General features: G+C 60.2%; 45 protein-coding genes and 3 pseudogenes (2 of these 48 cut by a window edge). 17 read left to right on the forward strand and 31 right to left on the reverse strand.

The genetic code is table 11. From position 1 onward, the window contains the following. From BFL40_RS04725 to hemE, 4 genes are all read left to right on the forward strand, one after another. Positions 1-1,409, forward strand: the 3' portion of a protein-coding gene (locus tag BFL40_RS04725) for an SPOR domain-containing protein (protein WP_071482668.1). 154 nt of this gene lie to the left of the window's left edge; only the last 1,409 of its 1,563 coding nucleotides appear in the window; its start codon lies off the left edge, out of view; the stop codon is at positions 1,407-1,409. Positions 1,410-1,761: 352 nt separating this feature from the next. Further along, a complete protein-coding gene (gene gltB, locus BFL40_RS04735; RefSeq protein ID WP_071482669.1) occupies positions 1,762-6,207 on the forward strand; it encodes a glutamate synthase large subunit in 4,446 nt (1,481 codons plus the stop codon). A gap of 32 nt (positions 6,208-6,239) precedes the next feature. Then, positions 6,240-7,658, forward strand: a complete 1,419-nt coding sequence (locus BFL40_RS04740) for an FAD-dependent oxidoreductase (RefSeq protein WP_071482670.1) — start codon at positions 6,240-6,242, stop codon at positions 7,656-7,658. A gap of 223 nt (positions 7,659-7,881) precedes the next feature. Next, positions 7,882-8,949, forward strand: a complete 1,068-nt coding sequence (gene hemE, locus BFL40_RS04745) for a uroporphyrinogen decarboxylase (protein WP_071482671.1) — start codon at positions 7,882-7,884, stop codon at positions 8,947-8,949. 75 nt (positions 8,950-9,024) lie between these two features. Here the strand turns inward: hemE and BFL40_RS04750 are convergent, their stop codons facing one another. Next, the gene (locus tag BFL40_RS04750) at positions 9,025-10,251 is read right to left on the reverse strand and encodes an MFS transporter (protein WP_408003980.1); all 1,227 of its coding nucleotides are present in this window, start codon (positions 10,249-10,251) and stop codon (positions 9,025-9,027) included. A 172-nt stretch (positions 10,252-10,423) separates the two neighbouring features. On the opposite strand from BFL40_RS04750, the gene BFL40_RS04755 reads away from it, so the two are divergent. Together BFL40_RS04755 and BFL40_RS04760 are read left to right on the forward strand one after the other, a co-directional pair. After that, the gene (locus BFL40_RS04755; protein WP_071482673.1) at positions 10,424-11,317 is read left to right on the forward strand and encodes a LysR family transcriptional regulator; all 894 of its coding nucleotides are present in this window, start codon (positions 10,424-10,426) and stop codon (positions 11,315-11,317) included. A gap of 86 nt (positions 11,318-11,403) precedes the next feature. Next, entirely contained in the window at positions 11,404-11,790 is a 387-nt protein-coding gene (locus tag BFL40_RS04760; RefSeq protein ID WP_071482674.1) for a type II toxin-antitoxin system PemK/MazF family toxin, read from the forward strand. Between the two features lie 204 nt (positions 11,791-11,994). On the opposite strand, the gene BFL40_RS04765 is transcribed toward BFL40_RS04760, so the two are convergent. The 20 genes from BFL40_RS04765 to BFL40_RS04860 are packed head-to-tail and all read right to left on the reverse strand — an operon-like array spanning position 11,995 to position 29,252. Further along, complete coding sequence (locus tag BFL40_RS04765) at positions 11,995-12,444, reverse strand: hypothetical protein (RefSeq protein ID WP_071482675.1); 450 nt, start codon at positions 12,442-12,444, stop codon at positions 11,995-11,997. A gap of 26 nt (positions 12,445-12,470) precedes the next feature. Continuing rightward, entirely contained in the window at positions 12,471-13,697 is a 1,227-nt protein-coding gene (locus tag BFL40_RS04770; RefSeq protein ID WP_071482676.1) for a beta-ketoacyl-ACP synthase, read from the reverse strand. Further along, positions 13,697-14,425, reverse strand: coding sequence for a 3-oxoacyl-ACP reductase FabG (gene fabG / locus BFL40_RS04775; RefSeq protein ID WP_071482677.1), 729 nt, complete (start codon positions 14,423-14,425; stop codon positions 13,697-13,699). Before fabG ends, BFL40_RS04770 begins: the two co-directional genes overlap by 1 nt. Next, entirely contained in the window at positions 14,422-14,883 is a 462-nt protein-coding gene (locus tag BFL40_RS04780) for a hotdog family protein (RefSeq protein ID WP_071482678.1), read from the reverse strand. Before BFL40_RS04780 ends, fabG begins: the two co-directional genes overlap by 4 nt. Then, on the reverse strand, positions 14,880-16,046 hold the full coding sequence (locus BFL40_RS04785) for a beta-ketoacyl-[acyl-carrier-protein] synthase family protein (protein ID WP_071482679.1): 1,167 nt from the start codon (positions 16,044-16,046) through the stop codon (positions 14,880-14,882). The genes BFL40_RS04780 and BFL40_RS04785 overlap by 4 nt, the downstream gene beginning before the upstream one ends. Continuing rightward, positions 16,043-16,525 (reverse strand): hypothetical protein, encoded by a 483-nt coding sequence (locus BFL40_RS04790; protein WP_071482680.1) that lies wholly within the window; start codon positions 16,523-16,525, stop codon positions 16,043-16,045. The genes BFL40_RS04785 and BFL40_RS04790 overlap by 4 nt, the downstream gene beginning before the upstream one ends. After that, positions 16,522-17,256 carry a class I SAM-dependent methyltransferase gene (locus BFL40_RS04795; RefSeq protein WP_071482681.1) on the reverse strand — a complete coding sequence of 245 codons (735 nt, stop codon included), beginning with the start codon at positions 17,254-17,256 and terminating at the stop codon, positions 16,522-16,524. The genes BFL40_RS04790 and BFL40_RS04795 overlap by 4 nt, the downstream gene beginning before the upstream one ends. Further along, positions 17,253-18,500 (reverse strand): NAD(P)/FAD-dependent oxidoreductase, encoded by a 1,248-nt coding sequence (locus BFL40_RS04800; protein ID WP_074851667.1) that lies wholly within the window; start codon positions 18,498-18,500, stop codon positions 17,253-17,255. The genes BFL40_RS04795 and BFL40_RS04800 overlap by 4 nt, the downstream gene beginning before the upstream one ends. Before the next feature lie 33 nt (positions 18,501-18,533). Next, positions 18,534-20,846 carry an MMPL family transporter gene (locus BFL40_RS04805; protein WP_071482683.1) on the reverse strand — a complete coding sequence of 771 codons (2,313 nt, stop codon included), beginning with the start codon at positions 20,844-20,846 and terminating at the stop codon, positions 18,534-18,536. Next, a complete protein-coding gene (locus tag BFL40_RS04810; protein WP_071482684.1) occupies positions 20,836-21,426 on the reverse strand; it encodes an outer membrane lipoprotein carrier protein LolA in 591 nt (196 codons plus the stop codon). Before BFL40_RS04810 ends, BFL40_RS04805 begins: the two co-directional genes overlap by 11 nt. Further along, on the reverse strand, positions 21,423-21,848 hold the full coding sequence (locus BFL40_RS04815; RefSeq protein WP_071482685.1) for an acyl-CoA thioesterase: 426 nt from the start codon (positions 21,846-21,848) through the stop codon (positions 21,423-21,425). The genes BFL40_RS04810 and BFL40_RS04815 overlap by 4 nt, the downstream gene beginning before the upstream one ends. Beyond that, positions 21,841-23,382, reverse strand: a complete 1,542-nt coding sequence (locus tag BFL40_RS04820; protein WP_071482686.1) for an HAL/PAL/TAL family ammonia-lyase — start codon at positions 23,380-23,382, stop codon at positions 21,841-21,843. The genes BFL40_RS04815 and BFL40_RS04820 overlap by 8 nt, the downstream gene beginning before the upstream one ends. Beyond that, complete coding sequence (locus BFL40_RS04825; RefSeq protein ID WP_071482687.1) at positions 23,366-24,301, reverse strand: lysophospholipid acyltransferase family protein; 936 nt, start codon at positions 24,299-24,301, stop codon at positions 23,366-23,368. The genes BFL40_RS04820 and BFL40_RS04825 overlap by 17 nt, the downstream gene beginning before the upstream one ends. Next, on the reverse strand, positions 24,298-25,032 hold the full coding sequence (locus tag BFL40_RS04830; protein ID WP_071482688.1) for a glycosyltransferase family 2 protein: 735 nt from the start codon (positions 25,030-25,032) through the stop codon (positions 24,298-24,300). The genes BFL40_RS04825 and BFL40_RS04830 overlap by 4 nt, the downstream gene beginning before the upstream one ends. After that, a complete protein-coding gene (locus BFL40_RS04835) occupies positions 25,025-26,695 on the reverse strand; it encodes an acyl-CoA synthetase family protein (RefSeq protein WP_071482689.1) in 1,671 nt (556 codons plus the stop codon). The genes BFL40_RS04830 and BFL40_RS04835 overlap by 8 nt, the downstream gene beginning before the upstream one ends. After that, the gene (locus tag BFL40_RS04840; RefSeq protein WP_071482690.1) at positions 26,692-27,237 is read right to left on the reverse strand and encodes a COG4648 family protein; all 546 of its coding nucleotides are present in this window, start codon (positions 27,235-27,237) and stop codon (positions 26,692-26,694) included. The genes BFL40_RS04835 and BFL40_RS04840 overlap by 4 nt, the downstream gene beginning before the upstream one ends. Then, on the reverse strand, positions 27,234-27,488 hold the full coding sequence (locus BFL40_RS04845; RefSeq protein ID WP_016979215.1) for an acyl carrier protein: 255 nt from the start codon (positions 27,486-27,488) through the stop codon (positions 27,234-27,236). Before BFL40_RS04845 ends, BFL40_RS04840 begins: the two co-directional genes overlap by 4 nt. A gap of 9 nt (positions 27,489-27,497) precedes the next feature. After that, positions 27,498-27,767 (reverse strand): phosphopantetheine-binding protein, encoded by a 270-nt coding sequence (locus BFL40_RS04850; protein WP_071482691.1) that lies wholly within the window; start codon positions 27,765-27,767, stop codon positions 27,498-27,500. Further along, the gene (locus BFL40_RS04855; RefSeq protein ID WP_071482692.1) at positions 27,745-28,557 is read right to left on the reverse strand and encodes a lysophospholipid acyltransferase family protein; all 813 of its coding nucleotides are present in this window, start codon (positions 28,555-28,557) and stop codon (positions 27,745-27,747) included. Before BFL40_RS04855 ends, BFL40_RS04850 begins: the two co-directional genes overlap by 23 nt. Continuing rightward, positions 28,533-29,252, reverse strand: coding sequence for a beta-ketoacyl synthase chain length factor (locus BFL40_RS04860; RefSeq protein WP_071482693.1), 720 nt, complete (start codon positions 29,250-29,252; stop codon positions 28,533-28,535). The genes BFL40_RS04855 and BFL40_RS04860 overlap by 25 nt, the downstream gene beginning before the upstream one ends. Positions 29,253-29,600: 348 nt before the next feature. Between BFL40_RS04860 and BFL40_RS04865 the strand changes: the two genes are divergently transcribed. Beyond that, positions 29,601-30,371, forward strand: coding sequence for a ParA family protein (locus BFL40_RS04865; RefSeq protein WP_071482694.1), 771 nt, complete (start codon positions 29,601-29,603; stop codon positions 30,369-30,371). A gap of 269 nt (positions 30,372-30,640) precedes the next feature. Here BFL40_RS04865 and trxC read toward each other — a convergent pair whose 3' ends face one another. Beyond that, positions 30,641-31,075: a thioredoxin TrxC gene (trxC, locus tag BFL40_RS04870; RefSeq protein WP_071482695.1), complete on the reverse strand. Its 435-nt coding sequence runs from the start codon at positions 31,073-31,075 to the stop codon at positions 30,641-30,643. Between the two features lie 189 nt (positions 31,076-31,264). Between trxC and BFL40_RS04875 the strand changes: the two are divergent. Further along, a pseudogene (locus BFL40_RS04875) lies at positions 31,265-31,537 on the forward strand (helix-turn-helix domain-containing protein); the annotation flags it as partial. 5 nt (positions 31,538-31,542) lie between these two features. On the opposite strand, the gene selO reads toward BFL40_RS04875, so the two are convergent. From selO to BFL40_RS34555, 5 genes and pseudogenes are all read right to left on the reverse strand, one after another. Further along, positions 31,543-33,006: a protein adenylyltransferase SelO gene (gene selO, locus BFL40_RS04880; protein WP_071482696.1), complete on the reverse strand. Its 1,464-nt coding sequence runs from the start codon at positions 33,004-33,006 to the stop codon at positions 31,543-31,545. Positions 33,007-33,054: 48 nt separating this feature from the next. Continuing rightward, positions 33,055-36,393 (reverse strand): mechanosensitive channel MscK, encoded by a 3,339-nt coding sequence (mscK, locus tag BFL40_RS04885; protein WP_071482697.1) that lies wholly within the window; start codon positions 36,391-36,393, stop codon positions 33,055-33,057. Positions 36,394-36,450: 57 nt separating this feature from the next. After that, positions 36,451-38,193 carry a potassium/proton antiporter gene (locus BFL40_RS04890; protein WP_071482698.1) on the reverse strand — a complete coding sequence of 581 codons (1,743 nt, stop codon included), beginning with the start codon at positions 38,191-38,193 and terminating at the stop codon, positions 36,451-36,453. A 214-nt stretch (positions 38,194-38,407) separates the two neighbouring features. Continuing rightward, positions 38,408-39,280, reverse strand: coding sequence for a methyl-accepting chemotaxis protein (locus BFL40_RS34550; RefSeq protein WP_408003981.1), 873 nt, complete (start codon positions 39,278-39,280; stop codon positions 38,408-38,410). A 30-nt stretch (positions 39,281-39,310) separates the two neighbouring features. Continuing rightward, positions 39,311-40,033, reverse strand: a pseudogene (locus BFL40_RS34555) (MCP four helix bundle domain-containing protein); the annotation flags it as partial. A 277-nt stretch (positions 40,034-40,310) separates the two neighbouring features. Here BFL40_RS34555 and BFL40_RS04900 point away from each other — a divergent pair. Together BFL40_RS04900 and BFL40_RS04905 are read left to right on the forward strand one after the other, a co-directional pair. Further along, the gene (locus BFL40_RS04900) at positions 40,311-40,541 is read left to right on the forward strand and encodes a hypothetical protein (RefSeq protein WP_071482700.1); all 231 of its coding nucleotides are present in this window, start codon (positions 40,311-40,313) and stop codon (positions 40,539-40,541) included. Further along, positions 40,538-40,831 carry a cell division protein ZapA gene (locus BFL40_RS04905; protein ID WP_071482701.1) on the forward strand — a complete coding sequence of 98 codons (294 nt, stop codon included), beginning with the start codon at positions 40,538-40,540 and terminating at the stop codon, positions 40,829-40,831. The genes BFL40_RS04900 and BFL40_RS04905 overlap by 4 nt, the downstream gene beginning before the upstream one ends. Here the strand turns inward: BFL40_RS04905 and BFL40_RS04910 are convergent. Together BFL40_RS04910 and putA are read right to left on the reverse strand one after the other, a co-directional pair. Next, on the reverse strand, positions 40,828-42,630 hold the full coding sequence (locus tag BFL40_RS04910; protein ID WP_071482702.1) for an acyl-CoA dehydrogenase: 1,803 nt from the start codon (positions 42,628-42,630) through the stop codon (positions 40,828-40,830). The genes BFL40_RS04905 and BFL40_RS04910 overlap by 4 nt on opposite strands. Positions 42,631-42,855: 225 nt before the next feature. Further along, positions 42,856-46,809 (reverse strand): trifunctional transcriptional regulator/proline dehydrogenase/L-glutamate gamma-semialdehyde dehydrogenase, encoded by a 3,954-nt coding sequence (gene putA / locus BFL40_RS04915; protein ID WP_071482703.1) that lies wholly within the window; start codon positions 46,807-46,809, stop codon positions 42,856-42,858. Between the two features lie 29 nt (positions 46,810-46,838). On the opposite strand from putA, the gene BFL40_RS33595 reads away from it, so the two are divergent. The 7 genes and pseudogenes from BFL40_RS33595 to BFL40_RS04955 all read left to right on the forward strand — a co-directional run bounded on the left by BFL40_RS33595 (position 46,839) and on the right by BFL40_RS04955 (position 55,301). After that, the gene (locus BFL40_RS33595; RefSeq protein WP_139213519.1) at positions 46,839-47,273 is read left to right on the forward strand and encodes a hypothetical protein; all 435 of its coding nucleotides are present in this window, start codon (positions 46,839-46,841) and stop codon (positions 47,271-47,273) included. Further along, a complete protein-coding gene (putP, locus tag BFL40_RS04920; protein WP_071482704.1) occupies positions 47,270-48,754 on the forward strand; it encodes a sodium/proline symporter PutP in 1,485 nt (494 codons plus the stop codon). The genes BFL40_RS33595 and putP overlap by 4 nt, the downstream gene beginning before the upstream one ends. Before the next feature lie 204 nt (positions 48,755-48,958). Then, positions 48,959-50,962 (forward strand): annotated as a pseudogene (locus BFL40_RS04925) (type VI secretion system Vgr family protein); the annotation flags it as partial. 981 nt (positions 50,963-51,943) lie between these two features. After that, positions 51,944-52,342, forward strand: a complete 399-nt coding sequence (locus tag BFL40_RS04930; protein ID WP_139213520.1) for a hypothetical protein — start codon at positions 51,944-51,946, stop codon at positions 52,340-52,342. Between the two features lie 922 nt (positions 52,343-53,264). Beyond that, the gene (locus tag BFL40_RS04945; protein ID WP_071482708.1) at positions 53,265-53,600 is read left to right on the forward strand and encodes a hypothetical protein; all 336 of its coding nucleotides are present in this window, start codon (positions 53,265-53,267) and stop codon (positions 53,598-53,600) included. 58 nt (positions 53,601-53,658) lie between these two features. Then, the gene (locus tag BFL40_RS04950) at positions 53,659-54,378 is read left to right on the forward strand and encodes a DUF4123 domain-containing protein (RefSeq protein ID WP_071482709.1); all 720 of its coding nucleotides are present in this window, start codon (positions 53,659-53,661) and stop codon (positions 54,376-54,378) included. Positions 54,379-54,464: 86 nt separating this feature from the next. Then, a complete protein-coding gene (locus tag BFL40_RS04955; protein WP_071482710.1) occupies positions 54,465-55,301 on the forward strand; it encodes a 23S rRNA (adenine(2030)-N(6))-methyltransferase RlmJ in 837 nt (278 codons plus the stop codon). 76 nt (positions 55,302-55,377) lie between these two features. On the opposite strand, the gene msrA is transcribed toward BFL40_RS04955, so the two are convergent. Together msrA and BFL40_RS04965 are read right to left on the reverse strand one after the other, a co-directional pair. After that, complete coding sequence (gene msrA, locus BFL40_RS04960; RefSeq protein ID WP_063033432.1) at positions 55,378-56,025, reverse strand: peptide-methionine (S)-S-oxide reductase MsrA; 648 nt, start codon at positions 56,023-56,025, stop codon at positions 55,378-55,380. 72 nt (positions 56,026-56,097) lie between these two features. Beyond that, on the reverse strand, positions 56,098-57,671 hold the 3' portion of the coding sequence (locus BFL40_RS04965; protein WP_071482711.1) for a putative bifunctional diguanylate cyclase/phosphodiesterase. It continues 1,120 nt past the right edge of the window; the window shows 1,574 of its 2,694 coding nt (coding positions 1,121-2,694); its start codon lies beyond the right edge, outside the window; its stop codon occupies positions 56,098-56,100.

Below are 57,671 nucleotides of genomic sequence, written 5' to 3' on the forward strand. Positions count from 1 at the left end.
TGTTGGTGGTGACAGGCCCGCTGGGCAGTGGCAAGACCTTGCTGCGTCAGGCGCTGGTCGCCAGCACCAACAAGCAATCGGTGCAGAGCGTGGTGGTGTCGGCCCGTGGTGCGGGTGATGCGGCAGGTGTGTTGCGCCAAGTGGCCCAAGCCCTGAGTGTGTCCACGGCTGAGCCGAACGCGATCCTCAAGCAAGTCGTGCAGCTTGGCTTGACCGGTCAGGAAGTCTACTTGCTGGTGGACGACGCCGAGCAGCTCGACGAATCTGCCCTGGAAGCGCTGTTGGCGCTGGCGGCGGGCACGCCGGAAGGTCGCCCGCACGTGTTCCTGTTTGGTGAATCGTCGTTGATCGCCGATCTGGAGCAGATCAGCGGCGAACAGGAACTGTTCCACGTCATCGAATTGCAGCCATACGAAGAGGAAGAAACCCGCGAATACCTGGCTCAACGCCTTGAGGGCGCAGGGGCCGGTATCGAACTTTTCTCCGCTTCGCAGATCTCTGATATTCACGAAAGCTCCGACGGCTGGCCTGGCACCATCAACCAGGTCGCCCGGGATGCCTTGATCGAAGCCATGATTGCTAGCCGCTCTGCGGTCAAGCGTCCAAAGATGGGGTTCACTATGCCTAAGAAGCACGTATTGGCGATTTCTGCCGTTGTCGTGGTCGCTGTCGCCGCCGCCTGGTTGATCCCAGGTCGTAGCAAGGCCCCCGCCACCGCTGGCGCGCCAACCGAACAGGCGCAGTTGCCACTGGGCAAGCCTACGCCAAACGTCGAGTTCGCCAACTCCGGCCAACCGACCAACCTGCCGATGGTCGGCCAACCGGTGATGCGCGGCCCGCTCGCCGAAGAAGCCGGTGGTATCTCCGAAGGCGACGACGGTGTGCCGGTGGCAGGCTCCAGTGCTACACCTCCGACCGTGACCACTACCGCACCGCCTGCAGGCGTTCCGGCTGGCCCGGCAGCGACCCCAGCTGCCAAGCCGACTCCTGCACCGACTGTCGCCGCCGCGAAGCCGGCTCCGGTCGCTAAGCCTGTCGCACCTGCACCAGTGGCCAAGCCTGCTCCAGCGGCCAAGCCGATTGAAAAACCAGCCGCCACCGTTGCCAAGGCTGGCGCTACCGGCAGCAGCTGGTACACCAGCCAACCTGCTGGCCATTTTGTGGTGCAGATCCTCGGCACCAGTTCCGAAGCCAATGCCCAGGCCTTCGTAAAAGAGCAGGGCGGCGAGTACCGTTATTTCAAGAAAGTGCTCAACGGCAAGCCTCTCTACGTGATCACCTACGGTAGCTTCCCAAGCCGTGCAGCAGCCGATTCCGCTATCAAGGCCTTGCCAGCGAAGGTTCAGGCTGGTAAACCTTGGCCTCGCACTGTCGCCAGCGTCCAACAGGAACTGGCAACAACTCGCTGAAGATTCGGCGGCCTTACCCAGGCCGCCTCTCCCGGCACCTCAAAAAAATCCGCAAGTGCGTGCTGCCCTCAAGGCCGCGCGCTTTGTGGTGTCTGCGTCACAGTGGCTTTTGAGTCGTAGCGGTCCGAACTAAAAAAGTTTTGACTAGCACAGCATATCGCTTTAAACCTTTCATAAATGCGACATAGATTTGCGACATTTCGTCGCTAAATTTGTGAGCGTCCGTGTCGGTGTGTACAATGACCTCCCTTTTGCCCCCGCTAAGCCGGCGTACGTTCGGCGTGGAAGGTAACCGGTTGAATTGAAAAGAAATTTGCCTCGATATAAGAGGCAGCCTGGTGAGAAAGTGTCTATGAAAGCAGGTCTGTACCAACCCGATGAATTCAAGGATAACTGCGGTTTCGGCCTGATAGCCCATATGCAGGGCGAGCCCAGTCATACCCTTTTGCAAACGGCCATCGAGGCCCTGACCTGCATGACCCACCGCGGTGGGATCAACGCCGACGGCAAGACCGGTGACGGTTGTGGCTTGCTGATTCAAAAGCCCGACCAGTTCCTGCGCGCTGTCGCAAAAGAGCATTTTGCTGTCGACCTGCCCAAGCAATACGCTGTGGGCATGGTGTTCTTTAACCAGGACCCGGTTAAAGCACAAGCCGCTCGCGAAAACATGAACCGCGAAATCCTCGCCGCCGGCCTGCAACTTGTCGGCTGGCGCAAAGTGCCGATCGACACCAGCGTGCTTGGCCGCCTGGCCCTCGAGCGCCTGCCGCAGATCGAACAAGTGTTCATCGCAGGCGACGGCCTGAGCGATCAGGACATGGCGATCAAGCTGTTCACGTCGCGTCGTCGTTCGTCCGTGGCCAACGCCGCCGACACCGACCACTACATCTGCAGCTTTTCCCACAAGACCATTATTTATAAAGGCCTGATGATGCCGGCGGATTTGACCGCCTTCTATCCAGACCTTAAAGACGAGCGTCTGCAAACCGCAATCTGCGTGTTCCACCAGCGCTTCTCCACCAACACCCTGCCGAAATGGCCGCTGGCTCAGCCGTTCCGCTTCCTCGCCCACAACGGCGAGATCAACACCATCACCGGCAACCGCAACTGGGCTGTGGCCCGTCGCACCAAGTTCGCCAACGATTTGATGGACCTCGAAGAGCTCGGCCCGCTGGTTAACCGCGTGGGTTCCGACTCTTCCAGCATGGACAACATGCTCGAACTGATGGTCACCGGCGGCATCGACCTGTTCCGTGGCGTGCGCATGATCATTCCGCCAGCGTGGCAGAACGTTGAGACCATGGACCCCGACCTGCGGGCGTTCTATGAGTACAACTCGATGCACATGGAACCGTGGGACGGCCCGGCCGGCGTGGTAATGACCGACGGTCGCTACGCGGTGTGCCTGCTCGACCGTAACGGTCTGCGCCCGGCGCGTTGGGTTACCACTACCAACGGTTTTATCACCCTGGCGTCGGAAATCGGCGTGTGGGACTACAAGCCCGAAGACGTTATTGCCAAAGGTCGCGTAGGCCCTGGCCAGATCCTGGCCGTGGACACTGAAACCGGTCAGATCCTCGACACTGATGCCATCGACAACCGCTTGAAGTCGCGTCACCCGTACAAGCAATGGCTGCGCAAGAACGCCCTGCGTATCCAGGCGACCATGGAAGACAACGACCACGGTTCGGCTTTCTATGACGTCGACCAGCTCAAGCAGTACATGAAGATGTACCAGGTCACGTTCGAAGAGCGCGACCAAGTGCTGCGTCCGCTTGGCGAGCAAGGCTACGAGGCCGTCGGCTCCATGGGCGATGACACGCCGATGGCCGTGCTGTCCCAGCGCGTGCGTACGCCGTACGACTATTTCCGCCAGCAGTTCGCTCAGGTGACCAACCCACCGATCGACCCGCTGCGCGAAGCCATCGTGATGTCCCTGGAAGTGTGCCTCGGTGCCGAGCGCAACATCTTCCAGGAATCGCCTGAGCATGCGTCCCGCGTAATCCTCAGTTCGCCTGTGGTTTCTCCGGCCAAGTGGCGCTCGTTGATGACCCTGGATCGCCCAGGCTTCGACCGCCAGATCATCGACCTGAACTACGACGAGAGCCTCGGCCTTGAAGCCGCTGTGCGCAACGTCGCCGACCAGGCCGAAGAAGCCGTGCGCGCCGGTCGTACCCAGATCGTACTGACCGACCGCCATATCGCCCCAGGCAAGTTGCCGATCCACGCATCCCTGGCCACCGGCGCGGTACACCACCGCCTGACCGAAAAAGGTCTGCGTTGCGACTCCAACATCCTCGTGGAAACCGCCACCGCCCGCGACCCGCATCACTTTGCGGTGCTGATCGGTTTCGGCGCCTCGGCGGTGTACCCGTTCCTCGCGTACGAAGTGCTGGGTGACCTGATCCGTACCGGTGAAGTGCTGGGCGACCTCTATGAGGTGTTCAAGAACTACCGTAAGGGCATCACCAAGGGCCTGTTGAAGATCCTGTCGAAGATGGGCATCTCCACCGTCACGTCCTATCGCGGCGCTCAGTTGTTCGAAGCGATCGGCTTGTCCGAAGAAGTTTGCGACCTGAGCTTCCGTGGCGTACCAAGCCGCATCAAGGGCGCACGTTTCGTCGACATTGAGGCCGAACAGAAAGCCCTGGCGGCCGAAGCCTGGAGCGCGCGCAAGCCGATCCAGCAAGGCGGCCTGCTGAAGTTCGTGCACGGTGGCGAATACCACGCGTACAACCCGGACGTGGTCAACACCCTGCAAGCCGCCGTGCAGCAGGGCGACTACGCCAAGTTCAAGGAATACACCGCGCTGGTGGATAACCGCCCGGTGTCGATGATCCGTGACCTGTTCAAGGTGAAAACCCTGGACACGCCTCTGGCTATCAGCGAAATCGAACCACTGGAGTCGATCCTCAAGCGCTTCGACTCCGCCGGTATTTCCCTGGGCGCCTTGTCGCCTGAGGCTCACGAAGCCCTGGCCGAAGCCATGAACCGCCTGGGTGCGCGTTCCAACTCCGGTGAAGGCGGTGAAGACCCGGCGCGCTACGGCACCATCAAGAGCTCGAAAATCAAGCAGGTGGCGACTGGCCGTTTCGGTGTGACCCCGGAATACCTGGTCAACGCCGAAGTGTTGCAGATCAAGGTTGCCCAGGGCGCCAAGCCCGGTGAAGGCGGCCAGCTGCCAGGCGGCAAGGTCAACGGTTTGATCGCCAAACTGCGTTATGCAGTACCGGGCGTGACCCTGATTTCGCCACCACCGCACCACGACATCTACTCGATTGAAGATTTGTCGCAGCTGATTTTCGACTTGAAACAAGTCAACCCGCAGGCCCTGGTCTCGGTGAAATTGGTAGCAGAAGCTGGCGTGGGCACCATCGCCGCCGGTGTGGCCAAGGCCTATGCCGACCTGATCACCATCTCCGGCTACGACGGCGGTACCGGCGCATCGCCGCTGACCTCCATCAAGTACGCCGGCGCACCGTGGGAACTCGGCCTGGCTGAAACTCACCAGACCCTGCGCGGCAACGACCTGCGCGGCAAGGTTCGGGTACAGACCGACGGCGGCCTGAAAACCGGCCTCGACGTGATCAAGGCTGCGATCCTTGGCGCCGAAAGCTTCGGTTTTGGTACTGCGCCAATGATCGCCCTGGGCTGCAAATACCTGCGCATCTGCCACCTGAACAACTGCGCCACCGGCGTTGCGACGCAGAACGAAAAGCTGCGTAAAGATCACTACATCGGCACCGTCGACATGGTGGTGAATTTCTTCACCTATGTCGCCGAAGAAACCCGTGAGTGGTTGGCCAAGCTGGGCGTGCGCTCGCTGGAAGAGCTGATCGGCCGTACCGATCTGCTGGACATCCTCGAAGGCCAGACCGCCAAGCAACAGCATCTGGACCTGACGCCGCTGTTGGGCAGCGACCACATCCCGGCAGACAAGCCACAATTCTGCCAGGTTGACCGCAACCCACCGTTCGACAAAGGCCTGTTGGCCGAGAAGATGGTCGAGATGGCCAGCTCCTCGATCAACGACGCCAGCGGTGGCGAATTCGTCCTGGATATCTGCAACTGCGACCGTTCCATCGGCGCCCGCATCTCCGGCGAAATCGCTCGCAAGCATGGCAACCAGGGGATGGCGAAAGCGCCGATCACCTTCCGCTTCAAGGGCACTGCGGGCCAGAGCTTCGGCGTGTGGAACGCCGGTGGCCTGCACATGTACCTGGAAGGCGACGCCAACGACTACGTGGGCAAGGGCATGACCGGCGGCAAGCTGGTGATCGTTCCGCCTAAAGGCAGCGTCTACAAGACCCAGGACAGTGCCATTATCGGTAACACCTGCTTGTACGGCGCCACGGGTGGCAAGCTGTTCGCCGCCGGTACTGCCGGTGAGCGTTTCGCCGTGCGTAACTCCGGTGCTCACACCGTGGTGGAAGGCACTGGCGATCACTGCTGCGAGTACATGACCGGGGGCTTTGTCGCAGTATTGGGCAAGACCGGTTACAACTTCGGTTCGGGCATGACCGGCGGTTTCGCCTATGTGCTTGACCAGGACAACACCTTCGTCGACAAGGTCAACCACGAGTTGGTCGAGATCCAGCGGATCAGCGGCGAAGCCATGGAATCCTACCGGAACCACTTGCAACACGTGCTGGACGAGTACGTCGAGGAAACAGGCAGCGAATGGGGTCGTAACCTCGCTGAAAACCTTGATGATTACCTGCGTCGTTTCTGGCTGGTCAAGCCCAAGGCTGCCAACCTGAAATCGTTGCTTTCCAGCATCCGTGCCAACCCGCAGTGATATGCGCCTGAACAGTTTGATGAGGTTTTAACATGGCTGAACGTCTGAATAACGACTTCCAGTTCATCGATGTCGGGCGCAAAGATCCGAAGAAGAAACTGTTGCGTCAACGCAAGAAAGAGTTCGTGGAAATCTACGAACCCTTCAAGCCCCAGCACTCGGCCGACCAGGCCCACCGCTGCCTGGGTTGCGGTAACCCGTATTGCGAATGGAAGTGCCCGGTGCACAACTTCATTCCCAACTGGCTGAAGCTTGTAGCCGAGGGCAACATCCTCGCCGCCGCCGAGCTGTCGCACCAGACCAACACCCTGCCGGAAGTCTGCGGCCGGGTGTGCCCGCAAGACCGTCTGTGCGAGGGTGCCTGCACCCTCAACGACGGCTTCGGCGCGGTGACCATCGGTTCGGTGGAGAAGTACATCACCGACACCGCGTTCGCCATGGGCTGGCGCCCGGACATGTCCAAGGTCAAGCCGACCGGCAAGCGTGTTGCGATCATCGGCGCGGGCCCAGCGGGCCTGGGCTGTGCCGACGTGTTGGTGCGTGGTGGTGTGACCCCGGTGGTGTTCGACAAGAACCCGGAAATCGGCGGCCTGCTGACCTTCGGCATCCCCGAGTTCAAGCTGGAAAAAACCGTCCTGAGCAACCGTCGTGAAGTGTTCACCGGCATGGGTATCGAGTTCCGTCTCAATACCGAAATCGGCAAAGACATCACCATGGAGCAACTGCTCGCCGAATACGATGCCGTGTTCATGGGCATGGGTACCTACACCTACATGAAGGGCGGCTTTGCCGGTGAGGATTTGCCGGGCGTTTATGACGCTTTGGACTTCCTGATCGCCAACGTGAATCGCAACCTGGGCTTTGAAAAGTCGCCGGAAGACTTCGTCGACATGAAAGGCAAGAAGGTCGTGGTGCTGGGCGGTGGTGACACCGCGATGGACTGCAACCGTACCTCGATTCGCCAGGGCGCCAAGTCGGTGACCTGTGCCTATCGTCGTGACGAAGCCAACATGCCCGGCTCGCGCAAAGAGGTGAAGAACGCCAAGGAAGAAGGCGTGCGATTCCTCTACAACCGTCAGCCGATTGCTATCGTCGGTGAAGATCGTGTTGAAGGCGTGAAGGTGGTCGAGACCCGTCTTGGCGAGCCGGATGCCCGTGGTCGTCGCAGCCCTGAGCCGATCCCGGGTTCCGAAGAGATCATCCCGGCTGACGCCGTAGTGATTGCTTTCGGTTTCCGCCCAAGCCCGGCGCCGTGGTTTGAGCAGTTCGAGATCCAGACCGACAGCCAGGGCCGCGTTGTGGCCCCGGAACAAGGCCAGTACAAGCACCAGACCAGCAACCCGAAAATCTTCGCCGGTGGCGACATGGTTCGTGGTTCTGACTTGGTGGTGACGGCGATCTTCGAAGGGCGTAATGCCGCTGAAGGCATCCTGGATTACCTGCAGGTCTGATGATCGTTCCCACGCTCTGCGTGGGCATGCAGCCAGGGACGCTCTGCGTCCCGACTGGCGTGACGCGGAGCGTCACAGGAGGCGTTACCACGCGGAGCGTGGGAACGATCTTGCAGCGGCATTACCGCGACAAATTGACCCGATAGACAAAAGGCACGGCTCATACCGTGCCTTTTGCGTCGCGCTCTGAGAAAATGCCCGCACTTTTTTTGCGGATGCCGACATGACTGCCCTCAAGAACGACCGTTTCCTTCGTGCCCTGCTCAAGCAACCTGTAGACGTCACGCCCGTGTGGATGATGCGTCAAGCCGGTCGCTACCTGCCGGAATACCGCGCCAGTCGCGCCAACGCCGGCGACTTCATGAGCCTGTGCATGAACCCGGAGTTCGCCTGCGAAGTCACGATGCAGCCGCTGGACCGCTACCCACAACTGGACGCGGCCATCCTCTTCTCCGACATCCTCACCATCCCTGACGCCATGGGCCAAGGCCTGTACTTTGAAACCGGCGAAGGCCCGCGCTTCAAGAAAGTCGTTAGCACCCTGGCCGACATCGAAGCCCTGCCGATCCCCGATCCGCACAAAGACCTCGGCTATGTGATGGACGCCGTGAGCACCATTCGCCGCGAGCTGAACGGCCGCGTGCCGCTGATTGGCTTTTCCGGCAGCCCATGGACCCTGGCCACCTACATGGTCGAAGGTGGCTCGTCGAAAGACTTCCGCAAGACCAAGGCCATGCTCTACGACAACCCGCAAGCCATGCACCTGCTGCTGGACAAGCTGGCGCAGTCGGTCACCTCTTACCTCAACGGCCAGATCATGGCCGGCGCCCAAGCGGTGCAGATTTTCGATACCTGGGGCGGGAACCTGTCGGCGGCGGCATACCAGGAGTTCTCCCTGGCCTACATGCGCAAAATCGTCAGTGGCCTGATCCGCGAACACGAAGGCCGCAAAGTGCCGGTTATCATGTTCACCAAGGGCGGCGGCCTGTGGCTTGAAAGCATTGCCGACGCTGGCGCCGATGCACTGGGCCTGGACTGGACCTGCGATCTGGGTGAAGCCCGTCAACGCGTGGGCAACCGCGTAGCGCTGCAAGGCAACATGGACCCGACCGTGCTGTACGCCAAGCCCGAAGCAATCCGCACCGAAGTCGGCCGCATTCTGGCCAGCTACGGCAAGGGCACCGGGCACGTGTTTAACCTGGGCCATGGCATCACGCCGGAAGTGAACCCGGAACATGCCGGTGCGTTCCTGCGCGCAGTGCATGAGTTGTCGGCGCAGTATCACGAGTGATCGCTGCTCAATAAAAAGCCCGGCCAAATGCCGGGCTTTTTATTGGGGTTAATACAAAACAAATATGGGATCGCGTCAGGCCTTTACTTCTCCCAGTGGCGGCAATTTCGCCAGCTTCAACGCCACCAGCAACGCGCCGATCAGCAGCGCGATGATGAATCCGCCAATCCCGTTCCAGCCTGCAAAGTGCCAGAAGAACCCGCCCGCCGTACCGGCAATGCTCGATCCCACGTAGTAGCAGAACAAGTACAACGACGACGCCTGCCCCTTGGCCTTCACCGCGCGGCGACCGATCCAGCTACTTGCCACCGAGTGGGCGCCGAAGAAACCGAAGGTGAAGATCAGCATGCCGGGCACTACCAGCCACAACGGCGTGAACAGGGTCAGGGCCATGCCGGCGAGCATCAATACGAGGGTGCCCCACAGCACGCGGCGGCGGCCGAGGCGGTCGGCCAGGGAGCCGATCTTGGCCGAACTGTAGATGCCGGTGAGATACACCAGCGAGAGCAGGCCGACCACCGCTTGGCTCAACCCGTACGGTTCTGCCAGCAGGCGATAACCGATGTAGTTGAACATCGTGACGAAGGCGCCCATCAGCAGGAAACCTTCAAGGAACAACCAGGGCAGGCCCGCGTCTTTGAAGTGCATGACAAACCCGTTCAGCAGGTTGCGCGGCTTGAGGCTGGTGGTGCGGAAGTTGCGTGATTCGGGGAGGACTTTCCAGAACACCGTGGCCGCGATCAGGGCCAGGGCGCCGATGATCAGCATCGCGGTGTGCCAACTGACGAAGTCGATCAATACGCCGATGATCAAGCGCCCGCTCATACCGCCAATTGCGTTGCCGCCGATGTACAAGCCCATGGCCAGGCCGATGTGTTGCGGGTGGATCTCTTCGCTCAAGTAGGTCATCGCCACAGCAGCCAGCCCGCTCAGCGACAGGCCCACCAGCGCCCGCATCAGCAGAATGCCTTCCCAGGTCGGCATCAAGCCGCTGGCGATGGTCGCGAGTGCGGCGCAGAACAGTGCCGAAACCATTACCGGCTTGCGTCCCAATCTGTCGGAAATCGGCCCAGTGACCAGCAAGCCCAGGGCAAGCATCGCCGTGGCCACTGACAGGATCAGGCTGCTTTGCGCCGCATTGATGGAAAACTCGTGGGACAGCGCCGGCATCATCGGCTGCACGCAATACAGCAAGGCAAACGTGGCAAACCCGCCGGAGAACAGCGCCAGCACCGTGCGCATGAACATCGGCGTGTCTTTTTCGATGTACTGCTCGTTGAGCTGGGCCACCACCTCATCCAGGGCGGTAGGCGGGACTTCTTGAGCAAATGGCGCGACAGCAGATTTCACGGGGACCTCGGCGAGGGAAAGCCTGCCAGGACTGGCAATGAAAAAAAGAATATAGCTGCCTAATGATTCTTTCCAATATATTGTTCGACCTGTTTGATAGCTTTTACGACCTAATGAGGCTTGCATGGAATTGCGTCATCTGCGGTACTTCATCGCCGTCGCCGAAGAACTGCATTTTGGCCGCGCCGCACAGGTGCTGGGCATCTCGCAACCACCGCTGAGCCAGCAGATCCAGGCGCTGGAGCAGGAGGTGGGCGCGCGCTTGTTTGAGCGTACCAATCGTCGGGTCGAGCTGAGCGAGGCCGGTCGACTGTTCTTGCAAGAGGCGCGATTGGTGCTGGCGCAGGTCGACAAGGCGGCAGATGTGGCCCGACGTGCGCAGTTGGGGGAACTCGGGGAGCTGAAGATTGGCTTCACCTCGTCGGCACCGTTCAACTCCAGCATTCCGCAGGCGATTTTTGCGTTTCGCCAGGCCTTCCCGGCGGTGCACCTGAACTTGCAGGAGATGAGTAGCACTGAGGTGGCAGAGTCGTTGGTGGATGAGTCGATTCAAGTAGGCTTGATGCGCCCGCTGCCGTTGCCGGATTCGCTGAGCGTTATTGAGTTGATGCGTGAGCCCTTGGTCGCGGTGCTGAACGCCGGTCATCCGCTGGTTGAGGGCACCGAGCGTGGCTTGCACCTGGCGCAACTGGCCGACGAGCCGTTTGTATTCTTCCCTCGCACCTACGGCAGTGGTCTCTATGCCCAACTGCTCAACTTGGCTCGTGACGCGGGTTTCAGCCCGCGTTTCGCCCAGGAAGCCGGGGAGGCGATGACCATCATCGGTTTGGTGGCGGCGGGTTTGGGGGTGTCGGTGCTTCCGGCCTCATACCAGCGCATCCGTATCGATGGCGTGGTGTATCGCACCTTGCTGGATCAGGAGGCGGTGACGTCAGTCTGGCTGGTGCAGCGCAAGGGCGCGCAAACGCCGATGGCGAAAGCGTTTGTGGAGTTGCTGACACGTAAGGCGGAGCTGTAGGTATCGTCACATATCAGGTAACGCAACCGGCTTAGTGATTCGCAAGAAACTTGCGCAGAATCGCTTTTTTCAAGCGAGTGATATGGATGGCACTTCTCTACCAGCCCAAGGAGGGCAGCGTGTTGATTTGTGATTTTCGAGGCTATGAAGTCCCGGAAATTATCAAGATCCGGCCCGTCATTGTGATACGCAAGCACCGAACCAATAAGCTGCTGGTGACGGTTGTGCCCTTGAGCACTACCGCTCCGCAGACGGTTTTGGAGCATCATTTACAACTCGACAGTCATCTTCAAGGCGCGAGTCCAATCTGCTGGGCAAAATGCGACATTGTCGCCACCGTCAGCTTGGGCCGACTTGATCGAATCAAAAGTAAGGACCGTCATGGCAAACGAACTTACACAATCGCTGAGCTCACCAATGATCAGTTTCTCGCGATAAAAGCGGCGGTACGCAGTGCGCTAGGGTTGCGATGAGTAATGAGCGGCACATTGCCACGGATTGCAGGGAAGCCGTTTTCAGGCATACTGCCCACGTTCCCGAAAGGGGCTTGTGAGACTCTGAGGATCCTGGGCAACCAGCCATCGCAGAGCCAGGCAGGAAGCGGCGATGACAAGCCAACCTGTTTGTGAAGAGGGCGCCGAAAGGCGCCCTTTGTCGTTTCTGGAGAGCAGCGAGCCTCAATTCTGCTTCGACGTCCCCGTCTGCTCAAACAACTGCGCCGCCGAGCCCGCTTCGTTCACGCCATTGCTGTGCAGCGCGGCCATGATGTCGCGGTCCAGCATGCTTACCCAGCGGTTGTAGTTGCGGTGGATCTTGCCGTCCTTGTAGCCCAGATCGCGGCTGTCGCGGTAGGTGATAGCGTAGCTGTTACGGGTGTAGCGGATGTCGATTGCGGCGTAGTACTGGTTGCGTACGTTGATCTCGGCCTGCACCAATTGCGGGCTCAGGCGCTGCACCGTCCACTCGCGTTTTTGCAGGGCGTTGATGATGACCGTTTTCATTTTTTCTTCGCTGACCTGGGTATCGACCGGCAGCTCATGCTGGGTATTGAGTACCGGTTTGTTGGTGCAACCGGCGGTGGTCAGCAGGGCCAGGGTGATCAGGGTGGCGCGTAGCAAGGAAGACATTCCGTTTTCTCCAATCGATTAAAAATTCAAGACCAGCGGCGGAAGATCAGCGACGTGTTGACGCCGCCAAAGGCAAAGTTGTTGTTCATTACGTAGTCGTGGTGCATCTCGCGGAATTCACCTTGCAGGTAATCCAGCTCGCCGCACTGCGGGTCGACCGAATCCAGGTTGAAGGTGTGCACGTATTGATCGCGGTTCATCATCTCGATGCTGAACCAAGACTCCAACGCCCCGCACGCGCCCAAGGTGTGGCCGAGGAAGCTCTTCTGCGAGCTGATCGGCATGCGGCTGCCAAACAGGCTGCTGGTGGCCAGGGTCTCGGCGATGTCGCCTTGGTCGGTGGCAGTGCCGTGGCCGTTGACGTAGCCGATGGCGGAGGGCTCCAGCCCGGCATCTTCCAGGGCCAGTTCCATCGCGCGACGCATGGTTTTCTGCTCAGGGCGAGTGGTGTGCTGGCCGTCGGCGTTGCTGCCGAAACCGACCAGCTCGGCGTGGATGTGCGCACCGCGCGCCAAGGCGTGCTCCAGTTCTTCAAGCACCAGCATGCCGCCGCCTTCACCGATCACCAGGCCGTCACGAGCACTGTCGTAAGGGCGCGGGCTGGTTTGAGGGGCGTCGTTTTTCAGGCTGGTGGCGTACAGCGCATCGAACACCATGGCTTCGGTGGGGCACAGTTCTTCGGCGCCGCCGGCGAGCATCAAGGGCAGGCGACCGAACTTGATCGCCTCGTAGGCATAGCCGATGCCCTGGCTGCCACTGGTGCAGGCGCTGGACGTGGGGATCAAGCGCCCGGTGAGGCCAAAGAAGATGCTGATATTCGCTGCCGTGGTGTGCGGCATCATCCGTACATAGGAGTTGGCATTCAGCCCCTCGGCCACCGAGTTCAGCAGCATATTGCCGAAGGCCTTGATCTCGTCGGTGCTGCCGGTGGACGAGCCGCAGGCCACGCCCATGCGCCCGTCCTTGATCGATTCGTCACCGAGCAAACCCGCGTCCTTCAGCGCCTGCTCCGCTGCCCACACCGCCAGGCGCGAGACGCGACCCATGCTGCGCAGTTGCTTGCGGGTCCAGTGGGCGGGCACGGCGAAGTCGTCGATAGGCCCGGCCAGGCGGGTGTTCAATTCGGTAAAGCGGTCCCACTCATCCATACGGCGAATGCCGCTGCGGTTGGCGCGAAAGTTGGCCGCGATGCTGTCCCAATCGCTGCCCAGGGAGGTGACGCCGGCCATGCCGGTCACTACGACGCGCTTCATCAGCACAGACCTCCATTCACGGCCAAGACTTGGCGAGTGATATAGCCGGCTTCGGCCGACATCAGGAAGTTCACCGCTGCGGCCACTTCTTCCGGCGTACCTATACGCTGCGCGGGAATCATCTTCATCAGTTCATCCACCGGTACGTTTTCATCGAGCATCGCGGTGTCGATCAGCCCGGGTGCCACGCAGTTGACGGTGATTTTGCGCTTGCCCAACTCAATGGCCAGGGCCTTGGCGGCGCCAATCAAGCCGGCTTTCGAAGCGCTGTAATTGACTTGGCCACGGTTGCCGATCAACCCGGAGACCGAGGTGATGCACACGATGCGCCCGGCAGCGCGACGACGAATCATCGGCATCATCACCGGGTGCAGCACGTTGTAGAAACCGTCGAGGTTGGTGCGCATCACCACATCCCAATCGTCTTCGGACAACGCGGGGAACGCGCCGTCGCGGGTCAGGCCGGCATTGAGCACCACGCCGTAGTAGGCACCATGCAGCTCCACATCGGCTTCCAGGATTTCTTTACAGGTTGCGCGATCCGCCACGTCGAATTGCAGCACCCGCGCCTTACGCCCCAGTGCCTCGATTTCGACCTGCACCGCCTCCGCTTCAGCACGACCACTGCGGCAATGCAGCACGATGTCATGCCCGGCCTGGGCCAGGCGCAGGGCAATGGCGCGGCCGATGCCACGGCTGGAGCCGGTGACCAGTACGGATTCAGTCATGGCGTTTCGTCCTTCGATTCATCTAAATAGTTGGCCGCCTGGGGCGGTCGAAATACGTTCAAGCGGGCGCTGGCCTGGATACCGTCGCCGGTGAGGTGGCATTCGAACACACCCATGCCGTTATCGTCTTCCAGGGAGCGCAGGCCGTGGATGGTCAGCTCGGCGCCTGCCGGGAAGTGCTCCACATTGCACTCGAACTTACGTGTGCCCAACAGGAAACCCAGTTCCACCGCTTCGCCTTTTTGGCGGGCGCGGCAACCGGCGTAGGCGGCGACGCTTTGCGCCATCAACTCAATGCCGACCCAGGCCGGCAGGCTGCCGTCGGGCTGGTTGAACAGGCCGCCGGGCGTGACGGTGACGCGGGTGTGAATCTGCTCTTCATCGAACGACAGCACCTGGTCGATCAGGATCATGTCGCCCGCATGGGGCAGCAGTTCGGCGAGTGGCCAGTTGATCATGGGGCCTCTGCGATTATCAGGCTGACGTTGTTACCACCGAAGGCAAACGAGTTGCTCATCAGGCAGCGTTTTTTCAAGGTGTCGCCGGTGTGCGCCCATTGCAAGGCAGGCAGCGTCGGGTCGGCGTTGCCGTCCCACACATGCGGCGGTACCACACCGTGGGTCAGGCTCAGCCAGCAGAACGCCGCTTCCAACGCACCGGCTGCACCGAGGGTGTGGCCGCTCATGGGTTTGGTCGACGAGCAGGCCACGCCATTCGGAAACAGGCTGGCTACCGCCAGGCTTTCCATGGCGTCGTTATGTTGGGTCGCGGTGCCGTGCAGGTTCAGGTAACCGATTTGTTCAGGCGCAAGTTTTGCGCTGGCCAGGGCCTTGCGCATCGCCAGCAACGCGCCTTTGCCGGTAGGCTCTGGCGCGGAAATATGGTGCGCGTCGCAACTGGCTCCGCTGCCCAACAGGGCAATAGGTGCTGGCTGTTTAGTCATCAGAAACAGCACGGCCGCTTCGCCGATATTGATGCCATTACGGTTCACCGAAAACGGATTGCAGCGCTCGCTCGACACCGCTTCCAGCGAGCTAAACCCATTGAGGGTCAGCTTGCAGAGGCTGTCGACACCGCCGCAGATCACCGCGTCGCACACGCCCAGATCCAGCAGGCGCTGGGCACTCATCAGTGCGCGAGCGCTGGAGGTGCAGGCGGTGGAAATCACATAGGCCGGGCCGCTCAGTTGCAGCCAGTCGGCAAGGAAGTTTGCCGGGGCGCTGAGTTCCTGTTGCTGGTAGTCGTAGTCGCCGGGGAACTGCTTGTCGCGCAGGTAATGCGCGATGCCACGGCTCGCTTCGTCGATACCCGAGGTGCTGGTGCCCAGCACAATGCCGATCCGCGAGGCGCCGTAGGTGTGGATCGCCTGGCGGATCTCATCCTCAATCTGCAGCGCCGCTTCCAGCAGCAACTGGTTGTTGCGGCTGCTTTGCTGGTTCAGTTCCACAGGGATGGTCGCCAGTTCGCCATGTACACCGGCCACCGGCAGCACGCGATCCGGCACCCAGCCGCTTTCGGCGCGCATACCGGAGCAGTCACCGGAAAACAGGCTGCGGCTGACTTCGGCCTGGCCACGGCCCAAGGCGCAAATCACGCCGAGCGCATTCAGATAGGCGGTCATCGGGCAGCACCCAGCGGCGTGATGCGATAGCTCAACGGCTGCCCCGCCATGTTCACGCTGAACACCTCTGAGGACTGATACACGATTTGCCAATGACCCGGCAGGGTGCGTGTGAGGTCCATCGCCTGGGCGTTCGGATACAGCGCAGGCACGTCATCCGCCGAGGTCAGGGCAAACAGCAGCGCGGCAAACAACTCCCGTGCCTGGGGGTTGGGCGGCAACAGTCCATCGGCTTGCCACTCGCCATTGATCAGCTTTTGCCGTGCCTGGGGAATGCCCAACGGGTCCATCATCGACCAGCGAATCCCGCCACCTTCATGCTGGATCACCAGCAACCAGTCCTGGCTCTGGCCGTCCGCCAGGCGCTGCACATGCAGTTGCATCGGCAAGGCCAGGGCCGGGACTTTTTCGGGCAGCGGTGGCTGGCTGGCGCAAGCGCTCAGCAGCAACAGGCAACCCATCAACAGCAAGCGGATCATGGGGCGACGCTCTCCAAGGGTTTACGCGCCACGCAGTTGACCAGGGTTTCTTCGCGCTGGCCCACCGGCGGCGGGTTGCGCAGGCCCCAGCGCTCCAGCAGGCCGAAATCACTGGAACGGCTCCACCACAAGTACGGGTACGAGACATTCTGCGGGCCGAATTCAAAGCCCTGTTCGCGGATCATTTCCAGGTACTCTTCGGCGCTTTTTTGCACGTGCATCGGGTGGCGGAACAGCCAGCGAATCACCCAGGTGTCGATATAGGCTTCAGTTGACTCGGCAAACAGCAAATAGCCGCCCGGCTTGAGTACCCGATAAAATTCTTTGAGTGCGCGATGCTGTTCAACCAGGTGATGGAAGGTTTGGTGGCAGAACAGGATATCGACGCTGGCGTCCGGTACGTTGAGCGTAGCGCAGTCGCTGCCGATCAGTTCGATGGCCAAACCTTGGCGTTCCGCTTCGGCCTTGCTCAGTTCCAGGCTGTGGGGGTCGGCATCCAGGCCGATCAGGCGCTCTGGCGTGAACACTTGCTGCAAATATCGGAACGACTTGCCCTGGCCGCAACCGGCGTCCAGCAATACTGGCGCCACCGGCAGCGGGTCGCTGAACAGGCTGCGCAGGTCGTTGATCGCCACGCGCAACACGTGGTGCTGCCAAGTGTGGCTGCGCAGGAACCAGAAACCGAACTTGGTTTCTTCGACGTAGTTTTTACTCAGGTACTGACTGCTCACACTGCATCCCCTGCACAAATCTCCGACAACATCCGTAGCCGCCGCTTGGGCTCGCTGACAAACGGGTTGCGCTCATCCCAGGCGTAACCCGCGAGGATCGAACAGATCATCCGGCGAATCTCCGGCGAGCTGCCGGGGTGGAAAATCACATCCTGGAAGGTCCCGGCGTACCAGCCTTCGACGTAGCAGCGGAAGGTATCGACGCCGCGCTTCAAAGGTTCGGCAAACTCGGTTTGCCAATCCACCGTTTCGCCCTTTAGCTGGCGATGCAGGAGGCCTGCGGCCATGCTCGCCGAACGCATGGCAATGGTCACGCCGGAGGAGAACACCGGGTCGAGGAATTCCGCCGCGTTGCCCAGCAGCGCAAAGCCTGGGCCGTGCAGGGTTTTGACATTGGCTGCATAGCCGCCGATGGTGCGCGCGGGCGTATCCCAAACGGCGTTTTGTAGCACGCCGGACAGGCTAGGGGTTTCGTCGATAAATCCACGCAGGCAGGCGTCGAGATCGCTGTCGCGGCCATCGAAGTGTTCCTTGGCGGCAACTACGCCCACCGAGCAGCGGCCGTTGCTGAACGGGATCGTCCAGAACCAGATATCGCGCTTCGTCGGGTGGGTCGTTACGAGAATTTTGGTGCGGTCGAAGCCTGAGTGTTCGATGCGGTCTTCGATGTGGGTGAATACCGCCTGGCGCACCGGGAAATTCGACGGCATGTCCAAGTCCAGCAAGCGTGGCAGCACGCGGCCATAGCCGCTGGCGTCGAGCACGAACTTGGCCTTGAGGTGGTACTCGCTGCCGTTCTCTCGGCGTACGTGCAGGTAGCGGCACTCGCCACCCAGATCCACACCGACGATGGTTTCGCCGTAGCGAATGTCCACACCTTGCAACTTGGCCTGATCGGCCAGCAACTTGTCGAATTCGCCGCGCTGCACCTGGAAGGTAGTGGGCTTGCCGTTGCTGAACGTGTCACCGAAATCAAACGCGCTGTAGTGCTCGCCCCAAGCGAACGCGGCACCGGTTTTCACCTGGAAGCCCGCCGCCTGCACGGCGTCGAGCATGCCGGCTTCTTCGATAAAGTCGATGCAGTGGGACAACAGGCTTTCGCCAATCGAGAAGCGTGGGAAATGCTGGCGCTCAATAATCAATACATCATGCCCGTTGCGCTTTAACAGCGCGGCGGCGATGGCACCGGACGGCCCGGCACCGATCACCACCACCTGGCGACGTTCCATTTCAACTGTGGGCACGAGGGCTCCTTGCCACTTTGGCGATAATCTCATTCATAAGGCGTGTTTCTGTTGCCCGGCCCAGGGCGCCAGCATAAAGCTGAATGCCAGGCCCAGGCTGACCGATAAGCCGAAATTACTCACAGCCGGCGTACTCGATACCGCCAGCAGGCCAAACGACAACCAGGTCGTCAGCGCTGCCAGCAGCGTACCCAAAAGACTCACGGCGGCACCGCCGATCTGCTCGCGCATCAAAATCGCGTAATCGACGCTGATGGCCGTGACCAACAGCAGGCCAAACAGGCTGAACAGGGTCAGCGGCTGGCCCAGCCAACCCAGGCTGGCCAGGCTGCACAGTGCGGCGAGCAATGGCAGGGCGACGATACGCAAGGCACCGCCAAAACCGAAGGGCAGGATCAGCAGCAGTACGATCAGCACGCAGGACATCAATTTCAGTTCAGCGGCGCTGATCTGCGTGTCGGCGAATACCCGGTTCAAGTCCCCCAAGCGATCCACCAACTGCACCCCCGGCAAATCCACGGCCTGGACTCGCAGCAGCGCCGGGTTATTCAAGCCTTGCAGGCTGACCATCGCCGCCACGCCGCTGTCCACCGGGCCCAGCCACAGCATGCGCCAAGGCTCGGCCAATGGGCCGATCAGCGCGGCATCGATGTTTTCGATGGGCAGCGCCTGCAAGTGTCCAAGCTCCGCTTGCAGGGCGCTGGCGGGGACGCCGAGGTCCAGCAGCGGCTGCCAGTGTTGCGGCAGCGTGTTCAGCGCATCACGCAGCCGTTGTTGTTCGGCAGGGAGGTTGACGATCTGATTGAGCGCCAGGTAACCCTGAAGCTTGTCCATGTTCACCAATTGGTCCAGGCGTTGGCCCAGGGCGGCTTGGCGTTCCAGCAACTGCTGCTGATTGTCCGCTCGCACCAGGAAGAACTGGCTGGTGGGTTGGAAGCCGGTGATGCGGGCTACGGCCTGCGCCTCTTGCAGCAATTGCGGCGGCGCGCCGATCCATTGGCGAATATCGTTTTTACTGTTCAAGTGCCACAGGCCACCGGCGCAGAACAGCAGTACCAACGCCAGCAGCACCGGGCTCGGCACGCGTTTGATCAACGAAGCACGCACTAGCCACAGGCATTCGGCGATGCGCAGCGGCCACTGCGCCGGGCGCAATTCGATGCCCTTGAGCAGCGCCGGTAACAGGCACACTGCCGACAGGTAGGCACCGACTAAGCCGGCTGCGGAGAACACGGCGATTTGCGTCAGCGCCGGGAAGGGCGTCCACGCCAGCGCCAGGTAGCCGATGCAACTGGTGGCCAGGCTCAGGCTCAGCCCTGGCAGTGTCAGGCGTAGCGCAGGCCAACTGCGCCACGGGTTCATGCTCCAGCTTTTCGACAGATAGTGCAGCGGGTAATCCACCGCCACGCCGATCAGGCTGGAGCCCAGCACCAGTGTCATCACATGCATATGGCCGAACAGCGCCACACAGGCCACCGCGCCAAACAGCATGCCCACCAACACCGGCACAAACGCCAGCAGTACGCGCCAGCGGCGGAAGGCCAACAACAGCAGCAACAGAATGCCAAGGGTGGCGCCGCCACCGACCCAGGTGATTTCCCGCGTGGCCTGCTGCTGACCATTCGCCGCATACAGCAATCCACTGGCCGCGAGCAGTTGTGCGCCTTGCTGGCTGGCTTGCTCACGGCTCGCTTTAAGTAAGTCCGCCACTTGCACCGGCAGTTTCATATCGAAGGCATTGCCGGTAGTACGCGCCCGCAGCAACACCCAGCTCTTGCCGTCGGCGTCGGCGATCAATGCGCCGCTGCCGATATCCAGCTGCACCGACCCGTGCTGCGGCTGGCTGTTTTGGATGCGTCCGGTCAGGCCCAGCCAATCGTCCTGGCTCGGGACCAGGCTGAATCCGGTGAAAGGGTCGAACAGCGACTGCACACGCTGTTGGATGAATGCGTCGGGGTGGTCGATCAGTTGCTCGCGGTCTTTGGCCGACAGCATTGCCAGACGCCCGCGCAGCAGTTGCTCACGCAGTGCCGGCAAGTCGGCTTGCAGGTTCCACTGGACCTTTTCAAAAAGGCCACTGGCCTGCCAGCGCTCGCTCAATTGCTGCGCGATGGACACTGCTTGCTGGCGGTCAGTATGGCCGACCAGCACCAGCATCTCGCGGTTCAGCGGTTCCTGCATGCGCTGCTCGGCTAGCTGCTCCAGAGCGTCCGGCGTGTTGCCCGGCACCAGCTCCATCAGGTTGGCCGACAGCGGTGCACCGTGGCGCCATTGCCAGCCGGCCAGGGCCAGCACGCCTACCAGCAGAATCAGGAACAGGCGCGGCAGCAGGCGCTCACTGGGCAAAGTCGTGTTGCTCCGCGTCACTCAGTGGAAGAGCTGCAGTGCTGTCCTGCATACGCAGCACGGTGCTGTCGCCCTGGGTCTCCAGCAGTTCGATTTTTTGCACCCGCTCGCCACCGTCGATGTTGATCTGGGTGAAGACTTGTTTTAACAGCAGCGAACGCGGGATCAGCGTCAGCTTCCATTGGCTGGCTTCGCCTTGCAGCTGCAATTCGAAATCACGCTGCAAGCCGCTGCTGTCGCCTTGGAGCACGGCGAGGAACAGACGATTCTGCTCGGCACCGGCGCTCTTGTTCGGCAGCAGTTGCCAGCCATTGGCGTCACGGCGGGCGATGCCCTGAGCACTGATGCGGTAGTCCTGTTGCAGCGGGGTTTTCAGCAGCCACAGCAGGCCGTGGTCTTTGGCGAGCACGAAGGTGCCTTTGCTGACCAAGGGTTGGGGCAGGGCACGGAGGTGTTTTTCTTGAATGAAGCTGCCGTGGATCACTGACGGTTTCGCCAATTGATCGCTGAGTTGTTGCAGGTCGAAGGCATGGGCGCTGAGGCTCAGCAATAGGCCCGCCAACAGGAGAAATACTCTCATGCCAAGGCCCTCTCAACCGCTTCCACAAATACTGTCGGCGACGCCAATTGCATCTCACGGCTGGCGACGTCCACCGCTACCTGCACGGTGCTGGCACGGGTCAAGCGCTCGCCGCTGGCAAGGTCGGTAATCAGGTAATTGACCTTCAAGCGGTTCTCCCACTCCACCAAACTGGCGCGCACATTGATCGTCTGGCCAAACATCGCGCCGCGCACGTAGCGCAGCTGCATATCGATCACCGGCCAGGCGTAGCCCGACTCGAGCATCGCCGTGTAGTTGTGGCCGATCTTATCCAGCAGTGCGCAGCGCGCCACTTCCAGGTACTTCACGTAATGCCCGTGCCACACCACGTTCATGGTGTCGACGTCGAAAAATGGCACGAGGATTTCGGTGTCGCTGTGCAGTACGCCCTGGCTACGCATGCAGCCTCCAATGTTGTTCTGCAATGCGCTTCAGGCATAGGCGAAGCTCGCCTTCCAGGGCACGGTCTTCGATGACCGGCGGGAAGTCCTTGGCGAGTTCTGCATGCATGGCGGCCAAGGCCGGCGGTAGGGCGCGCGCATCTTCAGCTTGGGCACGCAGCCAAACACCTTGGTTGGCGGCGAGCAAGGTGGCCGCGGCGACTTGTTCAGTCAGCTCCAGCACGCGGATTGCGTCGCGCGCGGCGATGGTGCCCATGCTCACCTTGTCCTGGTTATGGCACTCGGTGGAGCGCGAGAACACGCTGGCCGGCATCGTGTTTTTCAGTGCTTCGGCGGTCCAGGCGCTGGTACCGATCTGCACCGCCTTGAAGCCGTGGTTGATCATCGCGCGGTCGGCCGGCGCGCCCGACAGGTTACTCGGCAGGCCGTGGTTGTAGCGCACGTCCACCAGCAGCGCGAGTTGACGGTCGAGCAGGTCGGCGACGTTGGCCACCAGGGTCTTGAGGCTGTCCATGGCGAAGGCGATATGGCCGCCGTAGAAGTGGCCGCCGTGCAGCACACGTTCTTCTTCGGCGTCGATGATCGGGTTGTCGTTGGCGCTGTTCAGTTCGATCTCGATGAACGAACGCAGCCAGTTCAGGCTGTCGGCCAGCACGCCGAGGACGTGGGGTGCACAGCGCAGCGAGTAGCGATCCTGCAAGCGATGCAGCGGTGCGGTGGGTGCATCAATCGCCAGGTCTTTGCGCAGCCAGGCGGCGACTTGCATTTGCCCCGGGTGCGGCTTGGCGGCGAACAGGCGCTCGTCGAAGTGTTCCGGGTTGCCTTGCAACGCCACCACGTTCAGCGCGGTGATGCGTGTGGCCAGTTGCAGCAGGTAGTCGGCACGGGCGAACGCCAGGCAGGCCAGGCCGGTCATCACGGCGGTGCCGTTCATCAGCGCCAGGGCTTCCTTTGGGCGCAAAACCAGCGGGTCCCAGCCCAGCTCACGGTGCACGTCGGCGGCCTGGCGACGCTCGCCACGGAACATCACTTCACGCTCGCCGGACAAGGTCGCGGCCACATAGGACAGCGGGGTCAGATCGCCGCTGGCGCCCACCGAGCCCTCTTCCGGGATCAACGGTAGAACGTCGTGTTCGAGAAACGCATGCAGGCGCTCCAGCAACTCAACGCGCACGCCGGACACGCCGTGGCACAGCGACTGCAAACGCGCCGCCAGTACCGCGCGGGTGGCTTGTGCATCGAGCAACTTGCCCAGGCCGCAACCGTGGAACGTGTAGAGGTGACGCGGCAACGCTTCGACGTGTTGCAACGGCACCGCCACCACGCACGAGTCGCCGTAGCCGGTGGTCACGCCGTAGATCACGCCTTCCTTGTCCAGCAGCGAGTCGAGGAACTGCGCGCCTTTGGCAATGCGCTGGCGATACGCCGCGTCATCTTGCAACTGCGTGGGCGCCTGACGGTTGGCCAGGGCCAGCACGTCTTCAATGCGCAATGGGCGTTCGCCAAAGGTTACCGGCTCAAGATGCGTCGTCATCGGTCTTCCAGAAAGGGTAAAAGTTGAACCATTGTTGGGGCGCTTCCAGGCAGAACTGGCCCAGGCGCGCGGCGTAGCATGCGGTCCACTGGGCGATCACCTGCTCGCGGGTGCTGCGCTTCCATTCGATCAATTGGGCGAACGGCTCGATGCTCAGGCGATAGCGGCCGTTGTGTTTCAGGCACATCAGCAGGTTGACCGGGCATTTGAGCAGGCCGGCCAGCAGCCACGGGCCTTGGGGGAAGGCGGCGTCAACGCCGAGGAAATCCACGCGCACCGTGCGCCCGCCATGCAGCGGCACGCGGTCGCCGGCGATGGCCAGCCACTCGCCCTCGTCCAGGCGCTGGCTGAGCAGCAGCATGGTGGCCGGGTCCAACTCGCTGACTTGAATCAGGCGCAGATGGGTGGCCCCGGCCTCGCCCAGCAGGCGGTTGAATTGTTCGGCGTGCTTGGTGTGCACCAGCACGTTCATGGTGACTTGTTCACCGATCTCCGCGAGCGCTCGGCACACTTCCAGGTTGCCCAGGTGCGCACCCACCAGCATCTGCCCACGTTCGCCGCGCAGTTGCCCGCGCAATTGCGCGGGGTCGTTGATTTCGATTTGCTCGATGCGCAGCTTGCCGTTCCACACGTCGAGCTTGTCGAGCAAGGCGTCGGCGAAGGCCATGAATTGGCCGAAGACTCTTCTGTGGGTAGGGCGCAGCTCATCGCGACCGCTCCATTGCGCGAGGCGCTGCTGGTATTCCCAGGCGCTCTGGCGCGCGGTGCGGCCGAACAGGAAAAAGTACAGAACGATGCCGTACAGCACCGGGCTCAGCAGTCGACGGCCGAGCACCTTGGCGGCGACGGCGGTGAGTTTCATCAGCCAGAAACTGCCGCGCTCCTCGCGGTCGGCCCAGTGCTTGGTGCTGTCGCTCATGCCTGCCACCGTCGCCACAGAATCATCGGCGCGCGCACCAACATGCCGAAGAACAGGCGGGTGTGCATGACGGAGATGCGCACGTTGTCGCGGAACAGGCGGAAATGCGACAGGCCGTCGGCGGGGTAATGCACCTTCGTCGGCAGCCAGCGCATCGGTTGGTTGCGCCAGGCCAGGCGCACCAGGATGTCCGAGTCGAAATCCATGTGCGTGCCGATGTAGGCCGAGTCCATCAGCGCCAGCGTGGGCGCGAGCGGGTACACGCGAAAGCCACACATAGAGTCGCGAATCTGCAGCGACAAGGTGTTGATCCATACCCACACGTGGGTCAGGTAGCGCGCGTACAAACGGCCCTTGGGTACACTCTCATCGTATTCGGGGTAGCCGCAGATGATGGCGGTTGGATGGGTGCGCGAGGCATCGATAAAGGCTTCGACTTCGCGCAGGTCATGCTGGCCGTCAGCGTCCACTTGCAACGCGTGGGTAAAGCCCTGGCGCGCGGCTTCGCGGAAACCGGCCATGACCGCGCTGCCCTTGCCTTGGTTGTTTGGCAACGTCAGCAAGGTGACGTTTTCAAGCGTCGCCAATTGTGCGAGTACCGCTGCGCAAGCCGGGCTGCTGCCATCGTCCACCAACAGGCACGGCAGGCCGCTGTTCAACAGGCTGTGAACCACGGCCGGCACGGCGGCTTCATGGTTATAGACCGGAATCAGTGCGCAGGGGTTATGCATGGGCGGCTACCAGTTGAATTCGACCACTGGAGCAAGCTGCAACGCCGTTGCGGTAGGCGAAGTACAGCTTGCTGCGTTCCTGGTCGAAGCGCAGGTGCAGCTCGATTTTGTCGCCGGGGCGCACCAGTTGCTGAAACTTGAGCACTTCCATGCCGGCAAAGGTCGCCGGCAAATCGAGCAGTTGTTGGCCCAGGTTGAACGCCCATTCCACCTGAACCACGCCCGGAAGTACCGGCGTTGCCGGGAAGTGGCCGCTGAAATAGGCCAGGTCCGGCGGGATACTCAGTTGCAAGGTCCATTCACCGTCGGCTTCGACCTGCTCCAGCACTTCCGGCGTTTTCGGCCGGGGCGCGAGCAACAGTGCGGCGACATCGGCCTGGGGCAGTTTGCCTTGGGCATTCAGTGGCAACTGGCGCAGCAAACGCCAGCGGCGGGGCAGGGCCAGGGCTTCGCAGTGTTGGCTCAGGTGTTGGCGCAGGGTTTGAGTGACGGCGCGGCGGCCCTGGTTGCGCAAGGCATGCAGGCCGTCGGCACTGAGCACTACCAGCGCGCCGAGGGAAGCGCGGTTTTCCTGCACCACGCCCAGGCGGGTTTCGGTGACCCACGGGTGGGCCATCAGCGCCTGTTCCAGCATCGGCAGGGAGATGCGTTTTTCTTCCAGTTTGACGATGCGGTCCAGGCGACCGAGCAGTTCGAAGCGCCCATCGGCGTGGATGCGCGCAGCGTCAGCGGTCTGTTCGATATGCCCGTCGGGCAGGTAGGGCGAAGCAATGCGCAGGGCGCCGTCGGCGTCCTGGCTCAGTTGAACGTCAGCAAAAGGCTGCCAGGGTTGTGCACCTTGGCGCCAGGCGATGCCGCCGGTTTCCGAGCTGCCGAGGATTTCCGTCGGCCATTGTTGCAAGCGATCATAAAGCTCACCTGCGGCCTCGATAGGCAAGGCGCCGCCAGACGAGAACACCCGCGCCACTTTGCTCAGCGCAGGCCAATCGAGGTTATCGCCCATGCGCTTGAGCAGCGCGGGGCTGGCGACCCAGGCGAACTGCGGGTGTTCGCGACTGGCGCGTTGTAAATCTTCAGGGAAGGCCAACTGTTGGCGCACAAAGGTGCGACCGGCGCATAACGGCCACAGCACGCGGAACAGCAAGCCGTAGATATGCTGTGTGGCGACGCTGCCGATGATGCAGGCGCCCTTGAGGTCCGCGCCCCACAGGGCTTCCAGGGCCTCAACTTCGTTGGCCAGTTGGCGCAGGGTCTTGTCGATACGCTTGGGCTCGCCGCTGGAGCCGGAGGTGCACAGGCTCAGTTGGCAAGTGTCCAGATCGAGTTCGGCAGGGCTCAAAGGTGCCTGATACAGCGCGTCGAGGTCAGTGGCCTCGATCAGCCATGCGTCAACGGCATCATCCCAGCGCTGTCGGGTCTGAGGCTGCAAGTCGGCGGGCAGCAACACGCTGACCCCGGCCCGCCAAGCGCCTAGCAAGGCAATGGCCAGCAAGCCGGCATCTTCCAGATGCACCGCCAAACGCTGGATGCCACGTGCTTGCAGGCCTGCGGCCAGGCTCAGGGAGTGCGCCCACAGTTGAGCGTGATTCATCGCAGGCTCGGTGGTGACCAAACGCTGTTCCAGCGGCTCAAGCAACACGTGCTCAAGTTTCAACCCATTCATACGCGGCCTCGAACCCTTTGTCGTACCAGCCATTCCACGGCAAACAACAGCCCCATCAGCCCGTAGGCGATCAGGCCGTTGTACAACGTCCACCAGCTCAGCGGCGCCCACAGGGTGAGAGCGGCGGCGAGCAGGCCATTACATAGAAAAAACGCGCTCCACACCACGGTGACCTGGCGCGTATACACAATCGCGTGCGGTGGCAGTACCGGGTCGGTCATGCGCGCCAGGCGCTCGACCATCGGCGGGCCGTATTTCAGGCTCAAACCGAACAGCGCCAGCATGAAGGCGCTGACCAGGCTTGGGTACCAACGCAGCAGGTGCGGGTTATCGAACCATGCCAGCACCAAGCAGAACACGATCACCGCCACGGCCATCCAGCGGCTGCCGGGGCGACGTGCACCCGTCAGCGCACGCATCAGCCACAGGCTGCCCAGCAGCAGGCCGAATTGCCACGGTGCAAAGTGTTCGGTGCCGTAATACACCGCGAAGGGGTACAGCAGCCCCGCCAACAACAGGCCAAGGCCGATCAGCCGACTCATGCGGCGGGCGTGACCAGACGGTACACCGCCTCAACCACGTCGTTTACGGTACGCACCGCCTTGAACTCTTCGGCGGCGATCTTCTTGCCGGTCTGGCGCTTGATATGGTCGATCAGGTCCACGGCATCAATGCTGTCGATTTCCAGGTCCTGATACAGATTGGCATCGAGGGTGACACGCTCCGGGGGGAGTTCAAACAGTTCCACCAAGGCATCGCGCAGGGTGTTGAAAATATCGTCACGAGTTTGCATGGTCCGGTCTCAAGCTGCCTGTCTGGCCGTGACAAACGCCGCAAGGCTGGCCACGTTGGTGAAGTGATTGCGGGTGTCCTTGGCGTCGGCATCGATCTTGATGCCGTACTTTTTCTGGATCGCCAGGCCCAATTCCAGGGCGTCTACCGAATCCAGGCCCAGGCCTTCGCCGAACAGGGTTTGGTCGCTACCGATGTCGTCGACGCTGATGTCTTCCAGGCCCAGGGCCTCGATGATCAGCGTCTTTATGTCGTGCTCAAGGCGGTGTCTGTCGCTCATCTTCGGCGAGCTCCTTAATAAAATAGTGGTGCAGGTAATCGTTGAGCTTGCGTGAAGCCTGGGGCGCGGGCCCGAGTGCGGCAAACGCCTGTGGTTCTATATCGGCACCCACCCGCAAACTGAAGTGCACGCGGCATTTTGGGATGCGATACCAGGGTTCGGCCTTGGTCAGGGTGGTGGGGCTGACCTTGATCACCACGGGGGTGATGATTGTCGCACCGCGCAGCGCGATGGCGGCGCCTCCGCGATGAAAGGCAGGCGCTGCGCCGGGTGGGGTGCGGGTGCCTTCGGGGAAAATGATCAGGGTTTGGCCTTCGCGCAGGGCCGCGGCGGCGGCATCGAGCATTTCGGCGCTGCCATCGTTGCTGATGTAGCCGGCTTCACGCACCGGGCCACGGGTGAAGGGGTTTTGCCACAGGCTCTGCTTAACTACGCAGTTGGCCTGGCGCGCCAGGCCGATCAGGAACACCACGTCGATCAGCGACGGGTGGTTGGCGATGATCATCTGGCCCGGACGACCAAGCTTTTCGGCGCCTTCGACGCTGTAAGTCAACACGCCGGCGCGTTGCATCAGGCGAACAAAGCACCAGAACAGCCAACTGATGGTGTGGCGGGCGCGGCGCTGGTGCTTTTCAGCGCTGCCTGGCAGGCAACCGAGCAATGGAAACACTAGTAAACGCAGGCACAGTCCGCCCACGCCGAATAGGAAGAAGCTCGCGGCGGTGGCGAACAGGCGCCAGTAATAGGCGTCCCGTGGCTTGTCGGTCAGGGCTTGCGTTGCCAGTTCCATACGCGGTTCTTCCAGGCATGTTGGCAGGCGGCCTGTTCAGTGAGCAGGGTGCGCAGCAGGTTCAGGGCGTGAGGCCACTGGGTTTGAGTGGGTTGGACAGCGCCGGTTGTGAGTTCCAGTTGCCACTCGTCGCCCGGTGTCAGCAGCAGGCCAAGGGCATAGGGGAACGGTACATCGTGGATCCAGCTGGCATAGGTCTCGGGTGGCTGTTCTTCGGTGATCACCAGTAATACCGCCGGAGCACCTTCGTTAAGCAGTGCGGCGGCTTCAAGCATGCCGTGCTCCAGGCCATCACCGGCGGCCGCGAGGGCGGTCATTTCACTGGTTTCATTGCGCAGGATCGACCACAGGCCAATCACCGCGTTATGCACCGACAGGCTGAACTGGGTGGGCGACAGCGGTTGGTCGTTGGCCAGGTCGCTGAGGATATCGAGGGTGCGCGGGGTCTCACCGTGCCGGGAAATAAACACCAGCGGCAGGTCTTCCAGCCCCTCGGCCAGCGGCCAGCCCACGCTGAACGCCATGCGCGCCAGGCGGCTCAGGCGCCGGCGCTGCATGGCCGGCAGGAATGACACGTCGGGAGAGGCGTCGCTGGCAGGCAGCACCACCGGGGCTCGGCACCAGGCATGCCAGTCGTCCGCGCTGTCAAGGCCAGGCGCCCACGCACGCCATTGGGCGATGTTGAAAGTGATCACTGAGAAGTTATCCCGCCCCTGCGGGCTTCCATGTGCGGTCGTTGGCCCCGAATACCGGGACAGGGAACAATGGCCGAATGGCGCGCATTATCCCGGTGCTGTGGGGTTCTAGCAAACTTTGGTAAAGAATTGTTCACGGCTGATTACAAATAGATGGTGAAGATTTACAGATTGTCCTTTACCGGAGGGTGGGTTGGATTGTCGGACTCTTCCTTTTAATTTGTCGGGTTCGGATCGCCGTCGGTGCGCAGAGTGCCTGTGATGCAGCAGTGCATGGATGAACGAGGTAGCTAACAGGCGCTTTTGCCCTCTACACTCGGACATTCATTGATACACGGAGGTTTTTCCATGCGGCGTGTGGTGTTCAATCAGAAAGGCGGCGTTGGCAAGTCCAGCATTGCCTGCAACCTGGCGGCGGTCAGTGCCAGTGAAGGCTATCGAACCCTGTTGGTGGACCTCGATGCACAGGCCAACTCAACCCAGTACCTCACCGGGCTGACCGGCAACGATATCCCCATGGGGATCGCAGATTTTTTCAAGCAAACCCTGTCTTCCGGGCCGTTTTCCAAGAAAAACCAGGTGGATATCTACGAAACCCCGTTCGACAACCTGCACGTGATCACCGCTACCGCAGAACTGGCAGACCTGCAGCCCAAACTTGAGGCCAAGCACAAGATCAACAAGCTGCGAAAGCTGCTGGATGAGCTGAGCGAAGATTACGATCGGATCTACCTGGATACGCCGCCGGCGCTGAATTTTTACGCGGTTTCAGCGCTGATTGCCGCTGATCGAGTGCTGATCCCTTTCGACTGCGACAGCTTCTCTCGTCAGGCCCTGTACGGCCTGCTGGCTGAAATTGAAGAGTTGAAGGAAGACCACAACGAAGGCCTCGAAGTGGAAGGCATCGTGGTCAACCAGTTCCAGGCTCGGGCGAGCCTGCCGCAGCAAATGCTTGATGAATTGATTGCTGAAGGCCTGCCGGTGCTGCCGGTGTACCTGGCCAGTTCCGTGCGCATGCGCGAGTCGCACCAGGAGAGCAAGCCGCTGATCCACCTGGACCCTCGGCATAAGCTGACACAGCAGTTTGTGGAGTTGCATAACCTGCTGGAAAACGCCTGATGCACTGATCGTTCCCGCGCTCTGCGTGGGAATGCCGCCTGGGGCGCTCCGCGTCCCGCCTGACGCCGCACACCTTAAGATCTGCGCATGGGTGACGCAGAGCGTCACGGTATGCATTCCCACGCAGAGCGTAGGAACGATCTGGCAAGAAGGGTGTGGCCTTTATCGTTGCCTACAGGTAAGCCAGAGTCGCCCGGCTTGTGCGTCTGGATGGGCATTTCTAAGGTTCTTCGGTCACTGAACATAGAATCTCCCGCATTTGACCGTGTTTACACGCCCTGGCTACGCAGCCAACTCATCAATTGCGGCAGCGCAAACGCCCCGCTTTGGCGCGCCACTTCGCGGCCGTTCTTGAACAGGATCAAACTGGGAATCGAGCGAATCCCCAGCTGCGCCGACAACTGCTGGTTGGCTTCGCTGTCGAGCTTGGCTAGCCGGCACTTACCTTCTAACTGTCCAGCCGCCTGCTCGAACACTGGCGCGAACGACTTGCACGGCCCGCACCAATCGGCCCACACATCCACCAGCAACGGCAGGTCGCCCTTGATCTGGCTGGCGTAGTCGCCTTGTTTCAGCTCAAAAGGCTTGTTCAATAAAACTGGTTGTTTGCAGCGCCCACATTTCGGCGCATCGCCCAGGCGCTCGCCGGGGATGCGGTTGAGGCCGTTGCAATGCGGGCAGGGGATTACAAAAGGTTCGGACATGGAGGGCTCCTCTGATGTGGCCAATGGAGTGTATTTGGAGCCGGATACTGGGTTTATCAAGGCGTGTAGGAGGATGACTCATCCACTCACAGTTTCGCCCGTGCTGATGTGAGTCGCCAATCTAGGCTGTTAGAGCCTGTTTTGTTTTGAACCATTGGTCTGTTTTGAGCTATAGCAAATTGCGATATTCAGGACGAGGACAGCCCGCTGATGAGCCTGGTGGATATCCTCAGTGACTGGATCGAGGCTTACGATCATGAGCATCGCCCCATGCCTGTCGCCAGTGGTGTCGATGTGCTGCGCTACATGATGCGCGAACATAATCTCACCCAGAGCGACCTGCCAGGCGTTGGCGCCCGGTCGGTCGTCTCTGAGGTCTTGAGCGGCAAGCGCCAGCTCAACCTGCGGCAAATTCGTTGGCTAGCCGAGCGTTTTGGCGTTTCAGTAGAAACCTTTATCTGAGGCTTTTACGACGAACAACTAATCTCCAAATGTTTGCCCCAATCCGGTGGCCGCTGGGCGTACTGTTCCATCCCCGGCTGTTCTTCAAACGGCTTGGACAGCACTTCATGCAGCCGCCGCACTTCGCTGTAATCCCCTGACTCTGCGGCGGTGATGGCGTTCTGCGCAAGATAGTTGCGCAGGATGTACAGCGGATTTACCGCGTGCATCCGCTCACGGCGCTGTTCTTCGCTGTCATCGCCGTCCCGCGCTGCGCGGGCTTTGTACAGCTCGGCCCAGGCATCAAACCCGGCAAGGTCGACAAAGTCATCACGCAACCGCGCCACAGCCAACGCCGCTGACTCATCCCCCAGGCGGCGGAAGAACAGCGTGTAGTCCACGCCGCTGTTCTGCATCAGTTTCAACAACTGCTCCACCAGCTTCTGGTCATCCTCTTCGGCGGTAGTCAGCCCCAGCCGGCGACGCATCAGGTCCAGGTAATGTGCCTGGTACAGCGGCAGGTACAGGCCAAGCGCTTCTTTCAAGGCATCGACGCTGATAAACGGCGTCAATGCCTGGGCCAGCGCACTGAGGTTCCACTGCCCAATCGGCACCTGATTGCTGAAGGAATAACGCCCTTCATGGTCGGAATGGTTACAGATGAAGTGCGCGTCAAAATCATCAAGAAACGCAAATGGCCCGAAGTCGAAGGTGATGCCGAGGATCGACATGTTGTCGGTGTTCATCACCCCATGACAGAAGCCATACGCCTGCCAGTTGGCGATCAGCTCGGCGTTGCGCTCGACGATTTCACGGAACATTGCCAAGTACGGCTCAGGCTGTTCCTGGCACTCGGGGAAGTGCAGTTTCAACACGTGTTCCGCCAGCTCTGCCTGTTGCTCAGGCTTCTTGGTGTAATAGAAGTATTCGAAATGCCCGAAGCGGATATGGCTGTGAGCCAGGCGCAACACCATCGCGCCGCGTTCCTGCTTCTCACGCCACACGGGGGTGCTGGAGCCGATCACACATAACGCGCGACTGCTGGGGATGCCCAGCGCCTGCAGCGCTTCAGAGGCGAGAAACTCACGAATTGATGAGCGCAGCACGGCGCGGCCATCGCCCATCCGCGAGTAAGGCGTCATCCCGGCGCCCTTGAGGTGCAGGTCCCAATGCTCGCCCGCTTCGTTATACACCTCGCCCAGCAACAACCCTCGGCCATCGCCCAGTTGCGGCGTGTAGCCGCCAAACTGATGCCCTGAATAGACCATCGCCCGCGGTTCCGCTTCCGCCCACAGCTTGTGTCCGCTGAACAGCTCGGCGAATACCGGCGTTTCAGCCACCGCCGGGTCGAGGTCGAGCAGGGCCATGGCGGCATTGCTCGCCACCACAAGGCGCGGTTCGTCGAGGGGTTCGGGCAATACGTGGGTTGAGAACGCGTCGCCCAGGCGTGCGAAGCGGTTGTCGAAGGTCAGTTCGTCGAGGGCTTTCACCGGCCATCTCCAGCAGAATGTCCGAGCATTCTGCTGGGGATAGGCGTTTTAGTCGAGTTTGCTCGGCGGTGGTGCTTGCACGCCGCCGTCGTTGGCGGGCTTGGCCGGGGTGTCGACTTCCACCAGTTTGTATTCCTGGCCGTGAAGGTTCTTGAGGTAGACCTCCATCTGGCGGAACGAGATGTTGATGTGGTGGTTTTTGAACTCGCGGTTGATAAAGCGGTTCACCTCGTCGATCACCGGGTTACGGTCACCGAGGTCGCGCACGTGCATGCGCAGTTCGTGGTCGAGGGTACTTTCGCCGAAGTTGAGGAAGTACACATGGGGTTCCGGTTCTTTCAGCACCCGCGGGTTTTCTCGCGCGGCCCGAAGTAACAGTTCCTTCACCAGATCCAGGTCGGAGCCGTAATCCACACCCAGCTTCAGGGTGACGCGGGTGATGGTGTCGGTCAGCGACCAGTTGATCAGTTGCCCGGTGATGAAAGTCTTGTTCGGGACAATGATGTCCTTGCGATCAAAGTCGGTAATGGTTGTGGCGCGGATACGAATCTTGCTCACCGTACCCGACAGGTTGCCGATGGTGATGGTGTCGCCGATCCGTACCGGACGCTCGAACAGGATCATGATGCCGGAGATAAAGTTCGCGAAGATCTCCTGCATCCCGAAGCCCAATCCCACCGACAGCGCTGCGACCAGCCATTGCAACTTGTCCCAGCTCACGCCGAGGGTGGACAGGGTTGAGACAAAGCCGACGCCGGCAATCACATAGGACAGCAAGGTCGTGGTGGCGTAGGCGCTGCCTTGGGCCAGGTCCAGTTTGGACAGCACCAACACTTCCAGCAAACCGGGCAAGTTGCGCGCCAGGGCGAAGGTGATGCCGACGATGATCGACGCCCCGAGCAAGTCGCCGATGCTGATCGGCACCATGCTGATATTGGCGCCGGTGCCGCTGGTGTATTCGTAGAGTGTGATGTTGTCCAGGTAGGAGAACACCGTGATCAGGTCTTTCCACACCCAATACAGCGCCGCGATAAAGCCGCCGAGCAAGGCCAGGCGGATCAGTCGCATCGACTGTTCGTTGACCTGTTCGATGTCCAGGGTCGGTTCCTCGATCACCGCTTCGCCATCGCCGGCCTCCTTGGCGGCCTGGCGTTTGGCCAAAGCCCGGGCATAGGCCAGGCGCCGTGCGGCAACCCCCAGGCCCCGTACGAAGGTGGCTTCGATCACCAGCCAGAACATCAGCAGGTACAGGGTATTGATCAACCGGTCGCTGAGTTTGAGCGCGGTGTAGTAGTAGCCAAAGCACACTGCGATAAACAGGGCTATCGGGAGGGCGGTAAACAGCAAACCCATGGCTTTACGGAACAACGAGGCTTTTTCGTGAGTCGGGCTGTTCAGCAGCAGGCGCCCCAGCAGCCAGGCCATCAGCGCGTAGCAGGTCAGCACCACGCCGATGCCCAGCACGTCGTCGGACAGCGCCGCAGGCTGATGTTCAGCGATGGCCACCACGGCCACCAGGGCCAGGACCACCAACCCGAGTTTGCGTATCCACGCTTGGAGAAAGGCCACTTGAGGTCGTTCCCAACGGAAGTGCAGTTCCGCCACGCCACCCGGCGCGAGGATGCGGTAGGCGGTGTAGAACACCAGCCATGCCTGGGCGATCTGCAACAGCGCCGCGCCGAGGTTGGCGTTTTGCCCACGGGCGTCGATCTGCAACGCATAACCGCACAGCGCCAGGCCCAGGGTCACCGGCAACGCCAGCAGGATATTCACCAGGATCGCCACTGGCGTGTGCCATTGGCTGTCGCGCTTGAAGTGGCCGATATCGAGGTGGATCTTTTTCAGGCGCAGGTACAGGTAGCTGCGACGCCACAACAGGGCACCGATCAACAGCAGCAACGGCAGGAACAGCAGCGGGCGCTGGGTCAGGCCGTCATACAGTTCACTGACGCTGGAGGCCCACGGCAACGTAGTGACCTGCCTGCTCAGGTGATCCGGTACGGTTTCCAGCCATTCGGTGTCCAGCGGCTTGTTGCTGGGGATCCAGAACATCTGCTCGTCGAGCGTCGCGCGCAAGGTGGTGGCGGTGCTGAGCAACTGTTTCTGGTTCAACTGCAACGTGATGGATTCGTTCAGCAGTGCGCTCAATTCACGGCTCAGGCGTTCCAGAAGATCGCTACGGGTGACTGCCAGTTCCAGCAAGGTGCGCCGCAGTTGCGGGGTGACGTCGTCCGGCGGCTGGTTGGCCAGCAAGTTATCCACATAGGTGGCGGGGGAGCTGATCAGCTCGCGTTGCTGGTTGACCTCGAACTGGTACAGACGAATGTTGGCGATATCGTCTGCCAGGTTACGGTCCACGGTGAGGCGTGGCAGTGCTTGTTTCTGTTTATAGAGAATCTTGGAGAGCAGCAGGCTGCCCTTGAGCACGTTGATCTGCTCGTCCAGGGCCGAGTCGCTTTGGGTTACGGTGTCCAGTTGCTGCTTGGTTTGCAGGTTTTTCTGGGTCAGCTCATTGAGACGGTCGGTGCTTTTGAGCAGATAGTCGGACAGCTTGAGGTTGTCGGCGCTTTCCGAGGCCAGCAGGCTGCTGCCACCGGCTTTCTGTGCTTCGATGGACTGTTGGGTAACGGTCTGCTGGGACTGGGCCAGGCGTTTCTGGTTGATCAGGGTTTGCAGGTCCTGGATCTCTTGCTCCAGGCGCGCGGTCTTTTCTACCACCAGGTCATGTTGGCTGTTGCCCAGGTCTTGCAATTGGCTGTTACCGGCCAGTTCCTGGCGGCGCAGGGGGATCAGGGCGTTCAGCGCGGCGAGTTCCGCGTTCAACTGGTTACGCAGGTCACCGCTGAGGGTTTTGCCGTTGTCTTTACCGAGCTTGAGGGTCGTGTTGATCTGCTGGATGCGCGTCTGGCTGTTGCTGATTTCGGTTTGCGCGCGCTCGGGGCGGGTCTGGGCGGCGATGGTCAGGCTGTTGGCGTCGGCCAGTTCTTTTTGCAGGTCGCCTTGCTGGGTGGTGCGTTGCACCAGTAATTGCTCGAGTTGCGGTACCGGCAGGGTGGCGTAGCGCTGCGCCACCGGGATGACCTTGGTGGCCTTGAGCCGGACCAGTTCGCGCTGGTTATCGGTGGTCTGGCGCGGGGCGTCTTCCAGCTGGCGCTTGAGGTCGACGAGGCGCTGCTCGTAATCCTGCTTGTTGCCCAGGTAGGTCAGGGTCTGTTGCAGGATGGTTTGCAGCGCCTTCATGTCGGCGTCGGGCAGCTTGCGGTCGGGCAGCTTGTCCAGGGTTTGCTGGATGGCGTCGGCGCTGGGCGGGTCGGCGGCGTAAACGTTGCCGACACAAAGGGTCAGGCCCAGCAAGGTGGTGGCTAAGAAGGTGCGCAGTAGTGTCATGGGTACCGGTCTAGCTAGGCAAAGAAGGTGGGGGCGTGGCGCCAATAGCCCCGCAGTTTAGAGGAAGAGCCCAGGACCTGGGCGACTCCCTTCGGGGAATTTGACGCCGACTTTTCCGATCTTGTTCCCGTCCATGACGGCGACGGTCCAGATCGTGTTGTTCCATTCCACTTGGTCGCCGACGATCGGTGCCCCGCCAACTTTCTGGGTGATGAAGCTGCTCAGTGGCATATCCGGGTCGATACCCTCGAGCTTGAGCCCGTACAGGGCGGAAACCGCGCCCAGTTGGGCGTCGCCTTCCAGTACGAAGTCGCCGAAAAAGCGCAGGTCGAGGCCGCGTTGCGGTGCCTGGCTGAACAGTTTGCCGAGGGCCGCAAGGTTGTGTTCATGGCCGATTACACAGAGCAAATCGTCGACTTCCAGCACCGTACTACCCGACGGATGGAGCAGTTGCTGCCCACGGAACAGTGCGGCGATGCGTGTGCCTTCGGGCATTTTCAGTTCGCGCAGTGCCGCGCCGATGCACCATTTTTCCGCACCCAGTCGGTAGACGAACAGCTCCCATGCGCTGGTAACGTGCACTTCCAGCGCCGCGCGGGAAATCGGCGCAGGTTCTGGCGGTACGGTCACTTTCAGCAGCTTGGCCACCCACGGCAGGCTCGTGCCCTGCACCAGCAGCGACACCAGCACGATAAAGAACGCCAGGTTGAAGTACAGCTGTGCATGGGGCAGGCCGGCCATCAGCGGGAACACCGCCAGAATGATCGGGACCGCACCGCGCAGGCCGACCCAGGCGATAAAGGCTTTTTCACGACCGTGGAAGGCCTTGAACGGCAGCAGGCCGACCATTACCGACAGCGGCCGTGCAAACAGGATCATCCACAACGCCAGGCCCAAGGCCGGCAATGCGATTGGCAGCAAATCATGGGGTGTGACCAGTAGGCCCAGCACCAGGAACATGCCGATCTGCGCCAGCCACGCCATGCCGTCGAGCATATGCAAAATGCCATGACGACTGCGCACCGGGCGGTTACCGATCACCAGGCCGCACAGGTACACCGCGAGGAAGCCGCTGCCGTGCAGGGCGTTGGTCAGGGCGAACACCACCAGACCGCCGGAAATCACCAGGATCGGGTACAGGCCGTTGGCCAGGTTGATGCGGTTGACCATCTGCAACATCAACCAGCCGCCGCCGAGGCCGATGATGCCGCCGATGCCGAATTCGCGGATCAGGTGGCCCAGCAGGCTCCAGTGCAGCCCGGTCTGGCCGCTGGCGAGCATGTCGATCAGGGTAACGGTGAGAAACACCGCCATCGGGTCGTTGCTGCCGGATTCGATTTCCAGGCTGGCGGTCACCCGTTCGTTGAGGCCCTTGCCGCCCAGCAGCGAGAACACGGCGGCGGCGTCTGTGGAGCCGACGATGGCGCCGATCAGCAAGCCTTGAATGATATTGAGGTCGAACAGCCAGGCCGCCGCCATGCCGGTGAGGCCGGTGGTAATCAACACCCCCACGGTGGCCAGCGACAACGCCGGCCACAGTGCCACGCGGAAACTCGCCACCCGTGTGCGCAAACCGCCATCGAGCAGAATCACGGCCAAGGCGAGGTTGCCCACCAGGTAGGCGGTCGGGTAGTTATCGAAGATGATGCCGCCGCCGTCGACACCGGCGACCATGCCCACAGCCAGGATGATCACCAGAATCGGGATGCCCAGTCGGGACGAAAGAGAACTCACCAGAATGCTCGCACCCACCAGCAACGCGCCGATCAAGAACAGGCTGTTGATGGTCGTCGCATTCAAAGGCAGTACTCCATGAGCAGGAAAAACAGGCACAAACTGACCATGCAGTCTGCGTGCCAGCGATTCTAACCTGTTGAATTGCTGCGCTGTCAAAAGATCATTCCCACGCTCTGCGTGGGAATGCAGCTTGTGACGCTCCGCGTCACGCCCTGGAGCGGACGCAGGGCATCCAAAGAGGCATTCCCACACGGAGCGTGGGAGCGATCAAGGGGAGTTAGAGACGAAATCGCCCCACCATCCCATTCAAATCCACCGCCAGGCGCGACAACTCGCTGCTCGCCGCACTGGTCTGGCTGGCACCGGTCGCCGACTGCACCGACAAATCACGAATGTTCACCAGGTTACGGTCCACTTCCCGCGCCACTTGCGCCTGTTCTTCCGCCGCGCTGGCGATCACCAGGTTGCGCTCATTGATCTCGATAATGGCCGTGTTGATGGTATCCAGCGACATCCCTGCGCCTTTGGCGATGTTCAACGTCGATTCGGCGCGCTCGGTGCTGTTACGCATCGAGTCCACCGCGTGCTCGGTGCCGGTCTGAATGCTGCCGATCATCCGCTCGATTTCACTGGTCGATTGCTGAGTGCGATGGGCCAGGGCCCGCACTTCATCGGCTACCACCGCAAACCCTCGGCCCGCTTCACCAGCGCGCGCGGCTTCAATCGCCGCGTTCAGGGCCAGCAAGTTGGTCTGGTCGGCCAGGCCGCGAATCACGTCCAGCACCTTGCCGATATCACGGGACTCATTGGCCAGATCACCAATCAGCGTGGCGGTCGCTTGCACATCGCCGCTCATGCGCTCGATGGCGCTGACGGTTTCCTGCACCAGGTCGCGGCCGTCACCGGCGGAGGTGGTAGCGTTACGCGAGGCTTCGGAGGTGCTTACCGCGTTGCGCGCGACTTCTTCGACGGCGCTGGTCATTTCATTGACGGCGGTTGCGGCTTGTTCGATTTCGTTATTTTGCTGGGTCAGGCCGCGGGCGCTTTCGTCGGTGACGGCGTTCAGTTCCTCGGCGGCGGACGCCAACTGAGTGGCGGAGCCTGCGATGCGTTGCAGGGTGTCGCGCAGCTTGTCCTGCATCTTGGCCATGGCGGCCAGCAGGCGGCCAGCTTCGTCGTTACCGTCAACCTTGATCGGGCGCGTCAGGTTGCCTTCGGCCACTTCTTCAGCCGCTTCCAGGGCTTGGGAAATAGGGAGGGTGATGCTGCGGGTCAGCAGCCAGGCGAACAACAGGGTCAGCGCCGTGGCCACGATCAACAGGCCGACCACCAGGTCAAACGCCATGTTGTATTGGTCTTCGGCTTGCTGGTTGGCAGCGTCGGCTGCCTTGTTGTTGATCTCCACCAGGCGCGTCAGTACCGCGTTGACCTGCTCCGAGTTGGCCAGCAGTTCGGTGTTAAGCAGGGTGCGCAACTCCTCTACCTGATTGGCCCGCGAGAGGCTCTTCATGCGCTCTTCGATCTGATGGTACTGGCCGAGCAGGCGCACGTATTCATCGTAGGCTGCGCGTTCTTCGCCGCTGTCGATCAGCTTTTCGTAGATGCCCTGGGCGGTGCGGATTTGCTGGTTGCGTACTTCGAAGGCTTCCAGGGTCTTTTGCTGCACGTCCGGCTCGCGGTTGGTCAGCAAGCGGTACGACAGCACCCGCAGGCGCAGGGTCAGTTGGGTGAATTCGTCGAGGGCGCGAATACTCGGCACGCTGGACAGGGTGATGTCTTCGGTCGCACCACGGATCTTGCCCATCTGGTTCAGGGCGAACACACCGAGAAACAACATCAATGCGCCAATAAACGCGAAGCCGAGGAAGGCCCTCGGAGCGATATTCATATTACGAAGAGACATGCTGGAGTCCTGGGGGGAAGCGCGATCCGTGCGGCCATGAGACGAGGTGTAAGTCACCTATCGGCCATGCGACTAAAGTCTTAAGGCAGTGCGCGCTTTTGTCGCATCTGGCGGAGGTTTGGGTGGGCTCAGGAACCAGAAGGGGGAATTGGAGTCACTAAGGCTCGAAAGTGCGGCCCGGCCCTTAAAAAACGGGCTGCGCGCCTGGGATAACCCTGGCATCCGAGGTGAATATTCTTTATCGTCACCGCCCTTTGAAAAAGCCCGAGAAATCAAAATGTTAGAAACATCCCTGAGCCAATTGGAACAACTGGTCAGCGACCTGGTACAGCAGAATCAGGACCTGCTGGGCAGCAACGAATCCCTCAAGGCAGAACTGGCCCGTGCCAAAGATGAAAATGACAGCCTGCAATTGAACCTGATGGAGCAGGAAGAAAAGAACGGCGCCACCGCCGCGCGCATCCAGGCGTTGGTTGAGCGTGTGAGCGCAGGTCCTGTCGGCGCATGAATGAAGGGATAAAGGTCGTTTCGATTCTCGGAGAGGATTACTCGATCAAGGCACCGGCCGGGGAAGACCAAACCCTGATGCACGCCGTGACCATGCTCAAGGCCTCCCTGGCCACCACCAAGAAAAAGTACCCGACCCTGATCGGCGACAAACTATTGGTACTGGCTGCGCTGAACCTGTGCGCCGAGCAGATCGAAATGCAAAAGCATCACCAGCAGGAACTCGACCGTTACCAAGAGCAAGTCAGCGCCACGGTCGATGTGATTTCCAAGGCGATTGGACAGCCTTAGAACCACGCGTCCTGCATCCCCAGGCACGTATCGTCGCGTGCCTCCAGAATCGCCAGTTCATGATGGCAGCTCGGCACTTCCCAGGTCAGGAAGTACCGAGCGGCCTGGAGCTTGCCTTTATAGAAGGCGACATCGGCCGCATTGCCCTTGGCCAGTCCTTCCTCGGCGCGGATCGCCTGCTCCAGCCAGCGCCAGCCAATCACCGTATGCCCGAACACCTTCAAGTACAGCGCCGAGTTTGCCAGGCTGCTGTTGACCTTGCCTTGGGCGAGATCCGTCAACAGGCCGATCGTCACGCTTTGCAGGCGGCCGACCAAATGCTCCAGCGGCTCTCGCAGTGCAGTCAGTGATGGATACTCCTGTGCCCGCGCGCCGGTTTCGGCGATCAGGCGGATCAGTTGCTTCAAGCCTGCGCCGCCGTTTTGCGCCAACTTTCGCCCCAGCAAGTCCAGGGACTGGATGCCGTGGGTGCCTTCATGGATCGGGTTCAGGCGGTTGTCACGGTAATACTGCTCTACCGGGTATTCACGGGTGTAGCCGTGGCCGCCGAGAATCTGGATCGCCAGTTCGTTGGCCTTGAGGCAGAACTCCGACGGCCAGGATTTGACGATGGGCGTAAGCAGGTCCAGCAATTCGTGGGCTCTCTTGCGTTCGGTATCGGTTTCCAGGGTGGTGGTGTCGTCGAACAGGCGTGCGGCGTACAGCCCCAGATCGAAGGCGCCTTCAACGTAGGCTTTCTGGGTCAATAGCATGCGCTTGATATCGGCGTGCTGGATGATTGAGACCGGTGCGGTGGTTGGGTCTTTGCTGTCGGGCAGGCGACCTTGCGGCCGTTCGCGGGCGTATTCCAGTGAATACAGGTAGCCCGCGTAACCGAGCATGACTGCGCCCATGCCCACGCCAATGCGCGCCTCGTTCATCATCTGGAACATGCAGCTCAGACCCTGATGCGGCTTGCCCACCAGATAGCCGACACAGTTACCGTTATCGCCGAAGTTCAGCGCGGTGGACGTAGTACCGCGCCATCCCATCTTGTGAAACAACCCGGCCAGCAGCACGTCGTTGCGTTCGCCGAGGCTGCCGTCATCGTTGACCAGAAACTTTGGCACGATAAACAGCGAAATACCTTTCACCCCAGGCGGTGCATCCGGCAACTTGGCCAGCACCATATGTACGATGTTTTCCGACAGCGGGTGGTCGCCGCCGGAGATGAAGATCTTGTTGCCCTTGAGGCGATAACTGCCGTCAGCTGCAGGTTCTGCACGCGTACGAATATCCGACAGAGAAGATCCCGCATGCGGCTCCGTCAGGGCCATGGTGCCGAAGAAGCGGCCGTCGATCATCGGTTGCAGGAAGCGTTGTTTCTGCTCCTCGGTGCCGAAGCTTTCAATCAGGTTGGCGGCGCCCATGGTCAGGAACGGGTAGGACGTGGAGGCCGCGTTGGCGGACTGGAAGTGCGCGAAACAGGCTTGCGACAAAAGCGTCGGAAGCTGCATGCCACCCGCTTCGAAGCTGCGAGCGGCGTTGAGGAAGCCCGCTTCAAGAAACGCATCAACCGCCGGTTTCACTTCTGGAATCAGGATCGCCTTGCCGTCTTCGTAGCGCGGTTCGTTTTCGTCGTTTTTGCGGTTGTGGGGCGCGAAATATTTTTCCGCAATGCTGCGCGCGGTGCTGATGGCGGCATCGAACGTTTCGCGATTGTGTTCGGCAAACCGCTCGCGCTGGGTCAGGCTCTCGGCATCGAGGACTTCGTACAGCTCGAAAGCCAGATTGCGGGAACTGAGCAGCGTCTCGGACATGGCGGCTTACCTTCTAAGGGAATGGCCTGAGTCTAAGTGCGCGAATAGAGGCTGGATAGCAAGATTGATTTGCGTGATGGAAGGGCAAAACAAGGAAGAGTACGAGATCGTTCCCACGCTCCGCGTGGGAATGCCTCTTGTGACGCTCTGCGTCACGCTTTGGGACGCGGAGCGTCCCTGGCTGCATTCCCACGCAGAGCGTGGGAACGATCACTGAAGGGGTAGTTAGCCGATGGTCATCAGGCTGGCGTTACCACCCGCCGCAGCGGTGTTGACGCTCAACGCACGCTCAATCACCAAACGCTCCAGCGCAATCGCTGTCTCACCCTGCGACAAACCATGCACCCCGACAATTGCCCCGCCACGCTGCGCCACTTGCTGGCACACCGCACGCAGTTGGTCGGAATCGCCGTGGTGCAAGACCGCGTCGAATACCACCTCGTCCTTGGTCCAGTCGGCCACACGCTTGATCTTCGCCTGAATTTCCTTCGGCAGGCGTGTGAACAAGGCCTTGGTCAGGTCAGTTTCCGGCCATACCGCCGAGCCACCGACGGCCAGTACCGCCGCCAGTTGGGTCAGCAGATCGCCTTCCACTTCCGCCAGGCACAGCACGTGCTCGCGGGGCAGGATCGCATAGCTGTTGCGCTCGCCGGTCGGGCCGGCCAGTTGGCGGGTGATACCGCTTTGCGATTGCGCGGCGAATCGGCTGCACTGCGCGCTCAGGTCGCTGAGCTTATTGCTGTCTGCCCAGGTTTTCAGGGCTGTCAGCGGTTGGCTCATGGCATCGCGCAGGCGTACATCCGGTGCGACTAACGTGTCGCCCCGAGCGAAGGATTGCTCGATTGCATCCGTAGGGCGAGTTGACAGCAGGCGGTACAGGTACAGCGGACCACCGGCTTTCGGGCCAGTACCCGACAGGCCTTCGCCGCCGAACGGCTGCACGCCGACCACGGCACCCACGATATTGCGGTTCACGTAGACGTTACCGGCATTGACGTTGTCGATCACCTTGGCGATGGTCTCGTCGATGCGAGTGTGCACGCCCAGGGTCAGGCCGTAGCCCGAAGCGTTGATCTGGCCGATCAATTGGTCGATCTCTTTACGCTTGTAGCGCACCACGTGCAGCACCGGGCCGAAGATCTCCCGTTGCAGCTCGTCGAAGCTTTCCAGCTCGATCAGGGTCGGCATCACGAAGGTGCCGCGCTTGATCTCTTCGCCATCGGCAATGGCGACTTGGTAGACGTTGCGGCCTTTGTCGCGCATGGCCTGGATGTGTTTCTCGATACCCGCCTTGGCTTCGGCATCGATCACCGGGCCGATGTCGACCGACAGGCGCTCCGGGTTGCCCAGACGGCATTCCGCCATGGCGCCCTTGAGCATTTCGATCACGCGGTCTGCCGAATCTTCCTGCAGGCACAGCACGCGCAGGGCCGAGCAACGCTGGCCGGCGCTGTCGAAGGCTGACGACACAACGTCGATCACAACTTGTTCGGTCAGTGCCGAGGAATCGACGATCATCGCGTTCTGGCCACCGGTTTCGGCGATCAGCGGAATCGGACGGCCCTGGGCGTCCAGGCGACCGGCGACATTGCGTTGCAGCAGGCGCGCCACCTCGGTGGAGCCGGTGAACATCACGCCTTTGACGCGATCATCGCCGACCAGGCGAGCACCGACGGTTTCTCCCTGGCCCGGCAGCAGTTGCAGCACGCCTTCCGGAATACCGGCTTCCAACAGGATACGCACGGCTTGGGCTGCAACCAGCGGAGTCTGTTCCGCAGGCTTGGCCAATACCGGGTTACCGGCGGCCAGAGCAGCAGCCACTTGGCCGCTGAAGATCGCCAGCGGGAAGTTCCACGGGCTGATGCAGACCACCGGGCCCAATGGGCGGTGGGCGTCGTTGGTGAAATCGTTGCGGGCCTGCACCGCGTAGTAACGCAGGAAGTCCACGGCTTCGCGCACTTCGGCGATGGCGTTGGCGAAGGTCTTGCCGGCCTCGCGGGCCAGCAGGCCCATCAGCGGTTGGATCTCGCCTTCCATCAAGTCGGCGGCGCGTTCCAGGATGGCTGCGCGCTCAGCGGGCGGGGTGGCCTGCCAGATCGGGCCAGCATTGATTGCGCACTGAATTGCATTGTCGACGTCTTCGACGGTGGCTTCTTGTACGTGGCCGACCACGTCGCGCAGATCGGACGGGTTCAGCACGGGTGCAGCCGGCTGCTCACTGGATGTACAGCCGAGCATCGGCGCAGCTTTCCAGTTGTTGTGAGCAGTGGCCAGCAGGGCGCAAGACAGTGACGCCAAGCGATGTTCGTTCGCCAGATCGATACCCGCCGAGTTGGCGCGGTCGCTGCCGTACAGGTCACGCGGCAATGGAATACGCGGGTGTGGCAGACCGAAGCCGCCTTCCAGCGTGGCCATTTGTTCGATGCTGGCCACCGGATCGGCTACCAGCTCCTGAATGGAGATGGATTGGTCGGCAATACGGTTGACGAACGAGGTGTTCGCGCCATTTTCCAACAGGCGGCGTACCAAGTAAGCCAGCAATGTTTCGTGAGTGCCGACCGGGGCGTACACGCGGCACGGACGGTTCAGTTTGCCATCGGCGACCTTGCCTACCACTTGCTCGTATAGCGGTTCGCCCATGCCGTGCAGGCATTGGAACTCGTACTGGCCGGGGTAATAGTTCTGACCGGCAATATGGTAGATGGCCGACAAGGTGTGGGCGTTGTGCGTGGCGAACTGCGGGTAGATGACTTCCGGCACCGACAGCAGTTTGCGTGCACAGGCGATGTAGGAAACGTCGGTGTACACCTTGCGGGTGTAGACCGGGTAGCCTTCCAGGCCTTCGACCTGGGCGCGCTTGATTTCGCTGTCCCAGTACGCGCCTTTCACCAGGCGGATCATCAGGCGGTGGCGGCTGCGGCGCGCCAGGTCGATGACGTAGTCGATCACATACGGGCAGCGCTTCTGGTAAGCCTGGATCACGAAACCGATGCCGTTCCAGCCGGTCAGTTGCGGCTCGAAGCACAGGCGTTCCAGCAGGTCCAGCGACAGCTCCAGGCGGTCGGCTTCTTCGGCATCGATGTTCAGGCCGATGTCGTATTGCTTGGCCAGCAAGGTCAGGGACAGCAGACGCGGGTACAACTCGTCCATCACGCGCTCGTACTGCGCGCGGCTGTAACGCGGGTGCAGTGCCGAGAGTTTGATGGAGATGCCCGGGCCTTCATAAATCCCACGGCCGTGAGAAGCTTTGCCGATGGAGTGAATGGCTTGCTCGTACGACGCCAGGTACTTCTGCGCATCGTGTTCGGTGAGTGCGGCTTCACCGAGCATGTCATAGGAATATCGAAAGCCCTTGGCTTCGAACTTACTCGCATTGGCCAGGGCTTCGGCGATGGTTTCGCCGGTGACGAACTGCTCGCCCATCAGGCGCATGGCCATGTCGACACCCTTGCGGATCATCGGCTCGCCGCTCTTGCCAATAATGCGACTCAGGGACGAGGTGAGGCCGCTTTCATTGTGAGTGGCGACCAGTTTTCCGGTCAGCAGCAGGCCCCAGGTGGCGGCGTTGACGAACAGCGACGGGCTGTTGCCCAGGTGCGGCTGCCAGTTGCCAGTGCTGATTTTGTCGCGGATCAGCGCGTCGCGGGTGCCTTTGTCCGGGATGCGCAGCAGCGCTTCGGCCAGGCACATCAGTGCCACGCCTTCCTGGGACGACAGGGAAAATTCTTGCAACAGGCCCTGAACAATACCGGCACGGCCGCCAGCGCTTTTCTGATTGCGTAGCTTCTCGGCAATCGAGGCGGCCAGCTTATTGGTCGCTTCGGCCATCGCGGCCGGCAGGCGAGCCTGTTCGATCAGCATCGGCACCACTTCCGGCTCGGGGCGACGGTAAGCAGCGGTGATCGAGGCGCGCAGTACCGACTGCGGCAGGATGCTTTCGGCGAACTCCAGGAAACACTGGTGGGCGTGGTCGTTCTGGACTTCGCCTGCGTCTTCAGCGTCCTTGGTGCTCAAGCCATTGAGCTCGGTCAGGGTTGCACCACCCTCCAGTTTCTCCAGGTAATTGAAAATTGCCTGCTTGATCAGCCAGTGCGGCGTGCGATCAATGGAGGTCGCGGCGGCCTTAAGGCGCTCGCGGGTCGGGTCATCGAGTTTGACCCCAAGGGTGGTCGTTGCCATCTTTTTATCCTCATGGGTGCCACTACCGAGTGGCATCTGCTGGCGGCAAGATTAGCTTTGCCCATGAAGAGGTGCAACCGGGTGCAACCCTTTTGTTCATGAATTTTTTGAAGCTCAACAGGAAAAAATCCGGCCTTCGACGGAATCCGCTTCGCCTTGGTGCATTTACTTCTTATATCGGCTGTTCTTGCTCCGAAAAGGAGCAAAAACACGGTGTTTTACGCAAAACACGCTTAGGTGCAACTTATTCTCAAGAAACTGGTTGCACCTTATTTGCTTTGTTGAATAGCATTCGCGCCCAAGGTGCAACCGCCTCAAAGGTTCGGTTCATCGGCTGGCGGCTTTCCTGGGGAAACGTCAGTCATAAATGCGCGGCACACAGTTTCGTCTACCCGGTTACCAACGGGTGGTCGTCTGACAGACCGCTGCTACATAAAAACAAAGCCAGGGCGTCACTCTTATGAGCGTTAGTAATCCAACCCTGATCACGTTTGTGATCTACATCGCAGCAATGGTGCTGATCGGCTTCATGGCCTATCGCTCCACCAACAACCTTTCCGATTACATCCTCGGCGGTCGCAGCCTCGGTAGCGTGGTGACAGCTTTGTCGGCCGGCGCTTCCGATATGAGCGGCTGGTTGTTGATGGGGTTGCCGGGCGCGATCTACATGTCAGGCCTTTCGGAAAGCTGGATCGCCATCGGCCTGATCGTCGGTGCTTACCTGAACTGGTTGTTCGTGGCCGGTCGCCTGCGGGTGCAGACCGAGCACAACGGCGACGCCCTGACGCTGCCGGATTACTTCTCCAGCCGTTTCGAAGATAAAAGCGGCCTGCTGCGGATCATCTCCGCGGTGGTGATCCTGGTGTTCTTCACCATCTATTGCGCCTCCGGCATCGTCGCCGGTGCCCGCCTGTTTGAAAGCACCTTCGGCATGTCCTACGAGACTGCGCTGTGGGCCGGTGCTGCTGCGACCATTGCCTACACCTTCGTCGGTGGTTTCCTGGCAGTCAGCTGGACCGACACCGTACAAGCCACGCTGATGATTTTCGCGCTGATCCTTACGCCGATCATCGTGCTGCTGGCCACCGGCGGCGTCGACACCACCTTCCTGGCGATCGAAGCCAAGAACCCTGACAACTTCAACATGCTGAAAAACACCAGCTTCATCGGCATCATCTCGCTGATGGGTTGGGGCCTGGGCTACTTCGGCCAGCCGCACATCCTCGCGCGCTTTATGGCGGCGGATTCGGTGAAGTCGATCGCCAACGCGCGTCGCATTTCCATGACCTGGATGATCCTGTGCCTGGGTGGCACCGTGGCCGTGGGCTTCTTCGGTATCGCTTACTTCTCGGCGCACCCGGAAGTGGCTGGCCCCGTCAACGAGAACCATGAGCGTGTGTTCATTGAGCTGGCCAAGTTGCTGTTCAATCCATGGATTGCGGGTGTGCTGCTGTCGGCCATTCTCGCGGCCGTCATGAGCACCCTGAGCTGCCAATTGCTGGTGTGCTCCAGTGCCCTGACCGAAGACTTCTACAAAACCTTCCTGCGCAAAAATGCCTCCCAGCTTGAACTGGTGTGGGTTGGCCGCGCTATGGTGCTGCTGGTCGCCCTGATCGCCATCGCCATGGCGGCCAACCCAAATAACCGCGTACTCGGCCTGGTCAGCTACGCGTGGGCCGGTTTCGGTGCAGCATTCGGCCCTGTGGTGCTGATCTCGGTGATCTGGAAAGGCATGACCCGTAACGGCGCACTCGCCGGCATTCTGGTTGGCGCGACCACTGTGATCGTCTGGAAGCACTTTAACCTGCTGGGTCTGTACGAAATCATTCCAGGCTTCATTTTCGCCAGCCTGGCGATCTACTTCGTGAGCAAGCTGGGCGCACCGACTGCGGGCATGGTCGAGCGCTTTGATGCAGCGGAAAAAGACTACAACCTCAACAAGTAATTCGTCGGGTGCTAAGCACCCGCTGAGTTGGAAAAAAGGCCCGCGTCCTACGGATGGCGGGCCTTTTTTTGCGTGTGATTTACGCCGGTCTGAAGAAAGTTCGGACGCTTATTTGTAGGTATTTACTGATTTGTTTTGGGTGTGCTCAGTAGGGTGGAACAGTGGTGCAGAATCGGCCGCCTACTCCTCGCAGAGAAACACCGGATGTTCGCTCCTGCCAATCAAAGTGCTTTTACCCTGACCCTCGACGGGGGGCCCATTGAACTTAAGGTGTTTGAGTTCAAGGGGGCCGAAATCATCAGTCAGCCCTACCGTTTTGACCTTGAGCTGGTCAGTGAGCAGCCTGATCTCGACCTGGAAAGCTTGCTGCATCGCCAGGCGTATCTCGGTTTTGATGATCAGGGCCATGGCATCCACGGCCTGGTTTGCCGAGTGGCGCAAGGCGACTCCGGGCGGCGCCTCACGCGTTATCAGATCAGTCTGGTGCCGCAATTGGCGTATCTGAAACACAGCAGTCACCAGCGCATTTTCCAGCACAAGACGGTGCCGCAGATTGTCGCGCAAGTGCTGGTGGGGCAGGGGATTCAGAGTGACCGATTCGAGTTTCGCCTGAGCGGTACTTATCCTGCGCGAGAGTACTGTGTGCAGTTCGGTGAGACTGATCTCGCGTTCATTCAGCGGTTGTGTGCCGAGCTTGGCATCCACTATCACTTCCAGCATTCGCCCGAGGGACACCTGCTGGTGTTTGGCGATGACCAGACGGTGTTTGCCGAGCCCGACCAGCCAACCCCCTACACTGCCGGTTCCGGGATGGTGGCCGGCACCCCGGCGATCAAGCGATTTACCGTGCAATTGCAGACCCGCACCACGGCGGTGAACCTGCGCGATTACGACTTCCGCAAGCCGCGCCTGGGGTTGGAAAGTGCGGTGGCTGGCGAGCAGCTCCCGAACCTCGAAGAGCAGGATTACCCCGGTGGTTTCAGCGATCGACCCCACGGCAAATACCTCGCTCAACGTGGGCTGGAGCGCCATCGCAGTGACTACCGAATTGCCCATGGCGAGGGTGACGAGCCTGCGCTGGTCAGCGGCCGCTTCCTCAAGCTGAGCGGGCATTCACGCGAGGGCTGGAATGACTTATGGCTGGTGACGCAAGTCACCCACGAAGGCAAGCAGCCCCAAGTGCTGGAGGAGGCCGTAACCGAAGTATCAGGAGGGGATTTTCGCCAGGGCTATCGCAACGAGTTTGTCGCCGCACCGTGGGACGTGATCTTTCGACCGCCACTGCCTGAGCAGCCGCGCCCAACTATCTCGGGCTATCAGAACGCGGTAGTCACCGGCCCTGCTAACAGCGAAATCCATTGCGACGAATACGGTCGGGTGAAAGTGCAAATGGCCTGGGACCGCAATGGCAAGCACGACGACCACTCCAGTTGCTGGCTGCGCGTTGCCAGCGGCTGGGCCCATGACCGTTACGGTTCGGTGCTGATTCCACGGGTCGGTATGGAGGTGCTGGTGGGCTTCGTCAATGGCGACCTGGACATGCCGCTGGTGGTGGGTTGCCTGCCCAATGCGGCGACCCCCGTGCCGCTCGACCTGCCAGCCGCCATGACCCGCAGTATTTTCCGCAGTCAAAGCAGCCCCGGCGGCGGTGGCTACAACGAACTGCGCATCGAAGACCGCAAGGGCGCTGAAGAAATCTACCTGCGGGCCCAGCGTGATTGGACTCAACATGTGTTGCATGACCAGCAGGTGCAGGTCGATAACCAGCGTCGGGTGAAGGTGGGAGGGGAGTCGCACCATGAGCTGCGAGGCGAAGAGCAACGTATTACCCATGGCAACCGCCTGACCGAGCTCAAGCAGGATGATCATCTGGTGGTCGGTGGTTCGCAGCAGATGCGTGCCGGGCGGACTATTCAAATAGGTGCAGGGCAAAGTGTCGTTATCGATGCGGGTGCCACCGTTACGATCCAGGCGGGCGGGCAGTCGATCACGCTGTCGGCGGGCGGCATATTCAGCAGCGTGCCGATCCAGCTCGGCGGTGCGCCTGCTCCCACAGCTGCCCCGGTAATGCCGGGAATCAAGGAAAAGCTGCTGGCGGTTATCCCTGCACCGCTAAGCCCCGTGCAAGTGACCAGCCTGAGGCGCAGCGCGCCGTTTTGTGAAGAATGTGAGCGCTGCAAAAACGGTCAGTGTGATCTCACGCAACACGGCGGTAAGGGGGCGGGAGCCACTGCTGGTAAAACCTCGGGCGTCGAGCCGGGGTTCCATATTGTGCAGCGTGCGATGTCTCGGGATGCGTTGGAAAAGTCGCTGTTCGAATCGCCCAGCGCGATCGTCTTGGAGCGTTTTCGTAGCCTCAATCCACAGCTCACGCAATACACCAGGCCGGGGCAAATGCTCGTACTCAGTGATCCGCTCAATAGCCAATGCACCCGCGAAGAGGCGTTGCTCATGGAAGCGGCGCAGGAGGTGAATGAAGCGCTGAAGCCAATGAGTGATGACGAGGCGGCGTTTATGGTTGAACACCAGCAGGAGATTGGTGCGTTTTTGGCGCAGAGTTCGATGGCGGTGGGGGTTGGGTCGTCAATGGTTGCGAGTCACTTGACGCGAACCCAGTCCATCCTCGTGGATATCGAAAAGTTGCACGTCAAAACCTTCAAAATACAGGGCAATTTGCAAGGTGCTGAGTTTCTCGCTGAGCGTAAGCGATTGCTAACTCAGTTGGATAATAGCCTCGGACCACTGGTGCGAAAAGGTGTTGGTATTGCCGATCACCCAAAGCTCAAAAGCGTATTAGGGATTTCCAGTCGCAGCTTGGTTCATCATTGGAGTAAGGCCGGTGTATCAGAAGGTATTCCTGGATATGCAACACACATTCGGGGTGTTGCTCGAGCGAGTCAGTATATGAAGGTCGGCGGGTTTGTTGGAATTGGACTAGGGGCATCAGCCTCGGCATTGAAGGTGAGGGAAACGTGTCGAGTTGGAAGTGAGGATGATTGTCAAAGAGTGAAATATACAGAAGGTGGCAATTTTGTCGGGAGCGCTGGGGGGGGTGGTTAGGTGGTGCTTCAGCAGCGGCGAGTGCGGGCACAGTTTGTGTTGCTATAGGTGCAGGCACTGCTCTCGGTGGTGCGGGTGGGGCGTTAGCTGGAGAGAGGATCGGAGATTTTATTTATGAGGGGGGAAGTAATGAAAGGTGAGTTTTACGCGTTTTATATGTGGTGCTGGTTAGGCGTATTTATGTTTATTTTTTTGACCTTCTTGGTTCAAGTTTATTTTTCTTATTCTAAAGTTAATGAGATATTGGAGTGCCTAGGTAATTCAAATGTTGTTTTAGTTCGTAAATGTCTTCTTGGGAGAGGATTTTTTAGTAGGTCGTTTTTTGTACTGACGATTGCGGGGATGCTTGTGTTTCCTGAAACACATATAAAAGACGGTGGGTTTACTCGTGAGGAGTTTGAAGGAGTTCCTTATCGGCTTAAATTTCAACTAAAGGCTTTGGTATATGTTTTGTTTTTCTTGGTTGGAGTGTGTATCGCTTTGTGGGGTGTTGGTAAGTATATGGGGTGGCTTGATAAAAATTTTTAGAGGCTCGGTTATTGGTGGATTATTTACCCATATTTTATCGTGAAGGAGTATTCTTTAATGCTAATGCAGTCCATACCCCGCAGATGGCTATTCCACTCCCCGATTCAATCGACCGAAAACATTTTCGTCATTTTTAGCAGCTCCATCGTTGCCAAGCCTTTGGGTGCTTATGGGGCTTCAGCCGCTTGCGCCGGAATTGGGGTTGCGACGGTCGGAGTAGGCGGATTAGTTTGCGGTTTAGTTGTAGTCGGCGCTGCCAGCGCCTTAGGCGGAAAGGGCCTGGCCAGTGTTGGAGAAAGTTTTGGGGAATATATTTACGAGAGGACTCAGTAGTCATGGGCGACGGTCGAACTGTCTATATGTACTGCGTTGGGGTGTTAGCTATCTTGGTTGTTATCGTTTTTTTGGCTCAGGTTTACATTGCCTATTTTAAAGTTGACGAGATTTTTAAATGTTTAGGGTCCTGTAAGTTAGTGTCGTATCGGAAGGGATTCGTCGGCTCTAGCTTTTTCGGTAGGGTGTTTTTCGTAAATGCGGTTTCGGGAATGTTTGTCTTCCAGAGAATACATATTAATGATGGGGCGGTTACTCGTGAGGAGCTTGAAAGTGTTCCCTGCAAGCTAATGCGTGAGTTGAGGCTGTGGGGTTTTTTCTTGATGTTGGTTGGGGTGTACGCCATAACGTTATGGGTCGTCGGTAAATATATGGGTTGGATTAAGTAACCCATTCGAGGGTCGCAGGTATTAATGCTGATTATTTATCTCCCAAGCGTGAGGAGTATTTTCGCAGTCTGATAGCAGGTCCGTCGTGAGGCTAAGTGTAAGAAGGTCAGGCTAACGGAGGGAGGATTTACAGTGCAAATATATGGCGCGCAAGACGTATACTCTATTTTTTGTTTGTGTTTTTTTTGCTGGTGGTTTTAATGCCTGTGTGGGCTTTATATATTGCCTATTTCAAAGTTGAAAAAATAAGTCTGCATTTAAGGCGTAGCGGGCATCTTATAGATGCAGATGTAAGTATTGGTTGGGACCCTATAAGTCGATCGTGGGCGGTTAGGGATGTGATTGGTGCTTTCGCCTTTCCGACCCAGGCGATAAATCTTGGGCGCCTCAGTGCTGAAGATTATGCTGAATTTCCCAAGGGGCTAAAGCTGAATTTGAGGTGTTTAGGTGGATCTACGGTGGGAGCTTTTTTTGGAATTTTTATCTTACTCGCAATTGGCGATTTCATGGGGTGGCAAGATGTTGACTGGTTTTAGATTGTATTTTTGAATTTGCTTTATTTGCTCACGTCTTACTGTAATAGGAGTATCTCCAATGCCGAAACAATTATTGCCTCGCGAGTGGCTAATCTCCTTCCAGTCTACCGAACACCTCTTCGCCATTCTTAGTAACGCCAGCGACGCCAAACCTCTCGATACCTGGCGAAGCACAGCCGCCGGGATCCTACCCCAACCAATTTGGGCAGGCACGGCCTACGCCGAGTGGGATGAAGTAATGCCCTATGTCGGCATCGTCGAACCCGACAGCCCCTTTCTCGATTGGATAGCAACGACCGAGTCGACAGACTGGGGCTGGCTGGCGGTGTCGTCGAGCCCACTGGAAACGGTGGTGGCGCACTTGCAAAGCCTGACCAAGGTGTATTTGCCGGATGACCAGCAGGTCTTTTTACGCTTCTGGGATGGCGCTCAGTTTTTGCCGATGTTGCAAACGCTGGGCGATGAGGCGGGAAAGGTGTTGCCGGTGTTCCAACGTTACCTGATCAATGGCCAGGCACTGTCGGTGGCGACGGGCGAGGTTACGGCTGCCAAAACCAGTCCATGGTGGCGAGTTCCGGCACCGATTCTGGAACACCTGGCGGAGCAATCACCGCAAGTGCTGATCGACAACCTGCTGCAATGGCTCGAAGAGCAGCGCCCGGATCTGTACACCGCCTTCACGCCAACGACCTTGCAGCACAAGGTCGCCTATTTTGCGCGAATGCCGGATATCGGCCACAAAGCGCTGACCGACTATCTGGCTTTAGAGTTGAGGTGAGCCCAACGCGGGGCAAGCCCGCTCACCACAACTCTGCACCTTTGCCCCCGTAGAAGGTAAACTTCGCCCCCTGCGCAGGAGCAACCATGAATTATCGTCACGCCTTTCACGCCGGCAACCACGCCGATGTCTTCAAACACCTGACCTTGACCCGTCTCATCGCCCTGATGTCGCGCAAGGAGCAGCCGTTCGCCTACCTCGACACCCACGCCGGGATCGGTCTGTACGACCTGCAAGGCGACCAGGCCAATCGCACCGGTGAATACCTGGAAGGCATCGCCCGTCTGTGGGGCGAGAACGACCTGCCGCCGTTGACCGCCGATTACATGCGCGTGCTGCATGAGATGAACCCGGATGGCCAGTTGCGCTACTACCCGGGCTCGCCGGAGCTGGCGCGGCGCCTCACGCGGCCCCAGGACCGTGTGTTGCTCAATGAAAAGCACCCGGAAGACGGTGTGCTGCTCAAGGACAACATGAAAGGCGATCGCCGGGTCAAAGTGCACCTGGGCGAAGGCTGGCATGTTCCGCGTGCCTTGCTGCCGGTGCCGGAAAAGCGCGCGTTGATGCTGATCGACCCCCCGTTCGAAAAGCTCGACGAGATGCAGCGCTGCGCGGCGTCCCTCAAGGAAGCGGTCAGCCGCATGCGCCAGACCGTCGCGGCGATCTGGTATCCGGTGAAGGACCAGCGCATGTTGCGCCGCTTCTACCAGGACCTGGCCGGTACTGGTGCGCCGAAGTTGTTGCGGGTGGAGTTATTGGTGCATCCGCTGGACACGCCCAACACCTTGACCGGTTCGGGCCTGGCGATTGCCAACCCGCCGTGGGGTTTGGAGGAGGAGTTGCGCGAGCTGCTGCCGTGGCTGTCCAAGAAACTTGGCCAGACCCAGGGCGGGTGGCAGATGGATTGGTTGATCGCTGAGTAATCCGATCTACAGCCATGCACAGAGCAAATGTGGGCGCGAGCAAGCCCGCTCCCACATTTTTAGATCAGCGTCACTCTTAGATCGGGCAGGTCACGCCTGTGCCGCCGATCCCGCAGTAACCCTGTGGATTCTTCGCCAAATACTGCTGGTGATACGCCTCGGCGAAGTACACGGTCGGTGCTTCTTCGATTTCCGTGGTGATGGTGCCCAGGCCAGCCTTGGTCAGTTCATTCTGATACGCCTGGGCGCTGGCTTTCGCCGCCTCCAGATGCTCCGGCTTGACCGCATAGATCACCGAACGGTACTGGCTGCCGATATCATTGCCCTGGCGCATGCCCTGGGTTGGGTTGTGCAGTTCCCAGAACATTTTCAGCAGCTCTTCGTAGCTGATCTTGTCCTGGTCAAACACCACCAGAACCACTTCGCTGTGGCCGGTCAGGCCCGAGCAAACTTCTTCATAGGTCGGGTTCGGCGTGTAGCCGCCGGCATAACCCACCACCGTGCTGACGATGCCTTCGCGCTGCCAGAAACGGCGCTCTGCGCCCCAGAAGCAACCCAGGCCAAAGATCGCAAACTCTACGTTGTCGACAAATGGGCCCAGCAGCGGGTTGCCGTTGACGAAATGAGTCTCGGGTAAAGACATCGGCGTTTCACGGCCAGGCAAGGCCTGTTCTTGAGTAGGAAGCACGTTTTTGTTCACCAGAATTTCCGAGCGCAAGACCATGATCAGTCCTCTCAGTCAGATTGAGTTAGGTAAGTAGTCAGGTAGCCAGTGTGCCCGAGTGTTACAGCGCTGTCAGGCGATTGGCCCGCGCGGGTAGCGTTTAAGCATCTTCATCAGGTCTGCACCGGGGATCGGCCGGTCGAACAAGTAGCCCTGGCCCACATCGCAGCGATGTCGACGCAAGAACGCGAGCTGCTCGCCTGTCTCGATACCTTCGGCCACCACCTTGAGCTTGAGGTTGTGGGCCATGGCGATCACTGCCGAGGTGATTTCCATGTCGTCCTGGTTATCCGGGATTTCGTGGATAAAGCTGCGATCGATTTTGATGATGTCGATGGGGAATTTTTTCAAGTAGCTCAGCGACGAGTAACCGGTGCCGAAATCATCCATGGCCAGGGTCAGGCCAAAACTTTTGAGCTGGTCCAGTTGCAGGCGCGTGTCTTCGGTGGCTTCCAGCAGCAAGCCTTCGGTCAGCTCCAGCTCCAGCAGGTTGGCCGGTAGCTGCTCTTCTTTGAGGATGGTGGCGATCGAGGCCACCAAGTCGGGGTCGGAGAACTGCTTGGGTGACAGGTTGATCGCCACCTGCAAGTTGCCCATGCCACCGGCGCTCAATTGCTTGCTCATACGGCAGGCCTGGCGAGCGATCCATTTGCCGATGGGGATGATCAGCCCGGTTTCTTCGGCCACGCTGATGAACTGGTCGGGGCGGATCATGCCCTTTTCCGGATGGTTCCAGCGCAGCAGCGCTTCCATACCCAGCAAGCGACCGCTGCGCAGGCAAAGCTTGGGCTGGTAGAACACGTCCAACTCGTTCTGGGTCAAGGCGCGGCGCAGGTTATTTTCCACGAACAGTTTGTAACTGGCCTCGGCGTTCAGCGCTTCGGTGAACACCTGCACCTGGTGTTTGCCGTTGGCCTTGGCCTTGTGCAGGGCTAAGCCGGCGTTACGCATCAGGGTCTGCGGGTCGCGGCCATGCAGCGGAGCGCAGGCCAAGCCCACGGAGCCGGTAACGCTGATCAACTGGTTGTCGACGAACATCGGTTTGTCGAGGGTAGTCAACAGCTGGCTGGCGACTTGTTGGCCCGTCTCCAGGTCGGCGTCGTCCAACAGCACCGCAAATTCGTTACTGGCAAAGCGCGCCAGGCTCCCACCGGCACTCAGGCTGTTACGCAGGCGGCGGGCCAGGCTGATCAGCAGTTTGTCGCCGGTCTGGTGGCCGAGGCTGTCGTTGATCCGCTTGAAGTTGTCGATATCCACCAGTAACAGACTGATCGGGGTATCGCTGTCTCGGGCAAAGCGTTCATCGAGGTTGCGGATGAATGCCGGGCGGTTGCCCAGGTTGGTCAGGTTGTCGGTGTAGGCCAGGCGTTCGATGCGCTGTTGGGCCAGCTTGGTCTGCGTGATGTCTTCGTAGATGCCGATGTAGTGGGTCAGCTCACGGTTGTCGCCATAGACCTTGGAGATCGACAACTGGCCCCAGTAGGGTTCCAGGTTCTTGCGACGGCTCTTGAATTCACCTTGCCAACTGTTGCTCTTGGCCAGGCTCGACGGCGCATCGAACAGCAACTCGCTGAGGTTCTCCAGGGCCGGCAGTTGCGCCAGGCGATGGCCATGGACTTCTTCGGCGCTGTACTGGGTGATTGCGG

Source organism: Pseudomonas costantinii, assembly GCF_001870435.1.
GTDB lineage: Bacteria > Pseudomonadota > Gammaproteobacteria > Pseudomonadales > Pseudomonadaceae > Aquipseudomonas > Aquipseudomonas costantinii.

Excerpts from the sequence above, each read along its gene's own strand:
- BFL40_RS04810 (WP_071482684.1), bottom strand. The coding sequence starts at position 21,426 with ATGAGAGTATTTCTCCTGTTGGCGGGCCTATTGCTGAGCCTCAGCGCC.
- BFL40_RS04855 (WP_071482692.1), bottom strand. The coding sequence starts at position 28,557 with ATGGAACTGGCAACGCAAGCCCTGACCGACAAGCCACGGGACGCCTAT.
- BFL40_RS04755 (WP_071482673.1), top strand. The coding sequence starts at position 10,424 with ATGGAATTGCGTCATCTGCGGTACTTCATCGCCGTCGCCGAAGAACTG.
- BFL40_RS04820 (WP_071482686.1), bottom strand. The coding sequence starts at position 23,382 with ATGACGACGCATCTTGAGCCGGTAACCTTTGGCGAACGCCCATTGCGC.
- BFL40_RS04760 (WP_071482674.1), top strand. The coding sequence starts at position 11,404 with ATGGCACTTCTCTACCAGCCCAAGGAGGGCAGCGTGTTGATTTGTGAT.
- BFL40_RS04905 (WP_071482701.1), top strand. The coding sequence starts at position 40,538 with ATGAATGAAGGGATAAAGGTCGTTTCGATTCTCGGAGAGGATTACTCG.
- BFL40_RS04945 (WP_071482708.1), top strand. The coding sequence starts at position 53,265 with ATGCCTGTGTGGGCTTTATATATTGCCTATTTCAAAGTTGAAAAAATA.
- BFL40_RS04950 (WP_071482709.1), top strand. The coding sequence starts at position 53,659 with ATGCCGAAACAATTATTGCCTCGCGAGTGGCTAATCTCCTTCCAGTCT.
- BFL40_RS04910 (WP_071482702.1), bottom strand. The coding sequence starts at position 42,630 with ATGTCCGAGACGCTGCTCAGTTCCCGCAATCTGGCTTTCGAGCTGTAC.
- putP (WP_071482704.1), top strand. The coding sequence starts at position 47,270 with ATGAGCGTTAGTAATCCAACCCTGATCACGTTTGTGATCTACATCGCA.
- putA (WP_071482703.1), bottom strand. The coding sequence starts at position 46,809 with ATGGCAACGACCACCCTTGGGGTCAAACTCGATGACCCGACCCGCGAG.
- BFL40_RS04830 (WP_071482688.1), bottom strand. The coding sequence starts at position 25,032 with ATGCATAACCCCTGCGCACTGATTCCGGTCTATAACCATGAAGCCGCC.
- BFL40_RS04840 (WP_071482690.1), bottom strand. The coding sequence starts at position 27,237 with ATGAGTCGGCTGATCGGCCTTGGCCTGTTGTTGGCGGGGCTGCTGTAC.
- trxC (WP_071482695.1), bottom strand. The coding sequence starts at position 31,075 with ATGTCCGAACCTTTTGTAATCCCCTGCCCGCATTGCAACGGCCTCAAC.
- BFL40_RS04835 (WP_071482689.1), bottom strand. The coding sequence starts at position 26,695 with ATGAATGGGTTGAAACTTGAGCACGTGTTGCTTGAGCCGCTGGAACAG.
- msrA (WP_063033432.1), bottom strand. The coding sequence starts at position 56,025 with ATGGTCTTGCGCTCGGAAATTCTGGTGAACAAAAACGTGCTTCCTACT.
- BFL40_RS04740 (WP_071482670.1), top strand. The coding sequence starts at position 6,240 with ATGGCTGAACGTCTGAATAACGACTTCCAGTTCATCGATGTCGGGCGC.
- gltB (WP_071482669.1), top strand. The coding sequence starts at position 1,762 with ATGAAAGCAGGTCTGTACCAACCCGATGAATTCAAGGATAACTGCGGT.
- BFL40_RS04785 (WP_071482679.1), bottom strand. The coding sequence starts at position 16,046 with ATGACCGCCTATCTGAATGCGCTCGGCGTGATTTGCGCCTTGGGCCGT.
- BFL40_RS04815 (WP_071482685.1), bottom strand. The coding sequence starts at position 21,848 with ATGCGTAGCCAGGGCGTACTGCACAGCGACACCGAAATCCTCGTGCCA.
- BFL40_RS04770 (WP_071482676.1), bottom strand. The coding sequence starts at position 13,697 with ATGAAGCGCGTCGTAGTGACCGGCATGGCCGGCGTCACCTCCCTGGGC.
- BFL40_RS04825 (WP_071482687.1), bottom strand. The coding sequence starts at position 24,301 with ATGAGCGACAGCACCAAGCACTGGGCCGACCGCGAGGAGCGCGGCAGT.
- fabG (WP_071482677.1), bottom strand. The coding sequence starts at position 14,425 with ATGACTGAATCCGTACTGGTCACCGGCTCCAGCCGTGGCATCGGCCGC.
- BFL40_RS04790 (WP_071482680.1), bottom strand. The coding sequence starts at position 16,525 with ATGATCCGCTTGCTGTTGATGGGTTGCCTGTTGCTGCTGAGCGCTTGC.
- BFL40_RS04765 (WP_071482675.1), bottom strand. The coding sequence starts at position 12,444 with ATGTCTTCCTTGCTACGCGCCACCCTGATCACCCTGGCCCTGCTGACC.
- BFL40_RS04850 (WP_071482691.1), bottom strand. The coding sequence starts at position 27,767 with ATGAGCGACAGACACCGCCTTGAGCACGACATAAAGACGCTGATCATC.
- BFL40_RS34550 (WP_408003981.1), bottom strand. The coding sequence starts at position 39,280 with ATGGCCAAGATGCAGGACAAGCTGCGCGACACCCTGCAACGCATCGCA.
- hemE (WP_071482671.1), top strand. The coding sequence starts at position 7,882 with ATGACTGCCCTCAAGAACGACCGTTTCCTTCGTGCCCTGCTCAAGCAA.
- BFL40_RS04780 (WP_071482678.1), bottom strand. The coding sequence starts at position 14,883 with ATGATCAACTGGCCACTCGCCGAACTGCTGCCCCATGCGGGCGACATG.
- BFL40_RS04865 (WP_071482694.1), top strand. The coding sequence starts at position 29,601 with ATGCGGCGTGTGGTGTTCAATCAGAAAGGCGGCGTTGGCAAGTCCAGC.
- BFL40_RS04900 (WP_071482700.1), top strand. The coding sequence starts at position 40,311 with ATGTTAGAAACATCCCTGAGCCAATTGGAACAACTGGTCAGCGACCTG.
- mscK (WP_071482697.1), bottom strand. The coding sequence starts at position 36,393 with ATGACACTACTGCGCACCTTCTTAGCCACCACCTTGCTGGGCCTGACC.
- BFL40_RS04845 (WP_016979215.1), bottom strand. The coding sequence starts at position 27,488 with ATGCAAACTCGTGACGATATTTTCAACACCCTGCGCGATGCCTTGGTG.
- BFL40_RS04930 (WP_139213520.1), top strand. The coding sequence starts at position 51,944 with ATGAAAGGTGAGTTTTACGCGTTTTATATGTGGTGCTGGTTAGGCGTA.
- BFL40_RS04955 (WP_071482710.1), top strand. The coding sequence starts at position 54,465 with ATGAATTATCGTCACGCCTTTCACGCCGGCAACCACGCCGATGTCTTC.